This is a genomic window from Tropicibacter naphthalenivorans, from assembly GCF_900176475.1.
GTDB lineage: Bacteria > Pseudomonadota > Alphaproteobacteria > Rhodobacterales > Rhodobacteraceae > Tropicibacter > Tropicibacter naphthalenivorans.
Genome location: NZ_FWXX01000001.1, coordinates 1 through 57,671 on the forward strand (window position 1 = coordinate 1; position 57,671 = coordinate 57,671).

Consider the following 57,671-nt stretch of genomic DNA (forward strand, 5'->3'; position numbering starts at 1 on the left):
GGGCCGAATTTCATGAGCAAGACGAAGAAGTTTCGCGGATCCGGGGCACGTGCTTTTCTTTACCTGCGCGTGTCATCGGGCAAACAGGCAGCGAAAGAGCTTTCGGTTCCCGACCAGCGGAAGCAGTTGCGGGCCTATTGCGAGCGCGAAGGCTGGGAAATCGCCAACGAATATGTCGAGACCGGCAGCGCGTTCCATGGACACCGACCGATCTTCGACGAAATGATCGAGGCGGCGAACCATGGTAGCGAGCGCGTCGATTTCATCGTGGTGCATTCCTTCAGCCGCTTCTTTCGCGATGCCGTGGAGGCGGAACTCACCCTTCGCTCGCTCGAGAAGCGCGGCACCACCCTGATCAGCATCACCCAGGATTTCGGGGACGATGAGGGCGGGCAACTGGTGCGTCGCTTGCTTATGCTCTTCGATGAGCACTCGTCGAAGGAGACCTCGAAGCACGTGCGGCGGACGATGACCGAGAATGCCAAGCAGGGGTTCTGGAACGGTGGTCCGACCCCATTTGGCTTCAGGACCTACGTCGCCGAGCAGCGTGGTCAGACTATAAAAAAGAAGCTTGAAATCGCGCCGGACGAGGCGGATCTGGTAAAGATCATCTTCGATCTTTTCCTGACAGGGGACGGCTCGTCGGGCCCGATGGGCGTCAAGCGGATTACATCCTGGCTGAACGAAAATGGATATCGGACACGTCGCGGAAGCAAGTGGAGTATTAAAGTCGTACACCAACTCTTAACGTCTACGACCGTGAAAGGCGAATTCGTATTCGGAAAAACCAGGGACATCGACAATACGGTAACGGTGTCAGTCCCGGAGATAATCAAGCCCTATGACTTTGATATTGTCCAACGGATGCTGAAAGCGCGTGACCCGAAAAAAACGCCGCCCCGGGACACTACCAGTGACATCCTGTTGTCGAAGATAGCATGCTGCGGTCATTGCGGTTCGGGCATGACGATCGCGACCGGCAAAGGCGGGCGCTATCGATATTACAAGTGCGGCGGGGAGATGAAGAAGGGGAAAACCTTTTGCCCGGGGATGATCGTTCCCATGGATCCGTTCGACACGCTGATCATCGACGAGGTCAGCGACAAGCTGTTCACCAAAGATCGAATGCAGGAAATGCTGGCCGGTCTTATGGAGCGCCAGGCGGCAAAGCGGCTGGACAACAGTGGTCACCTCGAGCGGGTCACTTCGGAGTTCCATGAAGCGGAGCAAGGGTTGAAGAGAATCTACGGGGCCATCGCAACCGGCGTGCTCGACTCCAGCGACCCGACGCTTCAGCAACACATCGCGGACGCGAAGGAGCGCAAGGACTTTGCCCAGGCCGCCCGCGACCGCGCCCTTGCCGAACTCGCACCAGAGACGGAAATCACGGACAAGAGCATCGAGCGGTTCACGGACTTCGTTCGCGAGCGGTTGAAAGGCGGCGACACCCAGTTCAAACGCGCATACCTCCGCGCTGTCATCGACAAGATCGTCGTCAACGAGAACACCATCAAAATCGTCGGGGACCGGCGCAACATCGAGGCTGCGGCCATCAGCCATGCTGCTGGGTCACGTAGTGTCTCACCAGTGCCCAGTTTTGTCAGCCAGTGGCGGAGGCTCAGTCCGTCACACCCGCCTGTCAACTGGCGTCAAACCCTGTCAATCCACTTTTTATCTATTTGTTTTATAATAATAAATCAGAAACGCCAATTCTTGACCGTCAACTGGCTTCATGCAATCTCAGTCCAAGTGTGGGGCTGGGTGTGGGGCTGCATGAGGGGCTTTCGCAAGAACCTCCTCTGTGGGGCTGCAACCTCCGCCACACGGAAGTCGAACGGTTCAGGGAGAGTGGCATGGCGCGCGGAAATCTATCAGCTCGGAAGGTGGAGACCTTGAAGAAACCTGGGCGGCACAGCGATGGCGACGGTCTGTTGTTGGTCGTGCGCGAGAGCGGTGCCAAGTCTTGGTTGCAGCGCGTGAGCATTGCCGGGAAGCGGGTCGATCTGGGGCTGGGCATCTATCCAGATGTGAGCCTGTCGGAGGCCCGTGAGAAAGCGCAGGAGAACCGCAGGGCCGTCGCCGAGGGCAAAGACCCCCGCAAGATCAAAGCGGCCACCGTAGCGGCGTTGAAAGCCGCGCAGGAAGCCGACCCAGCTGCGAGCGGCCCGATGACCTGGGCGCAGGCCTGTGAAGCCTTTCACCGGCTCAACGAGGCGTCTTGGCGCAACTCGAAACACGCGGCGCAGGTTCTCACCACGTTGAACACCTACACCCCGAAAATGCGCGATCTGCCGGTGGCCGAGGTGACGCAGCGCGAGGTCTACGACGCCCTCAGCGCGATCTGGCTGACCAAGCCCGAGACGGCGCGCCGGGTCGCCCAGCGGATCGGCAAGGTGCTGCAATGGGCGCGGGCCAACGGCGAATATCCCGGCTCGCCGCTTGATCTGATGGCGGCGGTGAAGGCGGGGCTGCCCTCGCAGAAACAGGTGTCAAAGGTGCAGCACCATAAAGCCGTGCCCTATGCCGATGTCTCAACCTTCATCGAAGCCTTGAGCACCTGTCAGGCCATGCCGTCCACGCGGCTGAGCCTCGAATTTCTCATCCTGACGGCTTCCCGATCTGGCGAGGTGCGCGGGGCGCTCTGGCAAGAGATCGACACGCAGGCCCGCCTGTGGGTCATCCCCGCCGAACGGATGAAGGCCGACCGGGAGCATCGGGTCCCCCTCTGTGACCGCGCGCTGGCGATCCTGGAGGAGATTGAGCCGCTCCGACGGGAGGACGGTTTGATCTTTCCCGGTATGCAGCAGGGTCGCCCGGTGAGCGAGAACACCTATGTGAAGCTGATGCGGGAATTGGGTTTTCCGGCCACGGCCCACGGGTTCCGCAGTTCCTTTCGGCAATGGGTCGCGGAATGCACCAACGTGCCGCGCGAGGTGGCAGAGCGCTGCCTTGCTCACGTCACGGAAAACGCCGTGGAGCGGGCCTATCAGCGCAGCGACCACCTCGACGCGCGGCGCGACCTGATGGACCAGTGGTCGCGCTACATCGACCCCGAGACGCAAGAGGTTGTGGTCGACCTTGCGGAAATCAAGGCAAAAAGGGCGTAGGAGGAAGTTGATAGGGATAAGCCTTTGTGGCATACAGATCGTGCAGAGAAGGGCACCGGGGCGGAACAGCTACCCGGTGCCCTTTTTGTTTGATCGGTCCTAACTAACCCGTAGGCGCTGACCTCGGTTGAGGCCCGAGGCGTGCAGAAAACGCACTTTAGGGGTTCACGGATTCAGCCCCTTTGGGTAAGTACGAATCATGGAGATCTGCGTCGGGGGCCGAAAGGCTGGCCGGCGCTTTTTTGTTGGAACGCCCGCACAGCCGAAAGGTTGGAGCGGGCTTTTTTATTGGAGAGCGACATGCTTCAACACCACACTGCCACCGCCGCCATGCCCGTGCCGCGTAACGTAGACGCCCCTGAGCGCCGTGAGCCTTCCTTGCTGATCGACTTGAAAGAGGTCTGCGCCTTGGTCGCCGTCTCGGAAAGCACACTGCGCCGGATGATGGACGCGGGCGATTTCCCGAAGGGCAAGGCCCTATCCCGCCAGGTGCGCCGCTGGCGACGCGCTGACGTCGAAGCGTGGATCGCCGAGAAGTTCGACGCCTAACCAAGACACAAGACCACCAGCAAGAAGCCCCGCACGGAATGCTCCGGCGGGGCTTCTGCTTTTTTACCTCCCCATCTTAAACGGAGAACCCTGATGGAATTTGCCAAACAAAAGTTGAAAACCGAAGCCAGCATTCATGGGCGCTACACCAGCAGACCGCTGTGGTTGAAAAATGGACGCCCTACGGATGGTTGGGACCAGTTCTACATTTTTGCGTCAACCTTCGAGCAAGCCCCTCAGCTCGTCCAACAGATGAACCGCGGCGACTTTGACCGATTGTTCAAGATGACCCCTGTTTTGATCACATGCGGGGACGAGAAGCACATCGCTTTCAAAGTCTCGTCCCGGCGGAAATATAAAGCACGTCAGGTCGAAGGGCGCTTGCATGATGGGAAAGTCATCGGTCTGACCGAAGAAGAAATGGCCCTCGTGGATCGCGGTGAGGGCGGCACTGAACCGGGTTTGATCTGGTTCAAGGAGTTCTTCCAGTTTGGTCCGGTCTACATTTCCGCGAAGGCCGCAGCGGCACGTCAGCGCGCGTTTGAAGCAGATTTGGCGCTGCTCGAAGGCCACGACGTTGATCTGGATCCGGAAGCGTCAATCGCTCTCAAGCGGATGGGGGTGCTGGACGTGTTCCAATATTCGGACACCGAGTTTGATCTTTCAGACTGATCAAAACGTCCGGGTCCCTTCGGTTTTCCGAAGGGACCAACAGACACCATTTTCAAACGAATATGAGGCCAACGCCTATGAATTCCTCCGCACATTCCATACCGAATACCCAACTCCCACAGCCGATTGATCACGTCCCAAAGTCTGTCAGGGATACCCCGCGTTTCAGCGGAAAACCGGCCTGGATCCCTACCGTGATGCGTGCAGAAACGCTCATTGACCGATCCGTAAAAAGGTTGGGACGCAACAGCAAAGGACGTGCGGCGATCCTTTCGACAATCGCAACAATGGAACTTATGGCGGATCTAAAGGGGCACACAAAGACATTCATCTCAGCCAAAGCCCTGTCGAAGAAAACAAGCTTTAGCGAGAAGCACGTCCAAACACTCTTGAAAGACCTCAGGGACGAAGGGCTCGTGATCAAAAACGACGATGGAAAGGGTGGCAGGGTCAAGAAGCCTGGCACCAGTGGCACTGTCGGCAAGGCCGCAGCCAGATCCCTCAATTGGGAAAAGCTCATCTCTTACCTGCAGGATGTCGCCGCACAGGCTCCCTCCAACGGGGCAGCAACCAAGGACCTAAATGAACTCCGCAGGTTGCTCGTTGATCTTCAAATACGGATCGAAAAAACCCGGAAACCCGCCTCCCCAAAAGATACTGAAAACGCTGAGAAAAACGCACCTGCAACTACCGGAAATCAGGTAGTTGCAACTACCCGGAATCGCACCATTCCAACTACCGGAAATCAGGCACCACCCGTAGGGTGTAACCCAGAAGATCCCGGTAATCCCAAAGACCTTGGCACGTCACTTGGCGGCTTGCCCACCCAGGAGCAAAAAACACATGTTGCGACCCGAGAAAAACGCGTCGGCAGCATCCAACTTTCGACCAATCTGGACGACGAAGCTTCACATACTCCTGCCTCGGCCAACCAACCGTCCAAGCCACCCATCCAGAGCGCACAGGCACAATCGAGACTTGGTCGGCAAACCGACGCAGCCAAACCCTACGGGGCACTTGAGAAATCAGTTTTGGATGATGACTCCAAACTGACCTTCCCGGAATACTACGCAAAATATGCGCCAACCGGACAAACCCCTCACACGATCAGAGCGAAGGCGAAACGTTTGGGCATCTTGCCCGCCACGCAAAGCGGGGCCGCTGACCTGACGGCGCTACCGACAAATGCGCCCGGTTGCCCAACCCTTGGCGAACGGTGTACCACCTGACCAAATCCATCGACAGGCGAGCGCACACATGCTGACAGGCAACATCCGCAACCAAATCGACCAGATCTGGAACGCGTTCTGGTCGGGTGGCGTCTCCAACCCGCTCTCCGTGATCGAACAGCTCACCTTCCTCATGTTCATCAAGCGGCTCGACGACCTCCACACCGTCGAGGAGCACAAAGCCGAAGGCCTCGGCCTCCCCATGGCCCGCCGCATCTTCCCCGAAGGCGCAGACGCCAAGGGCGAGCCCTACGACAATCTCCGCTGGTCCCGCTTCAAGCACTTCGAGGCCCGCGAGATGATGCGCATCGTCGATGAGCACGTCTTCCCCTTCCTCCGCCAGTTGGGCGAGGCTGGCTCCTCCTACGGCACCCACATGAAGGACGCCCGCCTCGGCTTCTCCAACGCCAACCTGCTGGCCAAGGTCGTGCAAATGCTCGACGACATCCCCATGGACGACCGCGACACCAAGGGCGATGTCTACGAATACATGCTGGGCAAGATCGCCAGCGCGGGCACCAACGGCCAGTTCCGCACGCCCCGCCACATCATCGAGCTGATGGTGGGCATCATGAAGCCCCAGCCCGGTGACACCATCTGCGACCCGGCGGCGGGCACCTGTGGCTTCCTCGTCTCGGCGGGCGAGTACCTGCGGGACCACCACCCCCAGATGCTGCGGAACAAGGAACAGCGCGACCACTTCCACAGCCGCATGTTCCACGGCTTCGACTTCGACGCCACCATGCTGCGGATCGGCGCGATGAACATGACCCTGCACGGGGTCGACAACCCCGATGTTTCCTACCGCGACAGTCTGGCAGAGGAGCACGGCACGGATGCGGGCGACTACTCCCTGATCCTCGCCAACCCGCCCTTTGCCGGGTCGCTCGACTATGACACCACGGCCAAGGACCTGCTGAAGATCGTCAAGACCAAGAAGACCGAACTGCTCTTCATGGCGCTTTTCCTGCGGCTCCTGCGGACCGGCGGGCGGGCGGCGGTGGTCGTGCCCGACGGGGTGCTCTTCGGCTCCTCCAAGGCGCACAAGGACATCCGCCGGATGCTGGTCGAGGAACACAAGCTCGACGCCATCATCAAGCTGCCCTCGGGCGTCTTCCGCCCCTACGCCGGGGTGTCCTGCGCCATCGTGGTCTTCACCAAGACCGGCGTCGGCGGGACGGAGGGCGTCTGGTTCTACGACATGACGGCGGACGGCTTCAGCCTTGACGACAAGCGCACGCCGCTGCTGGATGCCGAGAAGCTGGGGGCCACGCCCACGGAGGCCCTGAGCGAGGACGAGCACGCCAAGAACAACCTGCCCGACATCCTCGCCCGTTGGGGGGAGTGGGCGGCAGAGGCAGAGCGCCCCCGCACCGCGCAGAGCTTCATGGTGCCAGCGGAGGACATCATCGCCACCGGGTCGTGGGACCTGTCGCTGAACCGCTACAAGGAGATAGAGCACGAAGAGGTCGACCACGCCGCCCCCGCCGAGATCATCGCGGAGCTGCGGGCGCTGGAGGCCGAGATCGCCGAGGGTCTGGATCGGCTTGAGGGGATGCTGGGATGAGCTGGCCTTTAGCTGCGCTCGACAGCATCTCCGAGGTGGTTCGAGGGGTTACCTTCAGCAAAGCCGATGCTGAAAGTGATCCGAGAAAGGGACTTTTGCCAGTCTTGCGTGCAGGCAATATCGCTGAAACGCTAAATGTTGAGACAGACCTCGTTTACGTCGATCAAGACCGCATCTCGGAGAAGCAGAGACTTCGCCCTAAGGACATTGTCGTCTGCACCTCGTCTGGCAGCGCTTCGGTGCTGGGAAAAAGCGCGATGCTGAGGCAAGAGTGGCAGGGGTCATTCGGAGCGTTTCTGGCGACGGTAAGAACTGACCCACGTCGCGCTGATCCTGACTTTGTAGGCCACTACCTTCGTAGCCCTAGATTCCGAGCGTGGGCTAGCAACTCGGCGGGCATCGGCATCAAGAACATCCGAGCGTCAGACTTCAAGAAAGTCGAAATCCCCCTCCCGCCGCTGGAGGAGCAGAAGCGGATTGCGGGGATACTGGATCAGGCAGCAGAGCTCTGCCGCCTCCGCACACGCGCCCTCGACAAGCTGAACACCCTCGGCCAGGCGATCTTTCATGAGATGTTTGGCCCATTGAAGGGGCACAAGTCCGCTGAGGATGTGCGCCTCGCTCGTGACAATGCGGAATTGGTGGTGTCGAAACTTGGCGACCAAATCCTACTTCAGCGGGGCTATGACATCGTGAAAAAAGATGTTCGTCCGGGAACTGTGCCTGTGATCTCGTCGGGAGGCACATCATATCACCACGACACCGCGATGGCTGAAGGACCCGGCGTTATTATGGGCCGAAAAGGATCAGTTGGTACGGTGCATTTCTGTAACAGTGACTACTGGCCGCACGACACGACACTTTTCGTCAAGGACTTCAAGGGCAACAGGCCGAGGTTTGTGTACGAGTTTCTACGTCAGTTTGATCTGCAGCAGTACGAAGCAAGCGCGGCCAACCCAAGTCTGAACAGAAACAACTTACATCCACTCTTCGTGGGTTGGCCATCGGTTGGACTACAGATGAATTTTGAGGATCGTGTCGCAGAGGCCGAGAGGGCTTCGCGCCCATCCCAAGTTCAGGCTGAGCATCTCGATGCTCTCTTCGCCTCCCTCCAACACCGCGCCTTCCGGGGCGAGCTGTGAGGCCAGCCATGTCGCAAAGGGCCCCTCGCGGCCAATCTGCCGCTGATGCTACTTCAGCGGCATGAGACCCTACCGCCTTTCCCCCACCGGAGACCTGCTGACCCAAGACGGGGCCCCATGCCCCGACCCGGCCCCCGCCACACTGGACGCGGGCCAGATCGAGGTGCAGCATCTCGACCCGCACGTCGAAGGCTGGCCCCTGCCCAGTTTCAATTGATTGGGGGGCGACAGCGTCGGCGTGCTGATCATCACACGGAGCCACTGATGGCAAATGAAGAACCGCAAGCAGCCCCTCGGCCCTCAGCCCCAAGGCGCGCAGTGAGAATCCTTGGGCTGAGCCTGAATGTCGCCGAACGGACCGGCCGAACCCTGTCGGGCAAGCTTGGGCTTATGATTCTGATGGCCTGGATCTTTCTAGGCGTCCCGGACTTCGATCTCGCACTTCTGCCCATTCTGCATCACCGCTCCATCGTGACACACTCGATCCTGCCACCGCTGCTCTTCTTGCTGGTCGCCCGTCGTCTCGGAGCCGCTCCGATTGCCGGTGCCATGATCGGCACCAGCGTACATCTCACCTGCGACCTCCTCTCCCCCATGGTAGGCTTCGCCCAGATCTGGCTTCCGGCTCCGATCAAGGCGCCGCTGGGGCCGTTGAGCTACCTCTGGCTTCTGGGCAATGCGCTGGTGGGTTACGTGGTGGCCTTTGGGGTCGCCTACGTGACGCTGCCGAGGGGGATCGCATTCCCCTTCATCATCGCACTCTCAGCCATGACAGGTGCTGCCTACGGCGCCCTCAACGAGCAGAGCGTTTTATCAGTGATCGTATGCCTTGTGTTCCCGACATTGGCCGGCGTCGTGGCTTGGCGTCGTTCGGTCAAGGGCAACTCGGCGTCGGCGGCGAAAGCGGAAGGCTGAGCTGGAAGGTTTGCGCTCCGAACTTGTTGCGGGAGTTACGCCCCATGGTTGATCACAGCCGTGTCCCGCCCTAGGCTGCATTAACCAATCGGATTTTGTGCATGACCCAGTTCTCATTCCTCGCCAAGGACTTCCCCAACCTCTTCAAGACCGCCAGCAAGGCCGAGACCCATGCGCTGTCTGACCCGCGTGGGTCGTGCTTCTGGGCGCGGCTGACGTTGGAGACAGCGTTGAAGTGGCTGTACCGGACCGACCCCGCGCTGCGGACGGTCTACACGGACACCCTGGCGGCGATGATCGCGGAGCCGAGCCTGGAGGCCCTGACCGGCCCCGCCATCGTCATCAAGGCCCGCTACATCAAGGATCAGGGCAACCGGGCCGCCCACGATACTGGCAAGCCCCTGACCGCCCATGACGGCAGCGCCTGCGTCCGCGAGTTGTTCCACGTCTGCTACTGGATCGCCCGGACCTATGCCCGGACCGACCGTCCCAACCCGGCGCTGAGCTTCGACGCCAGCAAGCTGGAGAAGTCCCTGACGATCACCGCGAGCACGGTGGCGCAGATCCAGAAGGTCGAGAGTGAGATCAAGGCGGAGCGGAGACGCGCGGAAGAGGCCGAGGACGCCCTGCGCACCTCCGAGGAGGGTCGCGCCAAGCTGGATGCGGAATTGGCCGCTGTACGGGCTGAAATGGCCGCTCTGCGCAAGGCCAACAGCGCGGTTCAGGATGACCACGACTACGGCGAGGCAGAGACCCGCGACAACTTCATCGACCTGTTGCTGAGCGAGGCGGGCTGGCCGCTGGATCAGGAGCGGGACCGCGAGTTCCCGGTGACAGGAATGCCGAACACAAGCGGCGACGGCTATGTCGACTACGTCCTGTGGGGCGACGACGGCAAGCCGTTGGGCTTGGTCGAAGCCAAGCGGACCAAGAAGGACAGCCGGACGGGGCAGCAGCAGGCGAAGCTCTATGCCGACTGTCTGGAGAAGCGGTATGGCCGCCGCCCGGTGATCTTCACCAGCAACGGGTATGAGCACTGGGTCTGGGACGACCATGCCTATCCGCCGCGTCGGATCTCGGGCTTTCTGAAGAAGGACGAACTGCAGCTGCTCCTGCAACGGCGTGAGAACGTGCGCGCCCTGTCAAAGGTGGATGTGGACCCGGAGATCGCCGGGCGTCACTACCAACAGCGGGCGATCCGCCGGGTCGGCGAGGCCATTGAGCGGGATGCTCAGCGGAAGGCGCTGCTGGTGATGGCCACCGGCAGTGGCAAGACCCGAACCGTGATCGCGCTGATCGACCAGCTCATGCGGGCGAACCGGGTCAAACGCGTGCTCTTCCTCGCGGATCGGATCGCCCTTGTGAAGCAGGCCCACGGCGCGTTCAAGGCGCACCTGCCGTCGACGCCCTCGGCCAACCTGTTGGAGAAGCACGACACCAAGAAGAACGACCATGCTGGGGCGCGTGTCTGTCTGTCGACCTACCCGACGATGATGGGGCTGATCGAAGAGATGAAGGGCGGCGAGAAGCGCTATGGTCCCGGTCACTTCGACCTGATCGTCATCGACGAGGCGCACCGTTCAGTCTACCGCAAGTACCGGGCGATCTTCGAGTATTTCGACAGCCTGCTGGTGGGGCTGACCGCCACGCCGCGGGACGAGATCGACAAGGACACCTATTCGCTATTTGGGCTGGAAAAGGGTGTGCCGACCGACGCCTACGACCTCGATGACGCGGTTGGTGACGGATACCTCGTGCCGCCAACCACGATCTCGGTCCCTCTGAAGTTCCAGCGCGACGGCATCGACTACGACCAGCTGACCGACGAGGAGAAGGAAGCCTGGGACGCCATCGAGTGGGACGAGGAAGGCACCCAGCGCGACCGGGTCGAAAGCGCGGACCTCAATAAGTGGCTGTTCAACGAGGACACCGTCGACAAGGTGCTGGAGCACCTGATGCGCAACGGGATCAAGGTCGCGGGCGGGGATCGACTGGGCAAGACGATCATCTTTGCCAAGAACAGCAGACATGCTGAGTTCATAATCGAACGTTTCGACAAGGCCCACCCGCACTACAAGGGGCACTTTGCTAGACAGATTGACTACAAAATCAGCTACGCCCAGTCGCTGATCGACGACTTCTCCGAGGCCGAGAAAGCTCCGCACATTGCCGTGTCGGTGGACATGCTCGACACCGGGATCGACGTGCCGGAGGTCGTCAACCTCGTGTTTTTCAAGATCGTCCGATCCAAGACCAAGTTCTGGCAAATGGTGGGACGCGGCACCCGCCTGTGCCCCGACCTGTTCGGTCCGGGCGAGGACAAGCAGCAGTTCGTCATCTTCGACTTCTGCCAGAACCTCGAGTTTTTCCAGGAGAACCCGAACAAGACCGATGGCCCGACGGCCAAGCCCCTTGGCGAGCGACTGTTCGGCTCGCGGGTTGAGCTGATCGAGGCCTTGGCAGATGCCGGTGAGCCGCACGACGAGCTGATCAAGGACATCAAGACCCGGCTGCACGACGAAGTGCTGGGGATGCCTCTGGACAACTTCATCGTTCGGGCAAACCGCCGGAGCGTCGAGAAATTCCGCGACCCGAAAGGCTGGGATGAGCTGACCCTCGACGACCGTCTTGCTCTGATCGAGGACGTGGCGGGTCTGCCGACGGCCTATGAGGATGGCAACCTCCCGGCCAAGCAGTTCGATCTGCTGATGCTGACAGCGCAGCTTGAACTGCTGAAACAGACCGGGGCGTTCACCCGGCTGCAGATGCGGATCATCAGCTTCGCCTCGGCTCTTGAAGGCATGGACAACGTGCCCCTTGTGGCCAAGGAGATGGAGCTGATCCTTGAGATCCAGACCGACGGGTTCTGGGAGGACATCACTCCCGAGATGCTGGAGACCGTGCGCCGACGCCTTCGTCATCTGGCCGAGCTGATCAAACCGGTGGAGCGGAAGGTGGTCATCACCGACTTCGAGGATGACATCGGCGAAGGCACCGAGATCGCCATGCCAGAGGTCGGCAGCGGCGTGGACAAGGCTCGCTTTAAAATGAAGGTCCGCCGCTTCATCGACGACCACCGCGACCACATTACCCTGATCAAAGTGCGCCGGGGCGAGGCGCTGACCAAGCAGGACATCGAAGAGCTAGAGCGTATCCTGATCGAACAGGAGATCGCGGACGACACGCTAATCGCCGGTCTCGAAGAGGAAGGTGGCCTCGGGCGCTTCCTTCGGTCCCTGACTGGCCTCGATAAAGCCGCCGCCAAGGAGGCCTTCAGCGCCTTCGTAGCCCTGCACCAGCTGAACGCCGACCAGACCGAGTTTCTCGACCTGGTGGTCAACAGCCTGACCGAGGCGGGCTACGTCGACCCGGCCAGCTTCTACGAGAGCCCCTTCACGGATCTGAACGACATGGGCATTGCCGGGATCTTTGACAGGGATCAGGCCAGAGAGATCATTCAGATCGTGCGAACGCTCAACGAGGTGGTCGCTGCATAAGCGGCCTGCAGTTTCCCGACGGGTGGCGAACTGCATTGGGTCGCCCGCACAGCGGCGATTTCCCAAAAGCGCAACGAATGGACCGTCCGATTGAGTGGGCCGAACAACCACCGACCTCACACCGTATCCCCAAGCATTTCGACGCATTTGCATACAAGTTAAATAAAAACCCGCATATCTTCAAAGTGTGACAAGAAAGATCACTATTCTTAGCGTTTATTTTTGTTGAGAGAAGCTTGGTTTTAAATTGAATACCCTCTCAAACTTTAATGGCTTCTGACTGGGGAACTGTAGTCAATGTCGGAAGCCGACGCTCGGAACAGGAACCGTCGACTGATCTTTCGCAGCGCGGGACCGATACTGACGAAACGGCCGGACATGAGAACACCGTGGGAGCGTTAGTATTTTGGGCACCACAAACTGGTGTTGGAGTGGCACGGTGATGCACGGTTCCTCGGTACCATTATGCTACCGCTAGGGGTGGGGCTTGCGGAAGGCGACCTTGATAGCTCGCCAAAATCGGATGGCACGGTCGATAGGTTCGCGACTATCATCCCAGCGAGCTACTTGCAGCAAATTTGAGGCGAGGCAAGACGCGTTGACCAGCAGCCCCCAAAATATGAGAAGTCCGTCGAGAGGTCCAAACGCCCGCCAAAACATTGAATAAATTAAAAATTTATCAGCAGCTTAACGTCATGCGCAATCGCTTAAAAAATCGACTAGGTAGCCGTGCCTCTTATGACCTTCATAAGTTTGGCATGATTCAAAGTCAGCTTTGCTACGACGCACCCTAATAGTACATCTTGATTTCGTAAATACTCGTAGAAATCCAAAAACAAATTTTGGATGACAGGGGCTGTGTGAGTTGCCATCCTTTACTTAAGAGAATCTTTAACAAGTGTTTGGGGGAGGGTTTGGCCCATGGCAACGACGTCCGTGCAATTCTCAGCAACCGATATCACGCTGGGTGACATCAGCTATGATGGTCGACTTGTGTTCGACTTCGGTGACAAAAACGAAACCCGATATTCCAATTACTCGGTCAGCCAATACGGCGTTGATCTGGTTGCGCTGGATTTCGATTACCGGCTGTGGGGTGAGTTCGGCTTTGAGTTCTTCTTCGATGCGTCGCTTGGCGACCTAAGCCTGAACGCCCCACTCTTTTTTGATCTCGAAGCGCCAAACTATGTTGATGTCGGCGACAGCATCACCTTTGAAACGTCGGCCTGGAGTTGGCAGGATGCAGCGCTTGTGGCTTCGGGGCCCAGCTACGATGTGGGCGTAGATTTCATTTCGCAGTTCTTGTTCACGACTTGGGAAGAAAAAATTCGTGTGCTTCCTGACAACGACATCCTGTCAGGCCCAGAGTTTCATACCGACCTTCCGGACATCATAGCCACCTTCGATCAAAGCGACGGCGCTCTATCTGCAATCCGAAAGGAATTGTTCCACCTGAGTTCAGACAAGCCCCCTACCACCTCTTTTGAGTTCGCAGGGCTGGATATGACCTTTGGTCTGCCAGGAAACTTCGGAGCGATTTCCAACGCCGATCAGGATTTCTTGGCAGATGGCTCCATTCGTGCGTCGTCAGTCAGCTCTCCGATTTTCTCGGCGTCTTATGCGCTAAGCGATCTACTGAGCTTGCTCAATCATCCACTGGGCCCCCTGCTGAGCGGCTCTATCGGGACCAGCCCGTCAGAGGGTTTCTCTCTAGCCAGCCTTTTCGGTGTGTCCGATTGGTCGGTTGACTGGACGTTGTTCGACATCTCAATCAACGTCGGCGTTTCTATCGTAACCGAATACCTGTTCACCCCAACGGCGGTTTTCGTGGATATCGTCAACACCACAACCGGCGAGACTCAGAGCGGCGAGTTGGGCGAAAGCTTTGATTTCGGCGCAAGCACGACCGAAGGGGACGTCGACTTTGACATTTCCTACCGTCTCGAAGGCGAGGTGTCCGCCCGCTACGGCATTCAGGGATCGCTGGATTTCCCTTTTGAAATCGGCTCTTTCACCGTCAACACGCCGGACGGCGATACCATAGGCTTCGATCCGCTGCTGGGCGGCCAATTGCCTGCGGCCTCTTTGACCAGCGCGGTCTACTGGCTGTACGATCTTGATCCGCTGCCCGTCTCGATCAACGCAGCGTCGCAAACGCGTAGCGTGGATGTCATCGCCTTGCCTGCCCCTGAACCGGACGGCACGCCAACACCCACCCTTCCCCAGCCCACGGTCGCGCTGAGCGGCGGAGGCAATATTGCCGAAGGTGGGACCGTTACCCTGACCGTGACGTTGTCGGCACCCAGCGCGCAGGCCGTGACCGTTTTCTATCAAGCTTTCAACCTGACTTCCGAAGCCAGCGATTTCTCGCCCGCCACGGGGCAGATCACTTTGTCAGCGGGTCAGACCTCTGCTGAACTGCAAATCCGAACGGTTCAGGACGACGACTACGCTGATGACGCCTTTGCGGTTTCCCTGACTGGGGCCACCAATGCCCTCCTCGGGGCGCAGTCCACAGTGTCGGTGAATATCGTCGACGATGACACCCCGCCCGAAGTGACCCCTCCGTCCGAGCCGACCGATCCCGAAGTGCCGGTTATCGTCGAGCGCCCGATCCTGAACACTGTCATCAATTCACGCGTCGACGAGGGCAGTCCACTAGAGTTCGAATTGCGGCTGGATCGGGTGGCGACCCAAGATGTGCGCGTCACCTATCAGATTGTGCCCGATACCGCCGAGAGCGGCGATTACGGTCTGACCTCGGGGATCGCGGTGATCGAGGCGGGGCAGTCCAGCACCATTGTCGCTATTCCGACCAATCGTGACGATGACGGCGATGATGACACGTTGCAGTTGCGCATCGTGGCTGTCGATGGGGCGGACCTGCCTTCGTCTATGCCAGTGGGCTACGGCACCATCCGGGATATTTACACGCCGCCCGTGACACCACCAAGCGATCCGAACCTGATCACCGTGGCGGATGCTGTCACCACCGAAGGTGGTGATCTGGTCTTTGGCCTGACACTGGACGGTCCCGCGCAGTCCGCTGTGACCGTCTCATACACTGTTACCGAACTGACCGCCGAGAATGCCGACTGGTCGCCCATCGGCAACTACACAGCCGTCATCGCAGCAGGCGAGAGCACAGGCGAAATCCGTGTCGGGACCAACCACGACAACGACGCCCGGGATGAGACGCTGCGGATCGACATCACCGGAGCGAGCAATGTCTCGGCCTTGAGCGACACCACGGCCATCGGCACGATTCAGGACGACGAAGAGCCGTTTTTGCCGTTGGTGACGGTGGAGCAAGGGCTGGTCATTGCCGAAGGCGACAGCCGCCACATTAGCATCGGGTTGCAGAACAATCCGCGCAATCAAACCGTCACGATAAATTACTCACTGGTTTCGGGGTCCGCTACCGCAGGCAGCGACTTTGTCGTACGGTCCGGCGAAATGGATCTGGTGAGCGACGACGTCGACCGGCTTTTGAACATTGTGACGATCGAAGATACGGCCATCGAGACGACCGAGTCGCTGTACTTCCGGATCGACAGCATATCCGGCGGCACCTACGATGCGCAGGAGACCGAAATCAGGATCACCGACGATGACAACGGCAATGGTCCTGCTTTTGCCTTCAAGTATGATGGGCGTTCCAATCCAGCCGAAGGCGGACAGCTCTTCTTCGACCTAGAGCAATACTCCATCAGCCAAGGCGGCCAGTCCATTACAGGAGATTTCGTCGGCTCTGCCCGCTTTGATTATTCCGTGCAGGGTATTGACCCGGCGGACGTCGTGTCGGTCACAACCCACGCCTACCAGTCAACGTATAACCAGTGGGGGGATCGGCACGTCAACTACGAACAAACTGTCTATCAGGGCAACTCAGGCTCGATGCTGGTTGAGGCAGACCTGTTCAGTCGGTCGCAATACAACAGTTTTTTCTACGTCACGGTCCAACTGGCCAATGACGCCGTTTATACGGGGGACCGCAGCGGCTATCTGGACGTGTCGGTCAGCGGCGCAAACGCTTGGGTCGAACATGGTTCCAACAACACCGATTTCACCATCCTCGAAAACGACCCGCTGCCGCCACCTGCGATGCTGGTCGGCGATGCCGGGGGAAATGAAAGCGGCACGATCTTTATCCCGGTGACGCTGGCTTATGCCGCCAGCGCTGACATCACCTTTACCTGGGCCATCGCCGACGGCTCTGGGGCCTTTGCCGCAACGACCGGCAGCGCGACCATCGCGGCGGGGACTCTTGGGACCACAGTCAGCCTGACACCAACCGACGACAGCGTGATCGAGCCGAACGCGACCTTTATCTTTGACGTGACCGGGCTGACGGCGGGGGCCGCAGACATTTCGGGTGCCAGCGGCTTTGTCCTTGTGGTTGATGACGACACCCCCAAACCGACGCCGGGGCACGACTTTATTGCCATGCGCGAAGGCTTTGATCCCGGTCAGCTTGACGGGCTCGCAGGGGACGACACGCTGGTGGGCAGCGCCAAGAATGATCACTTGCTGGGCGGTGAGAATGACGACGTGTTGCGGGGCGGGGTCGGCGCAGATACCCTCGACGGGGGTAACGGCACCGATCATGCGGACTATTCCGACGCGCCTCTAGGCGTGCTGGCCGATCTGGAGTTTGCCGCGCGCAACACCGGCATCGCGGCGGGCGATACCTATATCGGAATCGAAGGGCTAATGGGCTCGCGCTTTGCCGACAAACTGCATGGCGACGGGGCGGCCAACCTCTTGATCGGTGACGAAGGCGGGGATGAGTTGTTCGGGCGTGGCGGAGACGACAGCCTGCAAGGCGATCTGGGCAACGACCTGCTGGACGGCGGTGACGGGCATGACACGCTGCGGGGCGGCTTTTCCCATGACACCCTGCAGGGCGGCGTCGGAAATGACCTTCTGGAAGGCGGTTTCGGTGATGACAGCATGGATGGCGGCGACGGCTTTGATATCGGCGATTTCAGCGGGTTCGGCGGCAATACGACCGTCAACCTGAACGTCAGGACCGCGCAGGTGACCACAGGCACCAGTTCCGAGATCGTCCTGAACATCGAAGGCCTGATCGGCGGCGCTTACCGGGATCGCTTTACCGGGACCAGCTTTGAGACCGCCTTTTGGGGCGGCGACGGGTCGGACCAGCTGTACGGGCTGGGCGGCAGCGACACCCTGTTTGGCGAGGCCGGGAACGACCAGATCCTCGGCGGCAACGGAGATGACACGCTGGACGGCAGCGACGGACGCGATGTGATCTTTGGCGGCGGCGACAACGATGTGCTGATTGGCGGCCTTGGCAACGACATTCTGCGCGGAGACGCGGGCGACGACACCTTGATCGGTGGCAATGGCCGCGACATCCTGCGCGGTGGAGACGGCAACGATGTGTTCCTTTTTGAGAGCCGCTCGGACTCGCAGGTCGATGTCGGCGGGCGCGACGTCATCCGCGATTTCACCCGAGGTGAGGATGTTCTGGACCTGACCGGGGTCGACGCGTTCAGCGGGACGATGACCAACGAAACGCTGACCTTCATCGGAACCAGCGCTTTCAGCGGCACCGCGGGCGAGCTGCGATACGCTCAGACCAGTGCCAGTACCTTGCTCTTCGCCGATACCGACGGGGACGCGCAGCAGGACTTTTTCGTATTCCTGAACGGGGTGATCGACCTGCAAGGTTCGGATCTGTTGCTGTAGCACCCTGCACGTCGTGAGGATGATGAACCAAGCCTTCGCCCGAAAGGGCAGCCTGCGCGCGGTTTGTGCCTCAAGGCAGTCGATCACAGGATAAAGTCCGACCCGTCCAGCGCGATCACCCCGTTCAGGTAGACGTCGAAATCCGCCACCCCGTCGCCGTCCGTATCGCCGCGCAGCAAGGTCGCGGCGGCGGTGTTGACGTAGCGCAGCTCGCCCGCCGTGTGGCTGAAGGCCGCCGTGCCGATCAGGGTAAAGGCTTGGTTGCCCGCGGTGCCTTCGTCGGCGTCGATGCCGCTGACGTCGATCATGTCCAGCCCGTCCTCAAAGTCGCGAATGATGTCGCGGCCCGCGCCAAACCGGGTGGAGTCCGCCGCGCTGTTGAACACGAACACATCCGCCGCCCCATCGCCCGGGAAGCCGCCGCCGGTAAACTCACCGCCGATCAGGATGTCGCGCCCGATGCCACCCTCTAGCGTATCCGCACCGTCGCCACCGCGCAACTGGTCGTTGCCGCTGCCGCCGTCGAGCGTGTCGCTCTCGCTGCCGCCCAGCAGGACGTCGTAGCCTGTGCCGCCAATCAGCAGGTCCGCCCCGGTGCCGCCCAGCAACTGGTCGTTGCCGGTCTGACCATCCAGCGTGTCATCCCCGCCCAGACCATAGAGCCGATCCGAAGACGCGCCGCCTTCGAGCAGGCTGTCGTTGGTCCGGCCCGTCAGACGGTCGGCGTGATCGCCGCCGATCAGGTTCTCGATCCCGGTCAGCGTGTCGGTGCCGCCGGCGTTGGTGTTCTGCGCGCCGGTGATGTTGAGGTTGACCACGATGTTGCCGCCAAAGCCCGAGTAATCGGCGGTGTCGATGCCCGTGCCGCCGTCGATGCTGTCGTCGCCATAGCCACCGATCAGCAGGTCATCGCCCGCGCCGCCCTGCAACGTGTCGTGCGAGAAGCCGCCATCCAGCGTGTCGTTGTCATCTCCGCCTTGCAGCAGGTCGTTGCCAACTTCACCCAGCAGGGTGTCCTGCCCCAGATCGCCGATCAGTGTGTCGGCCCCGCCACCGCCAAGGATGCTGTCCGCGCCCGCGCGGCCGTCGATCAGGTCGTTGCCATCGCCCACGTTGATCCGGTCATTCCCCGGCGAGCCGACGAAGTGATCCGCCCCGGCGGTGCCGGTCTCCTGAATGCCATTGCGCGCGCCGATGACACGCAGGATCGTGTCGGCCCCGTCTTGCTCCACGACAAAGGCCGCGCCGTGGAAATCGCCTTCGAGCACGATGGTCGTGTCAGCAATGCCGTCGCCGTCGAGGTCAATGTCCAGAATGGCCGAGCCGTAGGTGACCGCGATGGCCGCCGCGCCAAAGCTGCTGCCTTGCAGGCGCAGACGGTCGTCGCCGGTAAAGTCGTGCACCAAAAGGCCGTCCAGCGCCGCGCCGTCGCCGGAAATCTCGTCGAGCCCCGCCCCCAGCCGAGCCACGTCGAAACCGCCCCCCGGCAGCAGAACGTCGTTGCCGCTGGACAGGGTAAAGCTTTCGGCGGTTCCGCCGCCCAACAAGCTACCCTGCCCGGTTTTTTCCGTTTTGGGCGCAAGGATCGGGGTCAGGTCCGCGTCGGGGTTCTGATGCTTCCAGCGATAGATCGACGAGCCGAAGTGGAGGATGGTTTGATAGGCGCTGCTGCCAGCTTCGCCAACGGCCCCTTTGACGGCCTCGTAGCCGCTGACGCCGCCCGCAATGATTCGCTGGGTCAGATCGACGCTCAGCCCCGCCAACTCACGAGCTTGATCCACCGTGAATTCCGAGAACTTCGCCCAAGCGTCAGCGGACATGTTCCCCAGCGCGCGCAGCTGATCCACCGACCAATCGCCCAGCGCATCCAGCGAGTCGCGGCCAAGGCCAACGATGTTCACAAAGCCGTCGTGGGCCGTCCCGGCCAGCGCCTGCAGCATCGTCGCGCCAGTGTCGCGAATGAATTCAAAGAACGGCAGCCCGGCCTCTTGCAGGATGGCCAGTTGCGTGGCGTTGAAGTCCTTTAGGGCGATGAAGGACTCGACCGTCCAGTCCCCCATAAGCGCCAGCCGGTCGGCGGACCAGTTGATCAGGTTCTCGACCGAGCGCTGCTCCCACGTTTCCAAAGACAGGATCGCCCCGGCAGACCACCCCGCCAACGACGTGATGGTGTCCACCGTCCAGCCCACGGCGGCGTTCAACGTGCCGTCGGTCCATTCGCCAAAGGCGCGCAGGCTCTCGGCGGTCCAGCCGCCAAGGGCGAGCAATTGGTCGACCTCCATGCCGCCAAGTTTGACGAACGTCAGCGCATTCCAGTCACTTAGCGCCATCACCCTGTCGCTGCGCCACGTCCCCAAGGCCTCGATCGCGCCGGTCGCCCAGCCCGACAGGCCGTCCCAGGTCTCGCTGCCCCAGTCGCCAACCCCGGCAAAGGTCTCGGCGCCCCAGGCATACAGCCCATCGGCGGAGGTTTCGATAAAGTCGAGAAAGCCGGTGGCCGTGTCGATGGTCCAGTTGGCAATGCCGACCACGGCGTCCACGCCAATGTCGTACAGCAGCTTGGCGGCGCTGACCAACCGGCCAATCAACAAGCGTGCCCCTGCCCCCGCGACGAAAAACGGCGCCAAAGCCTCGTAGACAGCATTGGCAAGGATACCCGCGGTCTGCGCCACTTCAAAAGCGTCGATACCAACGGCAGCGGCGGCCTCGTCGATCAGGCGCAGGACTGCTCCTATCTGGGTGCGGGCGCCTTCGACCGTGCCTCGGGTCATCAACAGGTCGACCATCTGGCCCTTTGCGGTCCCGTGCAGCAATCCGCTCCAGGCGTCCATGGCGTAGACGAACTTAAGATATTCCTTGTCCACGAACCCGTTGGAAAAGGCGGGGCTGTAGTCTTCGAGGCTCAGATCGGTGCTGTCGGTCCACGTGATGCGCTCGGGCACCTCCATCCGGTTGGTAAAGGGCACCAGATCGAAGTCAGAGCCATACATCGCCGGGTTGGCCCATTGGCTGGCATGGGCGTGGGCGAAATGGACCAAAGGCATGGCCGCGTTCGCCACCGTGACCGTGTCCAGATCGTAAATCGTCACCGCGCCGTCCAGAAAGCCTTCGCCCGCCAAAGACACCACATCCCCGGCAGAGACCCAGTGGTGTACCTGCCAGATCAGCGCGGCGTCGGCGGCCTGCGCGTAGCTGTCGGGGATGCCTGCCGAGTTGAAGGTGCTGACCGAGTTCACCTGATACCCCACCTGCGAGGCAAGGCTGGCCAGCAATTGCGCCTGCGCCCCACCAAGGCTGTGGCCCGTCAGGTGCACGCCATTCTGACCGTGGGTTTCGAACCAGTCGCGCAAAGTGCCGCTGCCCAGCAAGGCCCAAGCGTTTTCAAGCTGCGTCACGCCGACGCCCAAGGGATCGCTGTCGGCAATTGCCCAGTCGCGCAACAAGTCCGCCGAGCCTCGGATCGCAAGGATCGGCGCTCCGGTGTCGGACAGCAAAGGCACCGCCGCGAAGCCGTCGAAATAGATCACCGCCCCGCGGGTATAGCCGTTGGCCGCGATGACCGCCTCGATGGTGCTCGAGTCCGGTGCCCAGTCGTCGCCCGCGATGTTGTAGGCCACCATGCGCGCGGCAAATTCGGCCATGTCGATCTGGAAACCGGGGGTCACGTCCCACGTCAGCACCGCCTCGGCAGTTGCGCCAGACGGGTCCGTCGCGGTCAAGGCGACCTCGTACTGCCCGGTAACGGACACCTGCCCCGTGATCCGGTTGCTCGCCGCGTCATAGGTCAGCCCGTCCGGCAAATCGCCGACGGTAAAGGTCAACGCATCGCCATCCGCATCGGTGAACAGCAGGCCCAAGGCCAAATCGACGCTGCCGCCGACCTCGTGGCTGAGAGCGGTGTCACCGGTCCAAACCGGGGCGCGGTTGGCAGCGGTACCGCCGAACAATGGGTTGGTGACTTGGTAGATGTCGTGGACATAGGTGCCATCCGCGATCAGGTTGGTGGCAGGCGTATCAAAGGTGATGAACTGCCCGTCAGCAGAGATGGATACCGATTGCACACCCGCATTGGCTTGGGTGCCATCTTCGGCCACATTCACCCGAACGGTTTCGCCAGTCAGCAAATCATGCACAAAGACGTCAGTGAAACCATTCGTGTCGCCTTCGACCAGATTGCTGGCACGAGAAGTAAAGGCAACAAAGCGCCCGTCCGCCGAGAGAACCGGCTCGTAAGAGGGGGCATCGCCCTGCGTGCCATCGCTGGCCACGCTGACGCGCACAGTGGTGTTCTCGACCAGGTCACGCACAAAGACGTCAGAGACGGCATTGGTGTCACCGGCCACCAAGTTGGAAGCGAACGACCGAAAGGCGACAAAGCGTCCGTCGTCTGACAGCGCAAGACCAAAGGAAGAGTCATTCGCCAACGCCCCGTCGTTGCCGACATTGATCAATGTCGTGGTGCCGAGTTCCCGATCGCGTAGAAAAATGTTCCACTCGCCATTGGTGTCACCGCCCAGCAGATTGGATGCCCGCGACCGAAAGGCGACAAAGCGCCCATCCGCCGAGATTGCGGCATCATCGCTCACGCCATCAGCAATCGTTCCGTCATTCGTGCGGCTGACAAGATCGGTTACACCGGTTTGAAGGTCGTGCACAAAGACATCGGCTGTGTTGTTCGTATCGCCTTGCACCAGATTGCTGGCGACGGAATCAAACACAACAAAACGTCCATCGCCGGAAATTACGGCCCCGCTAGAGCTCGCATTTGGCTCAACCCCTACACCGGCGGGTTGAAACCGCTCAATCGTTCCAGCGGACAGATCGGTGACGAAATAATCAGGTGCCCCATTTGTGTCGTCCGGCACCAGATTTGAGGCAACCGAAGAAAAGACGATATAGCGCCCATCATCCGAAATCGTGGGATGTCCGGACCATCCAAATGCTACCGCTCCGTCATGCGCGATGCTGGCTCTAACAGTGGTTTCCGTTTGGATGTCGCGTACATAAACGCTGGTGTACCCGTTGAACCCATCGGAATAGGGGCCGCCAGAGGCGTAAAAAACCACGTATCGCCCGTCGGCGGATTGGCTCTCTGGCCGGAAGTAAGCTTTGTTGTAAAAATAATCGTAAATCGTCGAAGACAGTTGAACCGAAACCAAAGTGACCGTCATCACGCGCGCCTTCATTAACCATTTGCTTGATGCATACGGGGCGACGTATGGATCGGTCAAGCGGGCTTGGGTCGCACCCCGCCAAGGACAATAAATGGACACACCCGGCAGATCTCTGGTTCTGGAATCGGACGACGGCTTTCCGCATTGGCTGCGCGCGCAAAACGCCAGTCTTGTCTTTACCGCCTATCGAACCGGCGAAGTGGTGGCCGTGGGCAGCAATGACGCAGGGTTGACCGCCAGCCACGCGCAGCTTCCGCGCCCCATGGGCATAAGCCTGCACCGTGATCGTCTCTGGGTCGCGGGGCACAATCGGCTCTGGCGGTTTCAGAACTTTCTCGCGCCCGGGCAGAGCCATGACGGTTTTGATGCGATCTTTGTCCCGCAAAGCGCGCATGTCACCGGGGCGCTCGACATCCACGACATCGCCGAGGACGCCACCGGCGCGCCGGTCTTTGTCGCGACGCACCTCAATGCGCTGGCGCGCCTGTCGCCCGGGTTTTCCTATGCGCCGCTGTGGCAACCGCCGTTTGTGACACGCCATGTGCTGGGCGATCGCTGCCATCTGAACGGCATGGCCATGGAAGGCGGGCGCCCGCGCTTTGTGACCTGTGTCGCCGCCACCGATACGCCGCAGGGATGGCGCGAACAGCGCGTTGACGGCGGCGTGGTGCTGGAGGTGCCCTCGGGCAAGGTGCTGTGCGCCGGGTTGTCGATGCCGCACTCGCCGCGGCTGGGCGGTGGTCGGCTGTGGCTGCTCGACAGCGGCACCGGGCGGCTAGGCTGGATCGATCCAGCAGGCGGCGATTTCACCGCGCTATGCACGCTGCCGGGATTTGCCCGAGGGCTGTCTGTCAACGGCGATTATGCGGTGGTGGGCCTGTCACGCCCGCGCGCCGAGAACTTTGATGGTCTGCGGCTGGATGCTGTGCTGGCCGAAACCGGCCAAGAGGCAATCTGCGCGGTACTGGTCATCGACCTGCGCAGGGGCGAGACCCTGCACCGCCTGTCAATTGGCCCTGACATTGAAGAAATCTATGACGTCGGCTTGATCCACGGCGTGCGCTGCCCCCGCCTGATTGGCCCGGACGACGAGGAACTGTCGTTTTTCATTCGGCCAGACGTCAGGTGACAGGCCATAAACACCGGCGCTTGATCGAAATGGGGAATCGCTCATACTGAAATCAAAGATTGGATTTCGGTCATGCGGTTTTTTAGATTTTCAAGCGTGGCGGCAGGATTGATTGCCGCCGTCTTTTCCACACAGACGGCGGCGCAATCCGCCCGGTGGAGCGTTGCCGAAGGCGAGGCAAAGGCCTGTTCCACGGGCCCGCGGGCGGGCTGCGTCACGCTGCGCTGCGCCCCGGATGGCAAGCTCAATTACACCGTCAACGGCGGCGGCGTACGTCCCGGCAAGGGTCAGATCATCGTTGACGGGCGGGCCTATGGCAGCGGCACATTTGGCGGACAGCAGGGCTTTGCCTCTGTGCTGCTGGACCCAAGGGGGAACGCCAGCATCCTCGCTGCGATCCGCAAGGGCAAGAGGCTGCGCACCGCCCTGCCAGGCCGCAGCGTCGACGTCACGCTGTCCGGGTCTTCGGCTGCGCTGAATGCGCTGCTCAAGACCTGCACGCAGCCCTTGGCCGCCGCGCCGCACGCCGCGAAATCCGCAAACACATGGGCCGCCCACAACCGCCGCGCCGATGAGGCGACAGTCACCGTGCCCGACATCGACCTCGTTCGATCACAGTTCACCCGCACCCGGAACGCCGACATCTGGGGTGGGGATCTCCGCACGGGTCTGGACGATCCGCTGCTGAAAGGCATCACCGAGGAGGCCTGCGGGCGGCTGTGCATCGCCACGGAGGGGTGCGGTGCCTACACATGGAACGGCAAGGACGGCGACGTATGTTTCCTAAAAACCGGCGGTGGGCGCATGGCCCGCTATACCGGCGCGACCTCGGGCATTTTGAATCGCAAGAACGAGGTGCATCTGCCGCCGCCGACCCGAGGCCCCCTGCCCGCGCAGGACGAAGCCGTCGCGTGGCGCCAAGGTGACACCGTTCTGGCGCAGGTGGACCGGCTGCGCAAGGCCTCGGTGCCGCTGGCGCGCAGCTGCGAAGATGAACGCGCCGATCTGGAACAGCTGGCGCAAACCCTGACGCTAGACATTGATACGCGCCGCCTGACCGTGGGAGAAACCGCGCGCCTAAGCTGGTCAGGCAACACCCTGACCGAGCGTATTCCAGTCTGGGTTGTCGCCAGCACGCCCAGTCTGACCCGCATCGAAGGCCCCGGCGCGATGGTGCTGGGACCTGGTGCAACCGGCCCCTTTGGGCTGGCGCACGCTCGAAACCAGCTGCGCGCCTTTGTCTCGCTGTGGTCGCGCGGGGCGGCTACCCAAGGCGACATCCGGATCAGGCCATTGCGCGCCGGGGACATGGCCGTGCAGTTGTCGCTGGTGGCCTATCTCAGGCAATGCCAGCAAGAGGTGGTTCTATCCCAGAAAAGCGTGACGATCCCCGTCGATCAAGCCTCCGCCACGCTGGTGGTCGGCACGCCGCAAAGCCGCGCGGACCTGACGCACCGGATGGACAGCCCCGCCTTTGATCGCCGCATGGAGGCCGGTCAGACGCGCGTGCGCATCACCGCCCTGTCCGATGCCACCGAGGTGATCGAGCGCGCCGGAGCCGATGCGCGTCTGTCGCCCACGGGCCGCTTTCTGACAATCCGCCACAATGGCGTGACAGAGGTTCTCGACGTGATCGACGGGGCAACCGTGGGCCGTTTGCGCAGCGCCGATAGCCAGATCCACTGGGGCATGGCCGACAGCGTGGTGTTCGGGTCCAGCGCGCCTTGGGCCAACGTCGACCTGCTGTTTCCCTTCAACGCTCGCATGGGGCTGGATCGGCAGTTGACCGGGCCAAGCTGTTGCAACGCCACGCCCGAAGCCACCCATCTGACCGTTGATCCCGCCAATGGCTTGCTGACGGTGCGCGGGAACCTAGGCCATGCCATCGTCCCGATCCAAGGCACCGCCTTTGCCTTTGAGGCCGCGGGTAGCGGCTATGCGGCCAGCGGCGCGTGGTCGGCGCCCATGCAACTGATCGCGCTGCGCAGCATTGGACTGGTAGCGCCTGTGACCTTGGCCAAAGGGTACAGCCTGCCAGGTGGAACCCAGCCCTTAGGGCCAAAAATCACCGACATCGGAACCCCTATCCCCCGCCAAGACCGGATCGCCGCCATCGAAACCGCCTCGATCCTACGCGGGGCAGGCGGCGGGCAAAGCGGCGCGCTTGGCGTATTTGAACGGATCGGGCTACAGCTTGCCCCCTATGCCGAGGCGCGGCCCCTTCTAGAAGCGTTTCACCGCGAAAACACCGGCAGCGACGCAACAGCTAAACGGGATGACGCCACCGCGCAGGCCTTAAGCGCAGAGCTCGCCCTGATCGGGGAAAAGGCCGGGTGGCAATTCGACCTCCTGGCGACGCCGCTAGGCAACTACAACGCCTCGGACTGCTTTGATTTCCTAGACGTTGCTGCAGGGGATCTGAGCCCAAGCGAAGCCGAATATTACAAGCAGACAGAGTTCCGGCGCGACGGGCGATTGGCGCTCCCCAAAGAGATCGACCAACTTGACCACCTGCGCACGCCTGACGCCGATCTGGTGGTCGGGCGCGTCAGTTGCGTCGCTGGCGCGACGGGCGGCGCACTGCGTGGCTATTCGGGAATCTTTTTGCTGGATCTGGCGCAAGGCCAACAACCCGACCGAATGCGCGACGCGGCTGTTCTGGAATACGGCTACATGATCAGCAACTTTGAGCCGCAGTTTCAGGACGACCCGTTCAAAGCGCGTCTCTTCGGGCGGCAACTGGTGCTGTTCACCCCCGGCGCGGGCGGTATCGCGGTGGTCGATCTGGACCAAGGCAAGGTCACGCGGCTGCTGCGCAACCTGCCTTCGGGCGATCTGCTGAGCGACGCCTATCTGACCGCCGACCAGCGCCACGTGCTGCAACTGAACCGCGACGGCAGCTTTGCCGCCTGGAACATCGCCAGCGGCGCACAAAAGCTGGCCGGGCGCATTGTCGACGACGAAATCGCGGTCTGGACCGAGGATTTTCGCTTTGACGCCACCGCCGAAGCCGCCAGCCTGATCGACCTGCGGTTTCCCGGTCTGGACGGGCAATTCAGCCTCGAGCAGTTCAGCGCCGCTTTGCACGTAGACGGGCTGGCGGCCCGGGTGCTGAACGGCGAAGACATCCGCGCGGCCGAGGTCGCGGTGCCACCTGACTTACAAGGGGACATCCAGCTGGACAGCGGCAACATCCGTCTCAGCGCCGCGCTGTCGCCGGGCCGCCACGCGGCACAGCTGCGGCTCTATCAGGACGGCGTACTGACCGACAGTTTCCCTCTCGCCCCGGACCAGCAAGCCTTTGATTTCAAAGCGCCCCGACTGGGGGGCGCGCGCCATGCGGCGATGGTGGCCGTCTCGGACGAAGGGCTTGCCAGTGCGCCGCTGACCCGCGATCTTGGCCCAGCCCCAGAGGGGGGCACGCGTCGGGCCTTGGCCGTCGCAGTCGACCTGTACGCCGACCCAAATCTGCAAGACCTGAACTATGCCAAGGCCGATGCCGACCGCCTGATGCGCAGCCTGGCTGGCCTGCCGCAGGACGTGCCTGCTTTTGAGGCCCCTCGCTTTGTCGGCGGACGGCGCGCCGCACCGGATGATGTGCTGACCGCCATCGACGCCTTGCTGGACGGCTTGGCCGAGGACGGCCACGCCGTCTTGTTCTTTGCCGGCCACGGGCTGCAAGGCGCGGATGGGCGCTATTACCTGGCCATGCACCAGACCGATCTGACGGACCTGCCCGGCACCGCGCTTAGCTTTGATGAGATCGCAGCGCGGCTGGCCACCACCAAGGCGCGCGTCACGATCCTGATCGACGCCTGCCATTCGGGGGACGCGGGCACCGGGGTCTTTGCCACTAACGATGGTGCCACCGCGGGCCTATCGCAGATCCCCGCCAACATCACACTAGTCGCCGCCTCCAAGGGCAGGCAGTTCTCGATCGAAGCCGACGCTTTGGCGGGGGGACTGTTCACCGTGGCGCTGGAACGTGTTGTTTCGCTTGAAAGATCGCGGCATGATCGCAACGAAAACGGGCGGATCGAGGCCTCTGAACTGATCGACGGGCTGCGCCAGATCGTCGAAGGCCAAAGCGAAGGAAAACAGGTGCCTTGGATGACAAAAGGGAGGATCGTGGGTGATTTTTCGCTGTTCTAAAGGGCGGGTTCTGGCCGCGCTTTGCTGTCTGTGGCCAGTGGCAGGCCAAAGCCTGTGCATGGTCTGCGACGAGATCATCACGCTCAACGCCGATCAGGCCAGCTGCTTTACCGACAACTTCGACACGGTGCTCAAGGCCATTGAGGCCACCCCGGAGGGCCGCTTTCCCGTCAATATGAACGGCTGCGCCTTGGGAGACCGAAACGGTCAGGGGATCGCCACACGCGGCGGTATTCTGACGATGCCCGACTTGCCAGAGCGCCCTGCCCTCGCGCCCGAGGAGGGCAAATCTGTTTACCTTTTGGATCGCAGCGGTGCCGAGTGCCTTCGCAACTTGCTGACAGCGCGCGCGGCAGAACTCGACCCGTCGGCAACATTTGACCTTTATGAATTGTGTGCAAATTGAGCGGGCCGCGCTTTTTGGGCCAGCCGCCGCATTTCTGGAACGCCATGACGGGTCTGGCCTCGTTGGCAGGCGTCGTTGCTCTGATCGTGGGTGGTCTCTTTGGGGCCTATGAATACGCCGATCGCAAGGAAATGCAGCGCGCCACCGAAACTATGGCGATGATCGAGATATGGGAGACGCGCGGCGCACAGCAGGCCTATCTGGACCTGAGTCGTGCGTTGGAAAAACACCTAAGCGACACACCCGCCGAAGATCGAAACGATCCGGACAACGCTTTGACCTTACGAGACAACATCGCCCGCAGAGCCATGCGGGATCATCCGGGCGCCTATGACAAGGTCGTCTACTTCTTCAGCCGCCTGTCGCTATGCGTGCAGGCTTCGCTGTGCTCTGAGCCGGTCGCTCGGACCTTCTTTGGAGATAGCCTCCATAGTTTCAAATCGTGGTTCGAAGACGAAAAAGCCCGACGCAGGCAATGGACACCGGCACATGGCCGAGAGCTCGACGTCCTGTCCGTTAGGTTCCAGGGTCCCGAATAAGCGAATTGGCAATAAAGCCTGATGCCCCATGTTTGCCAGGTAGCAAAATCGTTTAAACGGGGGCTCGTCCAGCACTGAGAATAACTTTCGACGTTTTGCAAATTGCAGATCAAACCATCCAACTTGGCTTTGCGGTCTGCAACGTGTCCTCAACAGCTGCCGCGCGCTCCTTGCGCCAAGCTTCAATCTGGGCTTGCTCTTCGCGCTCAAGACGGTTTTTCAACGAGTTTTCTGCTCGGATTTCGGCCTCATGTTCGATCCGAAGCGCTGCTAGGCGATACTCCTGACGACGTGCTTCGCTAAGATCTTCGTTTGCCATTGCCGCCGCGATCAAACCTTCGATCCGATGGACCTGCGATTTCCGGCGCAGATGGGCGCTTTCCTCTTGCGGCACCACTATCTGCATCACAACGTAGCCCACTTCCTGCAGGGCTTCTCGCTGGGCTTTTTGGTAGGCGGTATTCTTGGCCCGGGTGGCGGCTGTGGCGGGGCGTCCGGTGCGGCGCTTGGGGCCGGGTTTTCTCTTGCGGGGTTGCGCCATCGTGCGGTCTCCGGTGACTGGGAATGCTGCGCTAGATATATCACGAATGGCCGCTAAACCCGACAAACAATCACAGCAATTGATGGGTGTGTTTCGAGCCTCGTTCTGCGTGGTAGTGCAGTGAACCGCGCGCAGGGCGTTGAAGAGTGGGCTTCGCAGGGTTGTCGCATCGTCCCGTTGGCTCTCACGCCCCCTATTCGGCTCTGTTCTACGTCTTCGGCCTATGGAGGTGAAGGAGGTCCCGCAGAATGGAAAGATCGGCCGACCAGCCGGTGAAGAAGCTCGCCACTTTGCCTCTTCCCGACCGGTGGAACGTCATAGCAAAATCGGCAGGATCGAGCGCAACTGATCTGGATCGTCAAACCGCCATGGCATTTCAGGATGCGGCCCAAGGCGGTCTTGTATTGGCGCAGACTTGACGGGCTGTCTGAGCAACTCCTGACGCAGCGCGCGGCCTTTCGGTGTGTTCCACTCCCCGATGTGGAGGATCGGTCGCCCTGTATCCCAGCGGATGATGCTGTATTGCAGGCCGATGCCTTGGGTGAGATGGCACCGAATGCCCTTTCCGTCCTTACGCTCACGAGCGAGATATTCGCCATAGAGCGCGTCGATGGTCAACTTGCGGCAGAGGGCCAAGACCCCCTCCGCGCGGACAATAGAGGCGGTGATCGCCACCCTCTCGTCCTTTGGCACCTCTCGCAGCCTTTGGCGCATGACGGCGATGCGACGCAGCGTGTAATCGCGCAGCCCGCCAGCCAGCAGATCAGATCCTTGGGTCATCGCGCACCTCCGAGTTTATGTTGGCAAAGATAGCGGGTCCTGGCCAGCCATGTGCTTTGCTCTACGCGTCCAGATCCTCCAGGCGCGTCACCACCTTGTAGCGCAGATCGGCACGGTAGCCGGTCATCAGCGTGACGGTCAGATCGCGGGGGAGGCGGTATTCCTTCCGCGTCTTTCCTTGCGCGTCCTTGTATTCATTGAGAAAATCAGCCGGCCCAAATTTGGGCTGGCCTATTTCTTGCATCATCTTCTCAATGTCGCGGATCACATGGGTGTGCTGCTTCTCGCAGAGGTCCGCGATTTCGCGCGACGACATGGTGAGCGCCTGACCGCTGCCATCCTGAATGATTGTCATGTCGTTCATTTTTCTCTCCGTGGGTTTCCCGGTCTTCACTTCGGGGTTTGCAAACTTTGCAAACTCTCTGATACCGCTGGAATTTTTGTGTCGCCCGGGGATGTGGAGGCGCCCCTCTCTCCCGCCAATGGCGAAATCTGGGTTCCCTACATGTTGGGTTTGATGGGGGGGAGGGTCGCGCTCAAATAAAAGGCCAACCCCGCCCCTCCGATGGGGTGCCCCCCTCGGGGTCCCTGGTCCTGCCTCTGCATTGCGCCCGGTCGGCCTGCGCTGTGTCGCAAGACACCAGCCACGCCCCGGTGGCCTGGCGGTTGAGGTTAAGCAGTGGTGGTCGCTTGCTTCGTATGGTCGGTCGGACAGCCAGATCCCTTACTGCCTCCTGATAAGGTTGTGCCCAATGACTTCGCGCAGCTGCTTGTCCTCCAATCCGGCACGGATCCTCGCGGAGCCATGTTAGAGTTCGAAAGGTGAAATAGGTGGTGCTCCGACCGAGTAGTTTATTCAAGCATGACGGTTCAAAATTTTCCGCGCTGTCGCAGCCTTCGCCGCTGTAGTCCACGCCACATCGGAGAGCCAGCTCGGGAAAGGCTCAGCCGTTCTGCACTCCGTCTGTGCTGATCTCCAACAATGCAGGGCGGCACTAGGCGAGACCAGCGCAATCCTCAGTGTTAAACGGCTACCTATCGACGCATCCGAAGTATTGGATACGGCAGCCGCGATGCACAACCTCTCCCGGCACGATCCGATTTCTGACAGGCATGAGGCGCTATCCGAGGAAGCGTTGGGCCTTGAAGCCCTGATTTGCCAAACCTTGGCGCGTACCCTGCACAGGATCACCACGCAGGCACAGACGCTGCTGGAGAGCATCTTGGAAGAATGCATGGGTGACGACAGCGGGCTCGACATTGCCGCTCTACGGTCAATTCTCGCAGTCCTGAAAGCAACGGCGTAGGCCGACCAGCAAAGGCAGGTGGTCGGCCATCACGTCGCCCCCTCCCGACCGGCCAACCGAAAGGCACAGGCTCAGTCTGGATCATGCTTCCGGCGGATGAAAACGGACAGAAAGATTGCCGCTGAATGTTGCGTGTAGGGCACGACATTGATGGACGCCCAATGGCGGTGCGGGTGTGGGGCTATGCGTGGGGCCCGAGACCCAATCAGGCGCCAAGTCATTGATTTAAAATACAAAATGGCGGAGGCTCAGGGATTCGAACCCTGGGGACGCTTTCACGCCCGCTGGTTTTCAAGACCAGTGCATTCGACCACTCTGCCAAGCCTCCGGTCCGCCCGACATAATCGCTTGGGTTCGATTCTGAAACCACTTCTGACGGAAAATCCGCGCATCCGCAGATTGCAGGCTTTTCATACGACCTTCAAACGGTTAATCTATCGTGAAAGCGGGCCGACAGAGCTCGTCTGAGGCAGAAATTGTGACCGGAAACATCCGGCGCGGCGCGAAAAATGCGCAGGACAAGGCAAGAGGCACGAGATGAGCGGTGAATCCCCCAATCGCAGCCGGAAGACGCGTATCTTCCTGATGTGTACGGCAATCATGACCCTTTCGGCCTGTGCCGATGGGCAGATGCCGGGCTTTTTGCAACCCAAGGCCGAAGGCGAGGTCGTCTCTCGCGCCGCGAGCGCTGGTGCCACGACCACCGAGCGTGACGTCGAAGCGCCCGAAATCTTTCAGGCGACCGAAGCGGGCCTGTGGGACGGGCGTCCGTCGCTGGGCGGCGTTTGGGTCGCCCATCCGGACGTGACCGAACCCGAGCGCGCCATCATCCGCAATGAAGCCAACGGCAAATACGTGATCGGTGCCCTCTTCCGCCGCCAGCGCGAAACACCGGGGCCGCGCTTGCAAGTGTCCTCCGACGCGGCGGCCGCGCTTGGCATCCTTGCCGGTGCGCCGAGCAACCTAAATGTCGTCGCCTTGCGCCGCGAAGAAGTCGCCGTGCAGCCCGACCCGGCCCCGCTTGCCGCCGCCGCCAAGCCGCTCGCCGCCGTTCCGGCTGCTGCCGAAGTGACCGAAGGCGCGCTGGACCCGGTGCTGGACAGCGCCGCCAAAGCGCTGGACGCAGCCCCTGCCCCCGCAGCGAAACCCACCGCAAAACCGGCCACCAAGCCCGTGCAAACCGCCGCGCTCAGCCCAGCCCCCGCGCCGAAACCTGCGCCCAAGCAGACTGCATCCAAGCTGGCCAAACCCTTCATCCAGATCGGCATCTTCAGCGTCGAACAGAACGCCAAGAACACCGCCACCGCCATGCGGCAGGCCGGGATGGTGCCGACGGTGAAAACGCATACGTCCCAGGGCAAGACCTTTTACCGCGTGGTCGTCGGACCCGCGCAGACCAAGGACGAAGTCAGCGCACTCTTGAAAAAGATCAAAGGCACCGGCTTTACCGACGCCTACGCTGTAACGAACTAAGCCCCTTCTCCAAATCCATTTCCAGACACCCGGCGCCACCTGCGCCGGGTGTTTTGTTATTTCCAGCGATCAATCGCAAAGTTATTCTGGAATTGTTTCCAAAGCCCAAACGCAGACAAAAACAATTTGTCAAAATCGCCACAATCTTCCTATCCTTTTGTATAGAAGTCAGATTCTGGCGGCCAAGGGGGCTCTTCTCTGCGCCAATAGGTTTGATCACGAGTGGCATTTTTGTGGGGACGACATGCTTTATCTGCTCTTTTTGATGGCTGGCGCGGGCGCCTTGGGTCTGACGGTGACCGGCACCGACGGCGACGACGAGATGATCGGCTCTGACTATGACGACACGATCGACGGCGCGGACGGCGACGACTTTATCGCAGGCGATTTCAGCGAAACGGGCGGCGGGGACGACCTGCTGATCGGCGGCAACGGCTTGGACACGATCTTTGGCCAGTCGGGCGATGACACGCTGAACGGCGGCGCAGGCAATGACCTGCTCGACGGCGGAACCGGCAATGACGACATTCAGGCCGGGGATGGCTGGGATCGCGGCGCGGGCGGCGACGGTGAAGACACGATTTTTGCCCATGGTGGTGACGATATCTTTACCGGTGGCGCGCAGGATGACGTCATGTTCGGCGGCGCGGGCAGCGACGTGCTGGCGGGCGATGACTTTGGACTGATTGAGGAACACGGCGACGACACCCTCTGGGGCGAAGAGGGCGACGATTCCCTTTACGGCGACATCTCTTCCGCCCCCGGCTTTTACATACCCGGCTTTTCGATGCAGGACGCAGGGCACAGCGCCGACTGGCTGATCGGCGGCGCGGGACACGACTATATCGACGGCGGTTTCGACAATGACAGCCTCGAAGGGAACGATGGCGATGACGTCATCCTTGGCGGCTATGGCGATGACACCGCCGATGGCGGCGCGGGCGATGACAGCATCAACACGGGCGCGGACAATGACCAAGCCTTTGGCGACGCAGGCGCTGACACCATCCTCGGCGGCAACGGCAATGACACGCTGTCCGGCGGCGCGGGCGACGACCAGCTGCTGGGCGAAGGCGGCGACGACTCGGTGGACGGCGACGAGGGCGACGACCTGATCGGCGGCGACAGCGGCAGCGACGTGTTGAACGGCGGCGCGGGCAACGACACGATCACCGGGGATGGCAACGCGCCCATCTTTTCCTACGCGCCCTACTCTTCTTACGTCACCTACAATGACACGCTCGATGGCGGCGCCGGGAATGACTTGCTGGAGGGCGGCTATGGCGACGACCTCCTTAGGGACGGCGACCGCTATGGCGATAGCTTCCTCGAAGACGACACCCTGCTGGGCGGCGACGGCAACGACACCATCATTTCCCTAGGCGGCAATGACGTGATCGAAGGCGGTACGGGCGACGATTCCATCGCCGCCCGCAGCCTAAGCTATTATGAAAGCGTCGATTACGTCGACGGTGGCGCGGGCAATGACACTCTTCGGATCACCAATTGGGCCGATACCGTTCTGGGCGGTGAAGGTGACGATGTCCTGTCAGTCGGCGGTGGCGATCATGCTGACGGCGGCTTCCCGAACTCTTTCAGTTACAGCAGCGCGATCCTGACCGGCGGCGAGGGCAACGACATCTTTGCCCTACTCTACGCGGACGTCCCCGCCCAAAGCTTTGGTGCCGAACGGATCACCGACTTTGACGGCGACGAAGACCTCTTGGCCATCGTGCTGGACGCCGACGAGATGGACATCGACCACGACGCGCTCAGCCTGCGCCAAGGCGACACCGGCACCACGCTGATCGTCACGCGCGCCGACGGCAGCGAAGACTATCTCGCCATCCTCCAAGGGCTGTCCCCCGAAGACATCTCTCTCCAAGACATCGTCTTTGTCGCCGCCCAAGGGCATCTGGACGCCGCGTCCTACGCCTAAACGCGCGTGGCATGGAGGGCGGGCCGCTGGCCCCATCGGGGCCGGTCGGGGCGCGTGGAATGGCGCGCCCCTCACTTTTCCGGGGGAAAGCCGCCGAAGCCCACATCCCCCCGTCGCCTTTCCCGAAAACTTGCGCTAAACCTTTTTGACAAAGCGCACCCCGCCCCAAGGGCTGGACAAACCCGCACGCCCAACCGCAAGATACAGTCATCAGACGCGACCGAGCCCGTAGGAGACGCCCCATGAGCTTCACCCCCCGCCGCCTTCTGTTGGGGGCCACCGCCGCCCTCGCTTTGCTGGCCGCCCCGGCGCAGGCCTTTGACACCCGCGCCAAGGCCGCCTTCGTACTGGACCAGACCACCGGCACCGTGCTGCTGGCCAAACGCGCGGACGAGGCGCTGCCGCCCGCGTCCATGTCCAAGCTGATGACGCTCTACATCGCCTTCGAGGCGATCCGCGATGGCCGCCTGTCTCTCGACGAACGCCTGCCCGTGTCCTCGCACGCCATGTCCTATGGCGGCTCGACCATGTTCCTCAACACCCAGGACCGGGTCAAAGTCTCTGACCTGCTCCAAGGCATCATCGTCCTGTCCGGCAACGACGCCTGCGCCGTTATTGCCGAAGCGCTGTCCCCCGACGGAACAGAGCGCGGCTTTGCCCGCCTCATGACCCAGCGCGCCCAGCAACTGGGCATGACCAACTCGTCCTTCAAAAACGCCTCGGGCTGGCCCGCCGCCGGGCATGTCATGTCGATGCGCGATCTGGTGCTGCTGGGCAATCGCCTGATCGCCGACTTCCCCGAGCACTACAAAATGTTCTCGCAGCGCCGGTTCGAATTCGATGGCCGCGCGCCGTCCAACGTCAACAACCGCAACCCCTTGCTGGGGCTGGGCATCGGCGCGGATGGCCTTAAAACCGGCCACACCACCGAAGCGGGCTATGGGCTTGTGGGCTCTGCCACCAACGGCGAGCGCCGTGTCGTGTTTGCCATCACCGGGCTGGACACCTCCAAGGCGCGCGCCGAGGAATCCGAGGCCATCGTCAACTGGGCCTTCCGCCAGTTTGCCGAGCAGACCATCGTGACCAAGGACACCGCCGTGGCGCAGGCCGACATCTGGATGGGCGCCGAGGACAGCGTCGGTCTTGTGTCTGAAAAAGACCTGACGCTGCTGCTGCCGACCATGACGCCCTCGGGCCTTAAGGCGGAAATCGTCTACACCGGCCCGATCGCCGCGCCGGTCAAAAAGGGCACCAAACTGGCCGAGCTGATCATCCAGCCCGACGGCCTGCCGGAAACCCGCGTGCCGCTGGTGGCCGAGAAAAACGTGGATGCCGCAGGGTTTATGGACCGGATGCTCACCGTCTCTGGCGTGCTGATCCAGCGCCTGCAAGACGGTCCCGCCGAGGAACAGATGTGAGCCAAGGCCTTTTCATTTCCTTCGAAGGCATCGACGGTTCCGGCAAATCGACCCAGGCGCGGCTCTTGGCCGAGACCTTGCGCGAGATGGGCCGCGACGTGGTTCTGACCCGCGAACCCGGCGGCTCTGCCGGGGCCGAGGAGATCCGCGCGCTGGTTTTGCAGGGCGAGCCGGACCGCTGGTCGCCCGAAACCGAACTGCTGCTGTTCACCGCCGCGCGCCGCGACCATCTGGAACGCACCATTCGCCCGGCGCTGGCCGCTGGGCAGATCGTGATCTGCGACCGCTTTGCCGATTCGACCCGCATGTACCAAGGCCGCAATGGCCTCCGCCCCGAGGTCGACGCCCTGCACGATCTGATGATCGGGATGGAGCCGGACCTGACCCTGCTCGTCGACATGGACCCCGCCGCAGGACTTGCCCGCGCCAAGGCCCGCGCCACCGCCGAGGAACGCTTCGAAGACTTCGGCCTGCCCCTGCAAGAGCAGATGCGCGAGGGATTTCTTGCACTATCGCGGGAGTTTCCCGCACGATTCGCCGTGATTGAGGGCAATCAAAGCATCGAAACGGTCGCACAGGACATCCTGAGCGTAGTAAAGACCCGGCTATGAGCGACGATCTTCCCGAACCAGACCGCGCCCCCGGTGCGCCGCATCCGCGTGAGACAGCGCAGCTTTTCGGCCAGTCCCACGCCGAAGAGGATTTCCTGACCGCCTATAACTCGGGCCGCCTGCACCACGGCTGGCTGATCACCGGCCCGCAGGGCGTGGGCAAGGCGACGATGGCGTGGCGTATTGCGCGCTTTCTGCTGGCGACGCCGCCCGCCGAAGACGGGCTGTTCGGCGCGCCGCCGCCGCCCGAGACCCTTGATATCGACCCGGAACACCCGGTCGCCCACCGAATGCGCGCCCTGTCAGAGCCGGGGCTGTTCCTGCTGCGGCGCGGCCCCAACGACAAGGGCGACAAGCTCGCTGCCGACATTCGCGTCGGCGAAGTGCGCAAGCTGGGCGGGTTCTTTAGCCTCTCTGCCGCCGACGGCGGTCGCCGCGTGGTCATCGTCGACAGCGCCGACGAGCTGAACACCCAAAGCGCCAACGCCATCCTCAAGATGCTCGAAGAGCCGCCCGCGCGCACCACGCTCTTGCTCATCAGCCACAGCCCCGCGCGCCTTCTGCCGACGATCCGCTCGCGCTGCCGCGAGTTGCGCCTTGCGCCGCTGGCGCCGGACGCCATGGCCGCCGCGTTGGAACAGGCCCACACAGAGGTGCCCGCACAGGACGCCGAGGCGCTGACCGCACTGGCGTCTGGTTCCGTGGGCGCGGCGCTGCGGCTGATCAATCTCGACGGGGTGTCCTTATATAAGGACCTGCTGGGCGTGCTTGGCTCGCTGCCGCAGCTGGACCGCCCGCGCCTGTTGCAACTGTCCGACAGTTGCGCCGGCAAGGGCAAGGAAGACCGGCTGGAACTGGCCCTCAGCCTGACCGATCAACTGGTGGCGCGGCTAGCGCGCACCGGGGTCCTGGGCCGCCCGCCCGAGCACGCCGCGACGCCGGACGAAGCCAAGATCCTGCATCGGCTCGCCCCCGATGCCGCCGCGGGCCGCCGCTGGGCGCAGGCCGCGCAAGAGGCCGGGGACCGCGCCCGCCATGCCCGCGCGGTCAACGTGGACCCGGCGGCGCTGATGACCGACCTCTTCTTGCAGTTGCAAAACGCGCAATAGCCCCCCGCATCGCCCCACCCCGCGCCCAAAGCGGCAGGGGTGGGTGGGTGGGCTGACGCTTTGGGCGCTTTACAAACGACTTAGACAATACCGCCCTTGATCAGACGATCCGCCAGCGCCGCATAAGCCTGCGCCATCGGACTATCCCCCAGCGCCACCGGCGTGCCGCCATCGCCGCCCAGCCGGGTATCCAGATCAATCGGAAGTTGCGCCAGCAAAGGCACGCCCATCTTGGCCGCCTCATCCGCCACGCCGCCGTGACCAAAGATATGGCTGTCCTTGCCGCAATGCGGACAGGTGAACACGGCCATATTCTCGATCAAACCCAGCACCGGCGTCTTCAACGTCGCAAAGGCATCCAGCGCCTTGCGCGCATCGATCAAAGCCACGTCCTGCGGCGTCGACACCACAATCGCGCCCGCCACCTCGGATTTCTGGCACAGCGACATCTGCACATCGCCGGTGCCGGGGGGCAGATCGACGATCAAGACGTCCAACTCGCCCCATTCCACCTGCATCATCATCTGTTGCAACGCCCCCATCAGCATCGGCCCGCGCCAGATCACCGCCTTTTCCTCGGCCAGCATCGAGCCGATGGACATCACCGTCACCCCATGCGCCTGCAAGGGCACGATCATCTTGCCGTCCGGGCTGGCAGGGCGCGCGGTCAGGCCGAACATGCGCGGCTGCGACGGCCCGTGGATGTCCGCATCCAGCAGGCCGACCTTTTTGCCAGCGCGCGCCAAAGCCACGGCGAGGTTCGAGGACACGGTGGACTTGCCCACCCCGCCCTTGCCAGAGCCAATCGCCAGCACCGTCTTGACCCCGGCGGGCTTCATCACGCCCTCTTGCGGTTTCGCATGGCCGCCGATTTTCAAAGCAGGCGCCTTGGCCTCGGCCGTCAGGACCGCACTGACGCCGGTCACGCCGGGCAGATCCGCCACGATGCGCTCTGCCGCCTTGCGCAAAGGCTCCATCTGCCGGGCAATCTCGGGGCTGGGGGCTTCGATGACAAAGCGCACCTGGCCGCCTTCGATGGTCAGCGCTCGAATCATGTCCGCAGAAATCAGGTTTCCGCCCGTGGGCAGCGCCAATTTCTGCAATGCAGCGAGAATATCGTCTTTGGAGATCTGCATCATTTGCCTTTTCGTGTTAACCGAATGGTAAAAAATACCCTAACGTCACCCACCTTTAGCGCGAACATTCACATAATGTTGCGACTAAAAAACCATGCCCCACAACATATAGATTGCATTTGCTGCATAGCAGCATTGCCGATCCGGACGTTGTGCAAGTGCAGCATTTGCCGCATCTTTAGAGCAACAGAACGAACAACGCCACATGAGGCACACGACAATGGCATACGCAACAGACATTTCGATCAACGCCCAAGGCGGTTTGGCAGCACGCGTCGCCGCAGCAATCGCAACCCTGCGCGGCAATATGGCCCGCCGCAAGGTTTTCAAGGAAACCCTTCGCGAGCTGAACGCGTTGAGCAACCGTGAGCTGGCCGATCTGGGCATGGGCCGCTCTGAAATTCGCCGCGTCGCCTACCAGGCGGCCTACGAAGGTTAAGGTTTTCCGGACCGGGGCTCTCCTCCTCCCTGCTCCGTTCGGACTGGCGTCAAAAGCTCTCCTCCCTGAGCTATGCACGCCAAACAATTCGGGATTGCACTCCCGACGGTATGAAGGCTCTTCTCCTCCTCCCTTGAGGGGCCTACATGACCCGCAGCGATCTTCTCCTCCTCCCTTGAGGATCGCTGCACCAGACAACGGGGCGCTTTGTTCGCCTCAGACATGTGGGTCCCTCTCCTCCTCCCTGGGACAAACATGATCGCGGCGGTCTCTCTCCTCCTCCCTGAGACCGCCGCACCAGATAACGGGGCGCCTCGCGCTCCAGACATGTAGGTCCCGCTCCTCCTCCCTGGGGCCGACATGATCGCGGCGGTCTCTCTCCTCCTCCCTGAGACCGCCGCACCAGATAACGGGGCGCCTCGCGCTCCAGACATGTAGGTCCCGCTCCTCCTCCCTGGGGCCGACATGATCGCGGTGGTCTCTCTCCTCCTCCCTGAGACCACCGCACCAGACAACGGGGCGCATCGCGCTCCAGACATGTGGGTCCCTCTCCTCCTCCCTGGGACCAACATGATCGCGGCGGTCTCTCTCCTCCTCCCTGAGACCGCCGCACGTAATTCGGGGGCCCTCTCCTCCTCCCTGGGGTCCCGCTACTTTCACCCCGGTGCCGCTTGGCATCGGGGTTTTTTCTTGGTCCGCACAGAAAAACGGCCCCGAAACGCGCTGCGCCGGGGCCGTTTGGTGTTTGGCAAGTCGGTCAGTGCAAGACGCGCCGTGATCGGCCGCCGCGCCGCACCGGGGCCATGGCGCAGGCCCGCGCCGCCTGTCGCAACATGTCGAGAAACGCACCGGCGGCGCGGCTGTGCGGACACTCCGGCGCCAGTTGCCCCAAAGCTTTGCGCGCTTCCATCGCCGGGCTGGCATCCAGCGGCAACGTCAGCGCCCATTCAAGAAAGCCTTGCCGGGCGGCCTCTTCGGCGCGCAGGTCGCTGACCTCCTCAAGGTGGTGGACGATCTGGGTGGCGGGCATGAGGGCTGTCATGGGCCGCGCTCCTTTCTCTCTGCATCCCCGCAGAGACAGCGCGACGCACAAGGGGCAAGCAGCACAGCCGCACGCCATCCCCGCCCGCCGCAGGTGGACATTTATGCCAAGGCTGGTTTCCGGACTTGGATCGCGGGCCGTCTGACAGGGCCCTTGTGCCGCGCGCCTTCCCAAAGGGGTCTTCGGTGGCCAGATGCGCGGCGCGTTTCCTTACCGTTGCGGGGGCAGTGCCGGAGTTTCACCGGCTTCCCAATTCTCCGCCCCGTGGGGCGACACCTTAACCCCTACAGGCTAGCCCGGATCGCGCCGGCCTGTCATGCCAAATGCGACCCTTCACGCGTCCCTTGTGCCAAGAGGCGCGAAATTGCCGCCTTCCACTTCCCCTTGGCGCGGGGTTTGGGTACACGATCCCCAAGCCAATAGACGAGGATCGCCAGATGCCGCTGGAAAAGACATTCAATGCCGCCGAGGCCGAACCGCGCCTCATGCAGACCTGGCTCGATGCGGGTGCGTTTGCCGCCGGGGCGAACAAATCGCGCGATGAGAGCTTTACCATCATGTTGCCCCCGCCGAACGTCACCGGCGCGCTGCACGTGGGCCATGCGTTCAACCACACCTTGATGGATATCCTCACCCGCTGGCACCGGATGCGCGGCTTTGACACGCTGTGGCAGCCGGGGCAGGACCACGCCGGGATCGCGACGCAATTGCAGGTGGAAAAGAAGCTGAAAGCCGAGCAAGGCATCCGCCGCACCGACCTGACCCGCGCCGATTTCCTGAACCACGTCTGGGACTGGAAGACGCAATACGGCGGCACCATCATCGAACAGATGAAGCGCCTTGGGGATAGCTGCGACTGGGACCGCAACGCCTTTACCATGTCCGGCGCGCCCGGTGCGCCCGAGGCCGACGCCGATGGCAACTTCCACGATGCGGTGATCAAGGTCTTCGTCGACATGTACGAAAAGGGCCTGATCTATCGCGGCAAGCGTCTTGTGAACTGGGACCCGCATTTCGAGACGGCGATTTCCGATCTGGAAGTCGAGAACATCGAAGTGGCGGGCCACATGTGGCACTTCAAATACCCGCTGGCCGATGGCGTGACCTACGAGTACCTCGAAAAGGACGAAGAGGGGAACGTGATCTTTCGCGAGACGCGCGATTACATCTCCATCGCCACGACTCGTCCCGAGACGATGCTGGGTGACGGCGCGGTGGCGGTCTTTACCAATGACGAGCGTTACGCGCCCATCGTGGGCAAGCTGTGTGAGATCCCGGTTGGCCCCAAAGAGCATCGCCGCCTGATCCCGATCATCACCGACGAATACCCCGATCCGAACTTTGGCTCGGGCGCGGTGAAGATCACCGGCGCGCATGACTTTAACGACTACCAGGTCGCCAAGCGCAACGACATCCCGATGTACCGCCTGATGGACACCCGCGGGGCGATGCGCGCCGACGGTCTGCCCTACGCCGAGGCGGCCAAGATCGCCATGGACGTGGCGGCGGGCAAGCGCACCCTGTCCGAAGTCGAGGCCGACACCATCAACCTTGTCCCTGACCACCTGCGCGGTCTGGACCGTATGGAAGCGCGCGAGGCCGTGATCCGCGAGATCACCGAAGAGGGTCTGGCCGTGATGACCGAGGCCACCGACCCGCGTCTGGGCGCAGCGGCGGTCAAATCCCCCGTTGAGCCGTCCGAAGGCGGCGAGATGCGCACCGAGGAAGAACAGCTTGTCCCGCTGGTCGAGTCCAAGCCGATCATGCAGCCGTTTGGCGACCGCTCCAAGGTGGTGATCGAACCGATGCTGACCGACCAGTGGTTCGTGGACGCCGAAAAGGTGGTCGGCCCCGCGCTGGACGCCGTGCGCTCTGGCAAGATCAAGATCATGCCCGAGAGCGGCGAAAAGACCTATTACCACTGGCTGGAGAACATCGAACCGTGGTGTATCTCGCGCCAGCTGTGGTGGGGTCACCAGATCCCGGTGTGGTATGTCCCCGGCGAGGAAGACTGGTACCCGATCTGCGCCGCAACCGAGGCCGAAGCCATCGAGGCCGCCAAGGCGCGCTTTGTCGACGGGACCGAGTTCCGCATCGTCGAGGACGCCAATGAGGCCGCCGCCGTGCTGGCCGAGGCGCTCAAGCACATGGACGTCGCCGACGAAGGCGCGATCCGCACCTTTGACGCCCCCATGCAGCTGCCGATGTTCCGCGACCCCGACGTGCTGGACACGTGGTTCTCGTCCGGTCTGTGGCCCATCGGCACGCTGGGCTGGCCCGAGGACACGCCGGAAATGCAAAAGTATTTCCCGACCGACGTGCTGGTCACCGGCTCGGACATCCTGTTCTTCTGGGTGGCGCGCATGATCATGATGCAGCTGGCCGTCGTGGACGAAATCCCCTTTCACACCGTGTACCTGCACCAGCTGGTCCGCGACGAGAAGGGCAAGAAGATGTCCAAGACCACCGGCAACGTCATCGACCCGCTGGAGATCATCAACGATTACGGCGCCGACGCGCTGCGCATGAACAACGCGGCCATGGCCTCTATTGGCGGTGTGCTCAAGATGTCGGTGGACCGCATCGCGGGCTATCGCAACTTTGGCACCAAGCTGTGGAACGCCGCCCGCTTTGCCGAGATGAACGACGCCGTGGGTCTGGGCGGCACCCCTGCCCCCAATGCCACGCTCAACAAGTGGATCATGGGCGAGACCGCCAAGGTCCGCGAAGTGGTGGATCAGGCGCTGACCGACTACCGCTTTAACGACGCGGCGAACGCCCTGTACGCCTTTGTCTGGGGCAAGGTCTGCGACTGGTACGTGGAATTCTCGAAACCGCTGTTCGGCTCGGACGACGCGGCGGTGGCGCAGGAAACGCGTGAAACCATGTCCTGGGTCATCGACCAGTGTCTGATCCTGCTGCACCCGATCATGCCCTTCATCACCGAAGAGCTGTGGGGCACGCTTGGCGCGCGCGCCAAGATGCTGGTGCACACCAATTGGCCGACCTATGCCGCCGCCGACATGGTGGACGCCGAAGCCGAAGCGGAAATCGATTGGGTTATCGGCGTGATCGAGGGCGTGCGCTCTGCCCGGGCGCAGATGCACGTGCCTGCGGGGCTGTACGTGCCGCTGCTGGCGACGCAGATGGGCGCGGCGGAACAGACCGCTTGGGACAACAACGAGACGCTGATCAAGCGCCTCGCGCGGATCGAAAGCCTTGAGACGGTTGGCGAATTCCCCAAGGGCTGCGTGGTTGTCCCGGTGGGCGGCGCGACGCTGGGGATGCCGCTGGCGGACATCATCGACGTGGCCGAGGAAAAGGCCCGTCTGGAAAAGACGCTGGGCAAGCTCGCCAAGGAACTGGGCGGTCTGCGCGGCCGTCTGAACAACCCCAAGTTCGCGGCCTCGGCCCCCGCAGAGGTGGTCGAAGAGGCCCGCGCCAACCTTGCGGCGCGCGAGGCGGACGAGGCCAAGATCAAGGACGCGTTGGCCCGTCTGGCCGAGATCGGCTGATCTTTTCCCACACGAAGTACGCGAAGGCCGGGAATTTTCCCGGCCTTTGTCGTTTTCGCGCCCCATTCCACGGCAATCTAAGCGTGTGTTAACCATTGGGGGGGGGGGCCGCCATGCAGATCTTTCTTTTCCTCGTTGCTGGGATTTTCGCCGTTGCGCTTGGGCAAATCCTGCTGTCCTTGGGCATTCCGGCCTGGGTGCTGGTGGTGGTCACCACGCTGATCCTGATCTTTTTCCGCCGGACCATGGTTGCAATCATCCTCGGCCTGCGCGCACTGGCCGATCGTGTTCCCGCCCTCGCCCCGGTTTTGCGCGCCGTGGCGAAATGGCTGGAGGACGAAGAGCACATGGCGCAAGAGGTGCAAAAGGCCGATCATCTCGCTGAACACCGCGCCGCCGCCGCCCGCAGGCAAGCCGCCAAGGACGCCGCCGGGGCCAAGAAGCGCGCTGAACACGCCAAGGCCAAAGCCTCTGCCGAACAGGTCTTTGCCAAGCGGTCAGAGCCAACGATTTTCCTTGTCCCCGAAGCGCCCGGCCATCAAACAAGCCGCTCGCATATCGGCGGCCTGCCCCGCCTGCCCGAGGGCGAGGATTGGCCCAAACTCGACGAAGCCCTGACCTTTATTGCCGGCATCGACATGTCGGAAATGCCGCCAGAGGCGCTGTCGCTCGACTTGCCGAACGAAGGCTGGCTGTATTTCTTCAACAACATCCACGACGACGGCATGACCGGCGTGGTCATGTATGTCCCCGAGCCGGACGAGCGCGACTCCGAGCCGCCCGAGAGCCTGCCCGACCTGCAAGATCGCTTCAAAACCCAGCGCAATCCCGGCGTGATCAAACGCACCCCCGTGCGCGCGGCGGCGGGGCGGACCATGGGCGATGTCTATGGCGACCCCAACATTCCCGAACCGCGTTTCAATGAATACTATGACGTTATGATGGACGCGATGAACGCCGCTTTCGACGCGGTCGAGGACACCCCCGGCGCGCTGATCCGCCGCCGCAACATGGGCGCCATGGTCGGCGGCCCGGAAATCCCTGAGGCCAATATGGAAGGTGGCCAGGGCATCCAGCTCTTGCGGCTCGACACAGACGACCACATGGGGATTACCTATGGCGACTGCGGCGCGATCAGCTTTTGGATCGACCACGAGGACGCCGCGCGCGGCAACTGGGATCAGGCGTATATGGTCGTGGGGTCTTGTTGAGCCCGCCGCCGGCGCTTAGGCGCGCCAGAACCGCAACGAGAACAGCGTCAGCACCGACAGCAGTTCCAGCCGCCCCAGCAGCATCGCAAAGCTGAGGATCCACTTGGCCGTGTCGCCCACATCGGCAAAGTTGCCCGCCGGGCCAATCATCGGCCCCAGCCCCGGCCCCACATTGGCAATCGCCGTTGCCGCGCCCGACACCGAGGTGATGAAATCAAGGCCCGTCAGGCTGAGCGCGACGGCAATCACCCCCAGCGAGACGATAAAGAACACAAAGAAAGACATGACCGATCCCATGACGTCATCGGTGACCGGGCGGCCCTGGAATCGCGGGACAAAGACGCCGTGGGGGGAACGGATGCGGCGCAACTGCACTTTGATCGAGGAAAACAGGATCTGGTAGCGGAACACTTTGACCGAACAGGCGGTGGACCCCGCGCAACCACCGATCAATCCGATGAAAAAGAACATGGCGATCAGGAAGGCGCCCCACTGCATGTAATCGACAGAGGCGTAGCCGGTGCCCGAGATGATCGAGGTGATGTTGAACAGCGCCTCGCGCACGGCTTGTTCGGGGTGGTGCGGGAAAATCCACAGCAGAATGATGCTGGTGACGACGACGAGAAAGCCGATGATCCCGAGGAAGGTCCAGATCTGGCTGTCCTTGAAGAACGCGCGGGTGTTGCCGTTCATGATCTGCACGTAGCGCACAAACGGCAGCGCCGCGAGCACCATAAAGACCGAGGCGACGTATTCCGCCGGGCCAGAAAACGTGCCGAAAGACGCGTCGTAATTGGCAAAGCCCCCGGTCGACACGGTGGTCATGGCGTGGACGGTGGCATCAAACGGGTTCATGCCGCACAGCAAATACGCCCCGGCGCAGGCCAGGGTAATCGTCACGTAAATCGTTGAGATACTGGACGAAATCTGCGTCGCGCGGGGCAGGATCTTACCCATGGTGTCAAAGCTTTCCGAGCGGAAAATCTGCATCCCGCCGACCCGCAGTTCGGGCAGGAACACCATGGCGACCACAATGATGCCGATCCCGCCCAGCCATTGCAGCAAGCCCCGCCACAGCAGCAGCCCCTTGGGCAGATCGTCCAGCCCCGACAGCACCGTCGACCCGGTGGTGGTCAGGCCGGACATTGCCTCGAAATAAGCATCGGTAAAGCTGGCGTCCGTCGCGCCCAGCACAAAGGGCAGCGCGCCAAAGACCGGCAGCGCCGCCCAGACGCCCGTGGTCAACAGGAACGTCTGTTGCAGGGTCAGCCCCTCTTTGACCGCGTTGGAGCAGGACAGGGCCACAAGCCCCCCCGCCAGCGCGGTGATGATCGCGCTTTCCAGAAAGACAGGCCATTCCCCCCGCCCTTCGGCAAGGTCCACAAGCAGCGGCAACAGCATGGTGCCCCCAAGGCACGCCACAAGCAGGCCGATCACATAGGCGACGGGTCGAATATCGAACATGGACAAAGCCTTGGCGGTGCGCGCTGCCCGTGTCAAGCGCCCCAAAAGCCGCGACCGACGCCGCACCCTAGGCCGCGATCAGATCGCGAAACACATGCGGCAGGATTTGATCCCGTGTCAGGCCCATTTGTGCAAGGTCCTCATCGGTTTGCGCCTCGAGCACGATGATCTCTCGGAGCCGGGCACGGCGCAGCGCCGAGGGGTTAAACCCCAGCCCGATGCTGGCAAAATAGCGGTCAATCTTGGTGTTCAGGCGGGTGTGTCCCACCCTGAGCTGTACGTTGTCGCGCATTTGGGAAACCTTTCGTTAGAGACTTAGGTTTCCTCCCATCGAGTTAACGGTAGCACAGGGCCGGTAATTTTCCCGTAAATCCGCGCATTTTTTCGCGCATCTCAGGCCGCGTCACGCAAAATGCGCCCGAGCAGGCCCGGACGCATGGCAAAACGCTGAAATTTTCAGCCGACGTGGAACAGCGACGCGAACAAACGCGGGTCAAGGCTGTCGGCGGCAAAGGTGTCGCCCTCGGTCAGGACCGACACCGCGTCATGGCTGTGCAGGCTTTCCTGATGGCTGGCGAGCACGCGGAAATCGCCGATGCGCGGGTCATCCTCAAGCGCTTCGGCGAACAGGCGCGCGGCATCCTCGACGAAAATCGGGTTGGCCGCGTTGAGTTCGGCAAAGGCTTGTTCGTCCTCGCGCTTGACCATGACTTGGGTCTCGGTCGGCACTTGGGCGCGGCACATCTCGATCAGGTCTTCGAACCACAGGCAAGTCGGGCCAACCAGTTCCACCGAAATCCGCGCAACCGAGCGCTGAGAATGCGGGGTTGCCAGCTGGCCACGCTCGCGCCGGGCGTGTTCCGACAGTTCCAGCGAACAGGGGCACGTAGAAGAGTAAACGAAATCCAGATGCACAATCTTGCGGCGGACCCCGGCGGTTTCCACCAGCTCCAGCGCGATGTCGTAATACTGATAGCCCGACAGGCCCGACCGCAGGCTCTGCACCTTCATCGGGAAGGAAAAGCGCATGTTGATGCGCGCATCAAAGCTTTCGAGGTCGGTTTTATAGTCGTCCAGCGCCGCTTCGATCACCTCAAAGCTAAAGGTTTTCTCGGCGTGAGCATAAAAAGAGCGCATGATGCGGCTCATATTGATGCCCTTTTTATCGGCCTCAAGGCTGACAGTGCCGGTCACGCTGGTTTCCAGCGTCAGATCGCCGTTGTCGCGGGTATGGTATTGAATCGGCAGGCGGAAATTCGAAATCCCCACATGCTGAATTGCCCGGTTCGCGCCTTTGATCAGCGACGCCGGACCGTTTTGCAGGTCCGGCAGGCTGTCCTTGTAGGCGGGTTCGACGACGAAGTCCTCGGGGTACTCGCGGCGCAGCGCCGGGTAATCCGAAGGCTCGGCGTCGCGCACGAATTGCCGCAGAGCCGGATCGAGGGTCTCGATCTCTTCGCTGGCGGCACCTTGTGCCCATTCGCGCAGCACGGCCAGCGCCGCCTCTGCGTCGCCCCGGCCCGGTTTACGGTCAATGTCCGGCGTGTGCATGTTCATAAGGGAAACCCCTGATCCAGTCATTCGCGTTACAACATAGGAACTGCCAGCGGCAATTTCCATTCTTGCCTAGTCTTACGTCAGAAACGACATTCCGGATCAAAAGTTTCCCTTTGATCGCATTAAATCGCGTCCAGAGCCTGAAGGATGTCGTCGATGATGTCCTGCGGATCCTCAAGACCGACCGACAGACGCACCAGACCCGGCGTGATTCCCAAGGTATCCTTTTGGTCCTGAGGAAGGCGCTGGTGGGTAGTGGTCGCCGGGTGGGTCGCGATGGATTTCGCGTCGGCAAAGTTGTTCGAGATGATGATCGTTTGCAGCGCGTTGAGGAAGGCAAAGCACTCCTCGCGCCCGCCCTTGACGTCAAAAGCCACCACGGTGCCGCCTGCCTCGGACTGTGCCAGCGCCAGCTCGTGCTGCGGGTGGCCGGGGTGCGTGGGGTAGCGGACCGCGTTCAGCTTGGGGTGACCGGTCAGCGCCTCGGCCAGCGCATAGGCGCCCTTGGCCTGCGCGCGCACGCGAAGTTCCAGCGTTTCCAAGGCCTTGAGGTGCGACCAAGCGGTGAACGGGTTCATCGCGCCGCCGGTGTGCTTCATGTAGGTTTCGATCGGCCCGCGCACCAGTTCGGTGGACCCGCAGATCATGCCGCCCAGCATCCGGCCCTGCCCGTCCACGTGCTTGGTGGTGGAAATCGCCACCAGATCGACGCCGCAGTCCTTGCAGTACGAGAACACCGGGGTCGCCATGGCGTCATCGACCACGACCAGCGCGCCCTTGGCATGCGCGACCTCAACGACGTGCCGCAGGTCGATGACCTCCAGCGTGGGGTTCGAAATCGACTCGAGGAAGACCAGCCGCGTGTCATCGCGGATCGCCGCATCCCAGGCCGCATTGTCGGTGCCATCGACCAAGGTCACTTCGACGTTGAATTTGCGCAGGATCTCTTCGAGCACATAGAGGCACGAGCCGAACAGCGCCCGCGAGGCCACCACGTGATCGCCCGCCTTGACCAGGGCCATCAGCGCGCCGGACACCGCCGCCATGCCGGAATTGCACGCAAAACCAGCCTCATAGCCCAGATAGCCGGCGAGGCGGTCTTCGAACATGCGCATGGTCGGGTTGCCGTAGCGCGCATAGATGAACTCATCCGGGCCGGCCTTGATGAACCGCGCTTCGGCGGCCTCGGCGGTGTCATAGACAAAGCCCTGGGTCAGGAACACGGCTTCGGAGACTTCGTTCCACTGGCTGCGCTTGGTGCCGCCATGCACGAGTTTGGTTTGTTTGCTGCGCGTCATCTCTTTGATCCTTCAACAAAAAAGCCCCAGTCGCGGCCAAGCGAAAGGAGCCTTTCGTCTGACCTCTTTAGCGGTTTTTCTCAGGGCGTCCCCGAGGTGGCCCGCAATCCGGTAAACAAATCGCCACGCGGCACGGATACGCGCGTTAAACGCGTATTGCAAGACCGTCACGCTAGCGTAACCAAGCTTTCACACATCGCGCGCAGCTTATGGTTAACGGTTTTTGGCGGACTCAGAGGGACAAGCCCCCATGCCCATGCTGCGGATCACGGCGACGTTGGAGGGTGCGCAATTGCACGGCGCATCTGCGGCGTTGCGGCCGGTTTTGCGCCACGCGCTGGCGGTCGATCCCGGCCCGGTGACGGTGATGATCCACGGGTATAAATACCTGCCCGGCCATCCGCTGCATTGCCCGCATGAGACGATCCAGTCGCGCCTGCCCAAGCGCCAGCATCGCCGCGTGGTGTCCTGGCCCCGGCATCTGGGGCTGCGCGGCCAGCGGGGCGAAGGGCTGGGGATTTCCTTTGGCTGGGGGGCGCGCGGCTCGCTCTGGGCGGCGCATGGGGCGGCGTGGCAGGCGGGCGCGGTGCTGGCCGATCTGCTCGAGGTGATCGCGCAGTTGGCGCCGGGGCGGCCGGTGCATCTGGTGGCGCACAGCATGGGCGCGCGGGTGGCCCTGCGCGCCATTTCGCTGTCGCCCCATGTGCAGACCGCGATCCTGATGTCGGGGGCCGAGTTCTGCGCCACCGCCCGCGGATCGTTGCAAGGCAAGCTAACGCAGGTGCTGAACGTCACCAGCCGGGAAAATGACCTGTTCGACTATGGGATTGAGCGGCTTTTGCCCGCGCCGGTGCCGGGGGATCGGACGTTGGGGCATGGTCTGTCGCTGCCGAACCTCGTGACGCTGCAACTGGATGACGACCGCAGCCTGCATGCGCTGCGGACTTTGGGCTTTCCGATCAAAGCGCCAGAAAAGCGCATTTGCCATTGGTCGCCCTACCTGCGGCCCGGCGTCTTTCCCTTGTATCGCGCGGTGCTGGCGGGGCGGCTGCCCCTGCCGATGCTGGCCAGCGCCCTGCCCGCGCAAACCACCCCGCGCTGGTCGCGCCTGCGGCCCCGTTTGGGCAAGATGCCGCCGGGGCTGGCGCTGCCTTAACAAAATCGCCGCCCCTCATGGGCTTTTCACCAACACTCCCTAGTTTTCATGCCAAAGCGCGACACTTGATGTTGCGCTTGCCTGCCTTTGCACCGCATCATGGTGTTAACCATCTGACAGGACGCGCAAAACTATGGAGTCATTCCTCTTTCAGGCCTCGGTCTTTTTGGCGGCGGCGGTGATCGCCGTGCCCATCGCCGCCCGGCTGGGGCTGGGGTCGGTGCTGGGCTATCTCGCCGCCGGGGTCATTATCGGGCCGGGCTTGGGCCTGATCGAACACACCGAAGACATTCAGCATTTCGCCGAATTCGGCGTGGTGATGATGCTGTTCATCATCGGGCTAGAGCTGGAGCCGCGCGCCCTGTGGGACATGCGCCACCGCTTGATCGGCCTTGGCGGGCTGCAAGTGGTCCTGACCACGCTGGCGATCATGGGCGCGGCCATGGCCTTGGGGCAATGGTATAAGCCCTTGGATTCATGGCAAACCAGCCTTGCGATCGGCCTGACCGTGGCGCTGTCATCCACCGCCATCGTGCTGCAAACCCTGTCGGAAAAGGGGCTGATGCAGACCAACGGCGGGCGCTCGACGTTCTCGGTGCTGCTGACGCAGGACATCGCGGTGATCCCCATGCTGATCGCCTTGCCCCTGCTGGCCACCGGCCCCACCATCACCCTGTCGCAGGACGGCTCGATCCAGCGGCCCAACAGCGCGGCGGCGGTCGACACGGCGCACGGCTCCATGTCCCTGATCGAAGGTCTGCCGGGCTGGGGAGTGGCGCTGATGATGCTGGGCATGATGGCGGCGATCATCATCGCGGGGATCTACGGCGCGCGTCCGCTGTTCCGCTTTATCCACGCCGCCCACCTGCCAGAGATGTTCACCGCCGTGGCGCTGCTGATCGTCGTGGGCATCGGATTCTTGATGAACCTCGTGGGGCTGTCCGCCGCGCTGGGGACGTTCCTTGCGGGCGTCGTGCTTGCGAACTCGGAGTTCCGGCACGAACTAGAGAGCGACATCGCGCCGTTCAAAGGCCTGCTGCTGGGGCTGTTTTTCATCACCGTCGGCGCGGGCATCGACATTGACCGGCTGCTGGCCGAGCCACTGGTGATGCTGGGGTTGGCGCTGGGGCTGATTGTCATCAAGGGCGTGGTGCTGTTCGGCTTGGGCCTGCTGTTCGGCCTGCGCAAACGCGGGCTGTGGCTGTTCACGCTGGGGCTGGCGCAGGCCGGCGAGTTCGGCTTTGTCCTTGTATCCTTTGGCCTGCAACAAAGCGTGCTGACCGCGGGGCTGGCCAACCGTCTGCTGCTGGTGATCGCCCTGTCGATGATGATCACGCCGGCGCTGTTCCTGATCTTTGACCACCTCGCCAAACGGTTCGAAGAGCGCGGCGAATCCGTCAAACCGGACAAGATCGACGCCACCGGGCCGGTGATCATCGCGGGCATCGGGCGCTTTGGGCAGATCGTGAACCGCCTTGTGCAATCCTCTGGGTTTCAGGCCGTGGTGCTGGATCACGACATGAAGACCATCCAGCTGATGCGCCAGTTCGGCTATCGCGGCTTCTTTGGCGACCCGACCCGGCCCGAGCTGCTGCACGCCGCCGGGATCGAAAGCGCGCGCGTTCTGGTCGCCGCGCTGGACGACCCCAAGGCGACCACCAAGCTGGTGGCCTATGCCCGCCGCATCCGGCCCGATCTGCACATCATCGCCCGCGCCCGCGACCGCACCCATGTGTTCCAGCTGTATAAAGCCGGGGCCGATGACATCGTGCGCGAGATGTTTGACAGCTCGCTGCGCGCCGGGCGCTATGTCCTGGAAAACCTCGGGATGAGCGAATACGAAGCCGCCATCGCCGAAGAGACATTCTATCATCAAGACCGCGACATCGTGCGCGAGCTGGCGACCTTGTGGGATCCGGCGATCCCGTCGGCGCAGAACCACGCCTATATCGCCCGCGCCAAAGAGCTGGAAAAAGACCTTGGCGCGACGCTGTACGCGGCACTGGAAGAGCGCGCCAAGAAGGCCAAGGAAGACGCGGCCTAGGCCCGCGTTCAGACACGAAAAAGCGGCGCCCCCACTCCGGGATGCGCGGCTTTTTATTTTGGGTGTAAAGGGCTTACGCGGCGCGCAGACCCAGCACTTCGTCCACCTGACGGGCGGCGGCAGCTTCGTCACCGGTGACGGCGGCCACTTCGCGGGTCAGACGTTCCAGCGCGGCCTCATAAAGTTGACGCTCGGAGTAGGACTGTTCGCGCTGGTCGTCGCCGCGGTGCAGGTCGCGCACCACTTCGGCGATGGCAATCAGGTCGCCCGAGTTGATCTTTTGCTCGTATTCCTGCGCGCGGCGGGACCACATGGCGCGCTTGACCTTGGCCTTGCCGCGCAGGGTTTTCATCGCGGCATCCACCACGTCAGGCGAGCTGAGCGAACGCATGCCGACTTCGGTCGCCTTGTGGGTCGGCACCCGCAGGGTCATCTTGTCCTTTTCAAAAGAGATCACGAAAAGCTCCAGGCTGATGCCTGCGATTTCCTGTTCCTCGATGTTGACGATCTGGCCGACGCCGTGGGCCGGATAGACGACATACTCGTTGGGACGGAATTCGGGTTTCTTCGCTTTGGTCATATAGTCGCTTCCTCGCAGCTCAGACAGACGCAGCATCCTTAGGGACACGCGGACAACAAAAGAGGTGAACGGGACCCGATCTGAACCCCCGATCACCTTGCGATCCGCTGTCGTGTTAAATCCCCAATGCCAAAGTGGCTTGGCGCGCTGCATACAATGTCTTCATGTGAGGACAGAGCATATCACAAAAACGCGCCCCATCCTAGCGCCACGCTCAGATGGAAAAGGCCCGTGATTACAGGCCGTTAGCGCGCCCATCACGGACGCGCGACAATTTTTACCCGAATCGGATCAACCGCCCTCGCCGGGCTTTTCCGAGAAGTACTTGGTCTTCTTGTCGGTCTCGCCGTCGCGCTCTTCGGCTTCGGGCAGCGGGTCTTTCTTGGTGATGATGACCGGCCACTCTTCGGAGTATTTGCGGTTGAACTCGACCCATTTTTCCATGTCCGGCTCGGTGTCCGGGCGGATCGCATCGGCGGGGCACTCGGGCTCGCAGACGCCGCAGTCGATGCACTCATCGGGGTGGATCACCAGCATGTTTTCACCCTCGTAGAAGCAATCCACGGGGCACACTTCGACGCAGTCGGTGTATTTGCAGGCGATGCAGTTGTCGATGACGACATAAGTCATGGGAGGTCTCGTCCGTATTAAGGCGCTGTCGACGACTTAGCTAGACCAGCCCAGCGGATCATTCAAGCGTCCGGGACCGATCAAGATCGAGTTTCCTGCGATCGCGTTTGGTGGGACGCGCATTGCCTTCGATCCGGGCGATTGGCGGAACGGGTTTCTTTTCCTGGGTCTCTGGCGGGGACAAATCTTCGTACAGGGCCTGCGCCTCTGGGGCGGGGCCGCGGCGGGTGCCACATGCGACGATTTTGACCACCCGCACCAGCCGCCCTTGCGGAAAGCTCAGGACATCCCCCGGCCCCACCGCGCGGCTGGCCTTGGACACATGGTCCGAGTTGATGCGCAAATGCCCGCCGGTGACGCAGGCGGCGGCAAGGCTCCGGCTTTTGAAAAACCGGGCCTGCCACAGCCATTTGTCCACACGGATGCGGGCGTCGTCGGTCACGACTTACGACTTGTCCTTGAGCCCCATCAGAGCGGCTGCAAAGGGGTTGTCGGGGTCGATGGCCTTTTCCTTTTTCGGCGGACGGGCCGAGAAGGTCTTGGGGCCGTTGCGGTCGCCCTTGGGGCCACCTTTGCCCTTGGGCTTGCCCTTGCCACGCGGCTTGTCGCCACCGCGCTGCTCGTTCGGCTTGGCGTCGCGGCGCGGGCCGCGCTGCTGACCGCCGCCACGGCGCTGCTGGTTGCCACGGTTGCCACCCCAGGTGAAGGTGTAGAACACCTCGGTCTCGGGGCCCGCGATGCCGGCGTCCGGCGCGGTGCCGGGCAGGATTTCCTCGGCCGGGGTGTCGGCGATCACATCCGCCGAAGCGGTTTCCGCCGGGTCGGTGGCGATGGGCGCCTCGCCGTGGTCGTCCAGTTTCTGAACGGCCTCGGGCAGATCGGCGGCCTCGGGGGCGTCCGCAGCGCCGACTTGCGCGCCCGGAGCGGCCTCTTGGCCCTTGTCAAAGACCGGCGTGTCCTCGGTGGACACGGTGTCCTCGGCAACAGGCGCGGCCCCCTCTTCGGGCGCGACAACGACGTCGACCGGCTTCACCTTTTGACGCTCACCCTTTTCGGCGCGGTAGCCCAGACCGCCCATGAGGTCGGCGAACTGTTCCAGCGTCATGCCGGTGATCGACAGCATGTCGGCCTTGGCCTCAAAACCGCCACGGCTGTCCTCAGAGCGGATCATATCCGCCAGACGTTCCAGCATGTCGATGCGAATCGCCCGTGCGCCCGCCTTGCGGTAACCCGCCAGCGTGTAATGCTGCGCCGGAACCGCGTCGATGTTCGGCACGGTGACCAGACCCGGAGGCGGCGCTTCGGGGAAGTCCTCAAGACCGTTGGCAAGGCTCCAGAGCACCAGACGCAGGCGCGTCGGCGCAGGCTTGAGCAGCAGCGGCATAAAGATGGTGTACTGGCCGAAACGGACGCCATGCTTGCGCAGCGCGCCGCGCGCGTCCTGATCCAGCGCCTTGACGTCGTCAGCAACCTCAGCGCGCGGGATCACGCCCAGCGATTCCACCAGACGGAAGGCGAACCCACGCGAAAGGCCGGTCAGCGCCTCGTCGTCGCGCATCTTGATCAGCGGCTCGAACAGCGCGGCAATCTTGCGGTCCATAAAGTGCTGAAGGCGGCGTTCCACCTTTTGCGCCACATCGGGGCCTGCCTCTTCGTCGACAAAGGCGACAACGCGCGGTTTGAGCGGATCATCGCCCTTGGCCAGCTTGCCCACCGCCTGGTCGCCCCACATCAGGCCACCCTGTTCGGTGAAATCAATTTCGGTGTCCGGCGCGTTATAGAACCGGTCCGCGCGCAAATGGAAATGCGGAGCGAGCGCCTGCAAGGACGCCTGACGCAGCGTCTTGGCCTCCTGGCCCGTGGCGTCCTTGTCCTGACGGAACCGGAAACCTTCCAACTTGCCGACGGTATGCCCTTCGACGGTGACTTCACCCTGATCGTTCACTTCGGCCAAAAGGGCCTCCTTCTGTTTCAACCGCCGAAGCAGCACGCTGGTCCGCCGGTCTACAAATCTCTGAGTCAGACGTTCGTGCAAAGCATCTGACAGGCTGTCTTCTACAGCGCGCGTCGCCCCGCGCCAATGGTCTTCGTCTTTAACCCAACCACGCCGTTGCGCAACATAGGTCCATGTACGGATATAGGCGAGACGTTTCGATAATGTGTCAATGTCGCCATCTGTCCGGTCAATGCGGTTCACCTGCCGCGCCAGGAAATCGTCCGGCACGTGGCCGGTCTGGTGCAGGTGTCCAAAGATAACGCCCAAGAGGCCCGCATGTTCCGCCGGGCTGATGCCCCGGAAGTCGGGAATGCGGCAGACGTTCCACAGCAGCTGCACCGATTGCCCGTCAGAGGCCCGCGCCCGCACCTCTGTGTCCGAGGCCAAGGCCCGCAGCGCGCGCAGGTCGTCCGCCTCGCGCGCTTTCATCAAGACTTCGCCGGTGGGGCTTTGGTCGAGGCTACGTTCCAGCGCGTCGATGCTGCCGAATTGCAGCGCCGGGTTGCGCCAGTTGAGTTTCTTGAGCGGGGTAAACGAGTGGTTGCAGATGGCGTCGGCCACGTCCTCGTGGATCGGCCCCGCCTCGCCGGTAACCCCGAACGTGCCGTGGCTCATGCCCCGCCCTGCCCGGC

The 57,671-nt window shown here is 62.2% G+C and carries 40 protein-coding genes, 1 tRNA gene and 1 riboswitch (1 of these 42 running past the window's edge); of the genes, 26 read left to right on the plus strand and 15 right to left on the minus strand.

The features are described from left to right. The 11 genes from B9A11_RS00005 to B9A11_RS00050 all read left to right on the plus strand — a co-directional run. Positions 1-1,896: recombinase family protein (locus B9A11_RS00005; RefSeq protein ID WP_084662753.1), on the plus strand; the 1,896-nt coding region annotated here is incomplete at its 5' end. Next, on the plus strand, positions 1,893-3,107 hold the full coding sequence (locus B9A11_RS00010; RefSeq protein ID WP_200807272.1) for a tyrosine-type recombinase/integrase: 1,215 nt from the start codon (positions 1,893-1,895) through the stop codon (positions 3,105-3,107). The genes B9A11_RS00005 and B9A11_RS00010, both read left to right, overlap by 4 nt. Before the next feature lie 300 nt (positions 3,108-3,407). Then, positions 3,408-3,656 (plus strand): helix-turn-helix transcriptional regulator, encoded by a 249-nt coding sequence (locus tag B9A11_RS00015; protein WP_058246383.1) that lies wholly within the window; start codon positions 3,408-3,410, stop codon positions 3,654-3,656. A 93-nt stretch (positions 3,657-3,749) separates the two neighbouring features. Continuing rightward, on the plus strand, positions 3,750-4,328 hold the full coding sequence (locus B9A11_RS00020) for a hypothetical protein (RefSeq protein ID WP_058246382.1): 579 nt from the start codon (positions 3,750-3,752) through the stop codon (positions 4,326-4,328). Positions 4,329-4,525: 197 nt separating this feature from the next. Continuing rightward, entirely contained in the window at positions 4,526-5,557 is a 1,032-nt protein-coding gene (locus B9A11_RS00025) for a helix-turn-helix domain-containing protein (protein ID WP_234988721.1), read from the plus strand. A 28-nt stretch (positions 5,558-5,585) separates the two neighbouring features. After that, entirely contained in the window at positions 5,586-7,124 is a 1,539-nt protein-coding gene (locus B9A11_RS00030) for a type I restriction-modification system subunit M (RefSeq protein ID WP_058246380.1), read from the plus strand. After that, on the plus strand, positions 7,121-8,266 hold the full coding sequence (locus tag B9A11_RS21545) for a restriction endonuclease subunit S (protein WP_058246379.1): 1,146 nt from the start codon (positions 7,121-7,123) through the stop codon (positions 8,264-8,266). The genes B9A11_RS00030 and B9A11_RS21545 overlap by 4 nt, the downstream gene beginning before the upstream one ends. Before the next feature lie 61 nt (positions 8,267-8,327). Next, positions 8,328-8,483 (plus strand): hypothetical protein, encoded by a 156-nt coding sequence (locus tag B9A11_RS21310; RefSeq protein ID WP_159452458.1) that lies wholly within the window; start codon positions 8,328-8,330, stop codon positions 8,481-8,483. A gap of 173 nt (positions 8,484-8,656) precedes the next feature. After that, positions 8,657-9,181 carry a hypothetical protein gene (locus B9A11_RS00040; protein ID WP_143595768.1) on the plus strand — a complete coding sequence of 175 codons (525 nt, stop codon included), beginning with the start codon at positions 8,657-8,659 and terminating at the stop codon, positions 9,179-9,181. Positions 9,182-9,282: 101 nt separating this feature from the next. Then, on the plus strand, positions 9,283-12,678 hold the full coding sequence (locus tag B9A11_RS00045) for a DEAD/DEAH box helicase family protein (protein ID WP_058246377.1): 3,396 nt from the start codon (positions 9,283-9,285) through the stop codon (positions 12,676-12,678). Between the two features lie 921 nt (positions 12,679-13,599). Beyond that, positions 13,600-18,393, plus strand: a complete 4,794-nt coding sequence (locus tag B9A11_RS00050) for a calcium-binding protein (RefSeq protein ID WP_058246376.1) — start codon at positions 13,600-13,602, stop codon at positions 18,391-18,393. Between the two features lie 83 nt (positions 18,394-18,476). On the opposite strand, the gene B9A11_RS00055 is transcribed toward B9A11_RS00050, so the two are convergent. After that, positions 18,477-23,564 carry a putative Ig domain-containing protein gene (locus tag B9A11_RS00055; RefSeq protein ID WP_159452459.1) on the minus strand — a complete coding sequence of 1,696 codons (5,088 nt, stop codon included), beginning with the start codon at positions 23,562-23,564 and terminating at the stop codon, positions 18,477-18,479. Between the two features lie 94 nt (positions 23,565-23,658). Between B9A11_RS00055 and B9A11_RS00060 the strand changes: the two genes are divergently transcribed. From B9A11_RS00060 to B9A11_RS00075, 4 genes are all read left to right on the plus strand, one after another. Continuing rightward, the gene (locus tag B9A11_RS00060; protein ID WP_058246374.1) at positions 23,659-24,696 is read left to right on the plus strand and encodes a TIGR03032 family protein; all 1,038 of its coding nucleotides are present in this window, start codon (positions 23,659-23,661) and stop codon (positions 24,694-24,696) included. Positions 24,697-24,768: 72 nt separating this feature from the next. After that, positions 24,769-28,848: a caspase family protein gene (locus tag B9A11_RS00065; RefSeq protein WP_058246373.1), complete on the plus strand. Its 4,080-nt coding sequence runs from the start codon at positions 24,769-24,771 to the stop codon at positions 28,846-28,848. 58 nt (positions 28,849-28,906) lie between these two features. After that, on the plus strand, positions 28,907-29,254 hold the full coding sequence (locus B9A11_RS00070) for a hypothetical protein (RefSeq protein ID WP_058246372.1): 348 nt from the start codon (positions 28,907-28,909) through the stop codon (positions 29,252-29,254). Between the two features lie 14 nt (positions 29,255-29,268). Further along, the gene (locus B9A11_RS00075; protein WP_143595769.1) at positions 29,269-29,793 is read left to right on the plus strand and encodes a hypothetical protein; all 525 of its coding nucleotides are present in this window, start codon (positions 29,269-29,271) and stop codon (positions 29,791-29,793) included. Positions 29,794-29,902: 109 nt separating this feature from the next. Here B9A11_RS00075 and B9A11_RS00080 read toward each other — a convergent pair whose 3' ends face one another. The 3 genes from B9A11_RS00080 to B9A11_RS00090 form a co-directional block, all read right to left on the minus strand. Continuing rightward, a complete protein-coding gene (locus B9A11_RS00080) occupies positions 29,903-30,334 on the minus strand; it encodes a hypothetical protein (protein ID WP_058246370.1) in 432 nt (143 codons plus the stop codon). Between the two features lie 315 nt (positions 30,335-30,649). Next, positions 30,650-31,114, minus strand: coding sequence for a hypothetical protein (locus B9A11_RS00085; protein ID WP_058246369.1), 465 nt, complete (start codon positions 31,112-31,114; stop codon positions 30,650-30,652). A 61-nt stretch (positions 31,115-31,175) separates the two neighbouring features. Next, entirely contained in the window at positions 31,176-31,478 is a 303-nt protein-coding gene (locus tag B9A11_RS00090; protein ID WP_058246368.1) for a Rha family transcriptional regulator, read from the minus strand. 709 nt (positions 31,479-32,187) lie between these two features. Between B9A11_RS00090 and B9A11_RS00095 the strand changes: the two genes are divergently transcribed. Next, positions 32,188-32,421, plus strand: a complete 234-nt coding sequence (locus tag B9A11_RS00095; RefSeq protein WP_058246367.1) for a hypothetical protein — start codon at positions 32,188-32,190, stop codon at positions 32,419-32,421. A 238-nt stretch (positions 32,422-32,659) separates the two neighbouring features. On the opposite strand, the gene B9A11_RS00100 is transcribed toward B9A11_RS00095, so the two are convergent. Next, positions 32,660-32,749: transfer RNA gene (locus tag B9A11_RS00100), tRNA-Ser, on the minus strand. 209 nt (positions 32,750-32,958) lie between these two features. On the opposite strand from B9A11_RS00100, the gene B9A11_RS00105 reads away from it, so the two are divergent. The 5 genes from B9A11_RS00105 (at position 32,959) to B9A11_RS00125 (ending at position 38,971) form a co-directional block, all read left to right on the plus strand. After that, positions 32,959-33,894 carry an SPOR domain-containing protein gene (locus B9A11_RS00105; RefSeq protein ID WP_234988696.1) on the plus strand — a complete coding sequence of 312 codons (936 nt, stop codon included), beginning with the start codon at positions 32,959-32,961 and terminating at the stop codon, positions 33,892-33,894. Positions 33,895-34,138: 244 nt separating this feature from the next. Continuing rightward, a complete protein-coding gene (locus tag B9A11_RS00110) occupies positions 34,139-35,833 on the plus strand; it encodes a calcium-binding protein (protein WP_058246366.1) in 1,695 nt (564 codons plus the stop codon). Positions 35,834-36,075: 242 nt separating this feature from the next. Next, a complete protein-coding gene (locus tag B9A11_RS00115) occupies positions 36,076-37,251 on the plus strand; it encodes a D-alanyl-D-alanine carboxypeptidase family protein (protein ID WP_058246365.1) in 1,176 nt (391 codons plus the stop codon). Continuing rightward, positions 37,248-37,862 (plus strand): dTMP kinase, encoded by a 615-nt coding sequence (tmk, locus tag B9A11_RS00120; protein WP_058246364.1) that lies wholly within the window; start codon positions 37,248-37,250, stop codon positions 37,860-37,862. The genes B9A11_RS00115 and tmk overlap by 4 nt, the downstream gene beginning before the upstream one ends. Next, positions 37,859-38,971: a DNA polymerase III subunit delta' gene (locus tag B9A11_RS00125; protein WP_058246363.1), complete on the plus strand. Its 1,113-nt coding sequence runs from the start codon at positions 37,859-37,861 to the stop codon at positions 38,969-38,971. The genes tmk and B9A11_RS00125 overlap by 4 nt, the downstream gene beginning before the upstream one ends. An 80-nt stretch (positions 38,972-39,051) precedes the next feature. Here the strand turns inward: B9A11_RS00125 and B9A11_RS00130 are convergent, their stop codons facing one another. Then, positions 39,052-40,107, minus strand: a complete 1,056-nt coding sequence (locus tag B9A11_RS00130; protein WP_058246437.1) for an Mrp/NBP35 family ATP-binding protein — start codon at positions 40,105-40,107, stop codon at positions 39,052-39,054. A gap of 220 nt (positions 40,108-40,327) precedes the next feature. On the opposite strand from B9A11_RS00130, the gene B9A11_RS00135 reads away from it, so the two are divergent. After that, the gene (locus B9A11_RS00135) at positions 40,328-40,546 is read left to right on the plus strand and encodes a DUF1127 domain-containing protein (RefSeq protein WP_058246362.1); all 219 of its coding nucleotides are present in this window, start codon (positions 40,328-40,330) and stop codon (positions 40,544-40,546) included. A gap of 757 nt (positions 40,547-41,303) precedes the next feature. Here B9A11_RS00135 and B9A11_RS00145 read toward each other — a convergent pair. Then, a complete protein-coding gene (locus tag B9A11_RS00145; protein WP_058246360.1) occupies positions 41,304-41,588 on the minus strand; it encodes a hypothetical protein in 285 nt (94 codons plus the stop codon). Between the two features lie 93 nt (positions 41,589-41,681). Next, positions 41,682-41,883, minus strand: a riboswitch (cobalamin riboswitch). 142 nt (positions 41,884-42,025) lie between these two features. On the opposite strand from B9A11_RS00145, the gene B9A11_RS00150 reads away from it, so the two are divergent. Then, on the plus strand, positions 42,026-45,103 hold the full coding sequence (locus B9A11_RS00150; protein WP_058246359.1) for a valine--tRNA ligase: 3,078 nt from the start codon (positions 42,026-42,028) through the stop codon (positions 45,101-45,103). 113 nt (positions 45,104-45,216) lie between these two features. Beyond that, positions 45,217-46,314, plus strand: coding sequence for a DUF1963 domain-containing protein (locus B9A11_RS00155; protein WP_058246358.1), 1,098 nt, complete (start codon positions 45,217-45,219; stop codon positions 46,312-46,314). Between the two features lie 15 nt (positions 46,315-46,329). Here the strand turns inward: B9A11_RS00155 and B9A11_RS00160 are convergent, their stop codons facing one another. The 4 genes from B9A11_RS00160 to B9A11_RS00175 all read right to left on the minus strand — a co-directional run bounded on the left by B9A11_RS00160 (position 46,330) and on the right by B9A11_RS00175 (position 50,633). Further along, positions 46,330-47,778: a TrkH family potassium uptake protein gene (locus B9A11_RS00160; RefSeq protein ID WP_058246357.1), complete on the minus strand. Its 1,449-nt coding sequence runs from the start codon at positions 47,776-47,778 to the stop codon at positions 46,330-46,332. Between the two features lie 67 nt (positions 47,779-47,845). Further along, entirely contained in the window at positions 47,846-48,070 is a 225-nt protein-coding gene (locus B9A11_RS00165; protein ID WP_058246356.1) for a hypothetical protein, read from the minus strand. A gap of 164 nt (positions 48,071-48,234) precedes the next feature. Then, positions 48,235-49,335, minus strand: coding sequence for a GTP cyclohydrolase FolE2 (gene folE2 / locus B9A11_RS00170; RefSeq protein ID WP_058246355.1), 1,101 nt, complete (start codon positions 49,333-49,335; stop codon positions 48,235-48,237). Positions 49,336-49,457: 122 nt separating this feature from the next. After that, on the minus strand, positions 49,458-50,633 hold the full coding sequence (locus B9A11_RS00175; protein ID WP_058246354.1) for a trans-sulfuration enzyme family protein: 1,176 nt from the start codon (positions 50,631-50,633) through the stop codon (positions 49,458-49,460). Positions 50,634-50,883: 250 nt separating this feature from the next. On the opposite strand from B9A11_RS00175, the gene B9A11_RS00180 reads away from it, so the two are divergent. Together B9A11_RS00180 and B9A11_RS00185 are read left to right on the plus strand one after the other, a co-directional pair. Next, positions 50,884-51,789, plus strand: a complete 906-nt coding sequence (locus tag B9A11_RS00180) for an alpha/beta hydrolase (RefSeq protein ID WP_083499753.1) — start codon at positions 50,884-50,886, stop codon at positions 51,787-51,789. A gap of 133 nt (positions 51,790-51,922) precedes the next feature. Further along, positions 51,923-53,833, plus strand: coding sequence for a cation:proton antiporter domain-containing protein (locus tag B9A11_RS00185; protein WP_058246353.1), 1,911 nt, complete (start codon positions 51,923-51,925; stop codon positions 53,831-53,833). 73 nt (positions 53,834-53,906) lie between these two features. On the opposite strand, the gene B9A11_RS00190 is transcribed toward B9A11_RS00185, so the two are convergent. The 4 genes from B9A11_RS00190 to B9A11_RS00205 all read right to left on the minus strand — a co-directional run. Further along, positions 53,907-54,413, minus strand: a complete 507-nt coding sequence (locus B9A11_RS00190; RefSeq protein WP_058246352.1) for a CarD family transcriptional regulator — start codon at positions 54,411-54,413, stop codon at positions 53,907-53,909. Positions 54,414-54,704: 291 nt separating this feature from the next. Beyond that, entirely contained in the window at positions 54,705-55,043 is a 339-nt protein-coding gene (gene fdxA / locus B9A11_RS00195) for a ferredoxin FdxA (RefSeq protein ID WP_058246351.1), read from the minus strand. Positions 55,044-55,101: 58 nt separating this feature from the next. Beyond that, the gene (locus tag B9A11_RS00200; protein ID WP_058246350.1) at positions 55,102-55,485 is read right to left on the minus strand and encodes an RNA-binding S4 domain-containing protein; all 384 of its coding nucleotides are present in this window, start codon (positions 55,483-55,485) and stop codon (positions 55,102-55,104) included. Positions 55,486-55,488: 3 nt separating this feature from the next. Continuing rightward, on the minus strand, positions 55,489-57,671 hold the 3' portion of the coding sequence (locus tag B9A11_RS00205) for a helicase-related protein (protein WP_058246349.1). The gene runs 778 nt beyond the window's last position; only the last 2,183 of its 2,961 coding nucleotides appear in the window; its start codon lies beyond the right edge, outside the window — the gene reads right to left on this strand; its stop codon occupies positions 55,489-55,491.

Bases quoted from the DNA above. Each gene is read 5' to 3' on its own strand.
- B9A11_RS00160 (WP_058246357.1), bottom strand. From the start codon at position 47,778: ATGTTCGATATTCGACCCGTCGCCTATGTGATCGGCCTGCTTGTGGCG.
- B9A11_RS00070 (WP_058246372.1), top strand. From the start codon at position 28,907: ATGGTCTGCGACGAGATCATCACGCTCAACGCCGATCAGGCCAGCTGC.
- fdxA (WP_058246351.1), bottom strand. From the start codon at position 55,043: ATGACTTATGTCGTCATCGACAACTGCATCGCCTGCAAATACACCGAC.
- B9A11_RS00065 (WP_058246373.1), top strand. From the start codon at position 24,769: ATGCGGTTTTTTAGATTTTCAAGCGTGGCGGCAGGATTGATTGCCGCC.
- B9A11_RS00135 (WP_058246362.1), top strand. From the start codon at position 40,328: ATGGCATACGCAACAGACATTTCGATCAACGCCCAAGGCGGTTTGGCA.
- B9A11_RS00040 (WP_143595768.1), top strand. From the start codon at position 8,657: ATGATTCTGATGGCCTGGATCTTTCTAGGCGTCCCGGACTTCGATCTC.
- B9A11_RS00030 (WP_058246380.1), top strand. From the start codon at position 5,586: ATGCTGACAGGCAACATCCGCAACCAAATCGACCAGATCTGGAACGCG.
- B9A11_RS00085 (WP_058246369.1), bottom strand. From the start codon at position 31,114: ATGACCCAAGGATCTGATCTGCTGGCTGGCGGGCTGCGCGATTACACG.
- B9A11_RS00115 (WP_058246365.1), top strand. From the start codon at position 36,076: ATGAGCTTCACCCCCCGCCGCCTTCTGTTGGGGGCCACCGCCGCCCTC.
- B9A11_RS00105 (WP_234988696.1), top strand. From the start codon at position 32,959: ATGAGCGGTGAATCCCCCAATCGCAGCCGGAAGACGCGTATCTTCCTG.
- B9A11_RS00180 (WP_083499753.1), top strand. From the start codon at position 50,884: ATGCCCATGCTGCGGATCACGGCGACGTTGGAGGGTGCGCAATTGCAC.
- B9A11_RS00095 (WP_058246367.1), top strand. From the start codon at position 32,188: ATGCACAACCTCTCCCGGCACGATCCGATTTCTGACAGGCATGAGGCG.
- B9A11_RS00185 (WP_058246353.1), top strand. From the start codon at position 51,923: ATGGAGTCATTCCTCTTTCAGGCCTCGGTCTTTTTGGCGGCGGCGGTG.
- B9A11_RS00050 (WP_058246376.1), top strand. From the start codon at position 13,600: ATGGCAACGACGTCCGTGCAATTCTCAGCAACCGATATCACGCTGGGT.
- B9A11_RS00060 (WP_058246374.1), top strand. From the start codon at position 23,659: ATGGACACACCCGGCAGATCTCTGGTTCTGGAATCGGACGACGGCTTT.
- B9A11_RS00175 (WP_058246354.1), bottom strand. From the start codon at position 50,633: ATGACGCGCAGCAAACAAACCAAACTCGTGCATGGCGGCACCAAGCGC.
- B9A11_RS00190 (WP_058246352.1), bottom strand. From the start codon at position 54,413: ATGACCAAAGCGAAGAAACCCGAATTCCGTCCCAACGAGTATGTCGTC.
- B9A11_RS00015 (WP_058246383.1), top strand. From the start codon at position 3,408: ATGCTTCAACACCACACTGCCACCGCCGCCATGCCCGTGCCGCGTAAC.
- B9A11_RS21310 (WP_159452458.1), top strand. From the start codon at position 8,328: ATGAGACCCTACCGCCTTTCCCCCACCGGAGACCTGCTGACCCAAGAC.
- B9A11_RS00080 (WP_058246370.1), bottom strand. From the start codon at position 30,334: ATGGCGCAACCCCGCAAGAGAAAACCCGGCCCCAAGCGCCGCACCGGA.
- B9A11_RS00020 (WP_058246382.1), top strand. From the start codon at position 3,750: ATGGAATTTGCCAAACAAAAGTTGAAAACCGAAGCCAGCATTCATGGG.
- B9A11_RS00090 (WP_058246368.1), bottom strand. From the start codon at position 31,478: ATGAACGACATGACAATCATTCAGGATGGCAGCGGTCAGGCGCTCACC.
- B9A11_RS00130 (WP_058246437.1), bottom strand. From the start codon at position 40,107: ATGCAGATCTCCAAAGACGATATTCTCGCTGCATTGCAGAAATTGGCG.
- B9A11_RS00110 (WP_058246366.1), top strand. From the start codon at position 34,139: ATGCTTTATCTGCTCTTTTTGATGGCTGGCGCGGGCGCCTTGGGTCTG.
- B9A11_RS00125 (WP_058246363.1), top strand. From the start codon at position 37,859: ATGAGCGACGATCTTCCCGAACCAGACCGCGCCCCCGGTGCGCCGCAT.
- B9A11_RS00025 (WP_234988721.1), top strand. From the start codon at position 4,526: ATGCGTGCAGAAACGCTCATTGACCGATCCGTAAAAAGGTTGGGACGC.
- B9A11_RS00165 (WP_058246356.1), bottom strand. From the start codon at position 48,070: ATGCGCGACAACGTACAGCTCAGGGTGGGACACACCCGCCTGAACACC.
- B9A11_RS21545 (WP_058246379.1), top strand. From the start codon at position 7,121: ATGAGCTGGCCTTTAGCTGCGCTCGACAGCATCTCCGAGGTGGTTCGA.
- B9A11_RS00055 (WP_159452459.1), bottom strand. From the start codon at position 23,564: ATGACGGTCACTTTGGTTTCGGTTCAACTGTCTTCGACGATTTACGAT.
- B9A11_RS00045 (WP_058246377.1), top strand. From the start codon at position 9,283: ATGACCCAGTTCTCATTCCTCGCCAAGGACTTCCCCAACCTCTTCAAG.
- B9A11_RS00155 (WP_058246358.1), top strand. From the start codon at position 45,217: ATGCAGATCTTTCTTTTCCTCGTTGCTGGGATTTTCGCCGTTGCGCTT.
- folE2 (WP_058246355.1), bottom strand. From the start codon at position 49,335: ATGAACATGCACACGCCGGACATTGACCGTAAACCGGGCCGGGGCGAC.
- B9A11_RS00145 (WP_058246360.1), bottom strand. From the start codon at position 41,588: ATGACAGCCCTCATGCCCGCCACCCAGATCGTCCACCACCTTGAGGAG.
- B9A11_RS00150 (WP_058246359.1), top strand. From the start codon at position 42,026: ATGCCGCTGGAAAAGACATTCAATGCCGCCGAGGCCGAACCGCGCCTC.